This is a genomic window from Nonomuraea sp. NPDC050328 (assembly GCF_044459405.1).
Lineage (GTDB): Bacteria > Actinomycetota > Actinomycetes > Streptosporangiales > Streptosporangiaceae > Nonomuraea.
This window is the reverse complement of the sequence record NZ_JBITIW010000006.1, coordinates 1-54,428: the sequence shown is the minus strand read 5'-3', so window position 1 is coordinate 54,428 and position 54,428 is coordinate 1. Positions and strand designations below refer to the sequence as shown.

General features: G+C 69.8%; 57 protein-coding genes (1 of these 57 running past the window's edge). 32 read left to right on the top strand and 25 right to left on the bottom strand.

Translation table 11 applies throughout. From position 1 onward, the window contains the following. The 4 genes from ACIBG7_RS22910 to ACIBG7_RS22895 form a co-directional block, all read right to left on the bottom strand. Positions 1-773, bottom strand: the 5' portion of a protein-coding gene (locus ACIBG7_RS22910) for an oxygenase MpaB family protein (RefSeq protein WP_357926856.1). Its footprint begins 10 nt before the window's first position; 773 of the gene's 783 nt are visible here — the first part of the coding sequence; its start codon is at positions 771-773; its stop codon lies off the left edge, out of view. 16 nt (positions 774-789) lie between these two features. Continuing rightward, the gene (locus tag ACIBG7_RS22905) at positions 790-1,746 is read right to left on the bottom strand and encodes a zinc-binding dehydrogenase (protein ID WP_397337524.1); all 957 of its coding nucleotides are present in this window, start codon (positions 1,744-1,746) and stop codon (positions 790-792) included. Positions 1,747-1,755: 9 nt separating this feature from the next. Further along, on the bottom strand, positions 1,756-2,646 hold the full coding sequence (locus ACIBG7_RS22900) for a hypothetical protein (protein WP_357926862.1): 891 nt from the start codon (positions 2,644-2,646) through the stop codon (positions 1,756-1,758). 77 nt (positions 2,647-2,723) lie between these two features. After that, a complete protein-coding gene (locus ACIBG7_RS22895) occupies positions 2,724-4,169 on the bottom strand; it encodes an acetyl-CoA synthetase (RefSeq protein WP_397337523.1) in 1,446 nt (481 codons plus the stop codon). Positions 4,170-4,450: 281 nt separating this feature from the next. Between ACIBG7_RS22895 and ACIBG7_RS22890 the strand changes: the two genes are divergently transcribed. The 4 genes from ACIBG7_RS22890 to ACIBG7_RS22875 all read left to right on the top strand — a co-directional run bounded on the left by ACIBG7_RS22890 (position 4,451) and on the right by ACIBG7_RS22875 (position 11,067). Continuing rightward, positions 4,451-5,554, top strand: a complete 1,104-nt coding sequence (locus ACIBG7_RS22890; RefSeq protein ID WP_397337522.1) for a trypsin-like serine peptidase — start codon at positions 4,451-4,453, stop codon at positions 5,552-5,554. A 158-nt stretch (positions 5,555-5,712) separates the two neighbouring features. Continuing rightward, entirely contained in the window at positions 5,713-6,798 is a 1,086-nt protein-coding gene (locus ACIBG7_RS22885) for a trypsin-like serine peptidase (RefSeq protein ID WP_397337521.1), read from the top strand. 376 nt (positions 6,799-7,174) lie between these two features. Then, entirely contained in the window at positions 7,175-8,848 is a 1,674-nt protein-coding gene (locus tag ACIBG7_RS22880; RefSeq protein ID WP_357926874.1) for a hypothetical protein, read from the top strand. A 494-nt stretch (positions 8,849-9,342) separates the two neighbouring features. Then, positions 9,343-11,067, top strand: coding sequence for a hypothetical protein (locus tag ACIBG7_RS22875; protein ID WP_397337520.1), 1,725 nt, complete (start codon positions 9,343-9,345; stop codon positions 11,065-11,067). Positions 11,068-11,336: 269 nt separating this feature from the next. Here ACIBG7_RS22875 and ACIBG7_RS22870 read toward each other — a convergent pair whose 3' ends face one another. After that, positions 11,337-12,689: a hypothetical protein gene (locus ACIBG7_RS22870; RefSeq protein WP_397337519.1), complete on the bottom strand. Its 1,353-nt coding sequence runs from the start codon at positions 12,687-12,689 to the stop codon at positions 11,337-11,339. Between the two features lie 129 nt (positions 12,690-12,818). Beyond that, positions 12,819-14,018: an NADP-dependent malic enzyme gene (locus tag ACIBG7_RS22865; protein ID WP_357926882.1), complete on the bottom strand. Its 1,200-nt coding sequence runs from the start codon at positions 14,016-14,018 to the stop codon at positions 12,819-12,821. A 197-nt stretch (positions 14,019-14,215) separates the two neighbouring features. Here ACIBG7_RS22865 and ACIBG7_RS22860 point away from each other — a divergent pair, with 197 nt between their 5' ends. Genes ACIBG7_RS22860 through ACIBG7_RS22840 form a run of 5 tightly spaced genes read left to right on the top strand, consistent with a single transcriptional unit; the run spans position 14,216 to position 17,889 of the window. Continuing rightward, positions 14,216-15,046, top strand: coding sequence for an ABC transporter substrate-binding protein (locus ACIBG7_RS22860; protein WP_397337518.1), 831 nt, complete (start codon positions 14,216-14,218; stop codon positions 15,044-15,046). Beyond that, entirely contained in the window at positions 15,046-15,858 is an 813-nt protein-coding gene (locus ACIBG7_RS22855) for an amino acid ABC transporter permease (RefSeq protein ID WP_397337517.1), read from the top strand. Before ACIBG7_RS22860 ends, ACIBG7_RS22855 begins: the two co-directional genes overlap by 1 nt. Next, complete coding sequence (locus tag ACIBG7_RS22850) at positions 15,855-16,601, top strand: amino acid ABC transporter ATP-binding protein (RefSeq protein ID WP_397337516.1); 747 nt, start codon at positions 15,855-15,857, stop codon at positions 16,599-16,601. Before ACIBG7_RS22855 ends, ACIBG7_RS22850 begins: the two co-directional genes overlap by 4 nt. A gap of 55 nt (positions 16,602-16,656) precedes the next feature. Further along, complete coding sequence (locus ACIBG7_RS22845; RefSeq protein WP_357926891.1) at positions 16,657-17,460, top strand: transporter substrate-binding domain-containing protein; 804 nt, start codon at positions 16,657-16,659, stop codon at positions 17,458-17,460. A 9-nt stretch (positions 17,461-17,469) separates the two neighbouring features. Next, a complete protein-coding gene (locus ACIBG7_RS22840) occupies positions 17,470-17,889 on the top strand; it encodes a CGNR zinc finger domain-containing protein (RefSeq protein WP_357926893.1) in 420 nt (139 codons plus the stop codon). Here ACIBG7_RS22840 and ACIBG7_RS22835 read toward each other — a convergent pair. After that, positions 17,886-18,218, bottom strand: coding sequence for a S24 family peptidase (locus tag ACIBG7_RS22835; protein WP_357926896.1), 333 nt, complete (start codon positions 18,216-18,218; stop codon positions 17,886-17,888). The two genes, ACIBG7_RS22840 and ACIBG7_RS22835, sit on opposite strands and share 4 nt — an antisense overlap. A 61-nt stretch (positions 18,219-18,279) precedes the next feature. Here ACIBG7_RS22835 and sodN point away from each other — a divergent pair, with 61 nt between their 5' ends. The 3 genes from sodN (at position 18,280) to ACIBG7_RS22820 (ending at position 20,033) form a co-directional block, all read left to right on the top strand. Further along, the gene (gene sodN, locus ACIBG7_RS22830; protein ID WP_357926898.1) at positions 18,280-18,681 is read left to right on the top strand and encodes a superoxide dismutase, Ni; all 402 of its coding nucleotides are present in this window, start codon (positions 18,280-18,282) and stop codon (positions 18,679-18,681) included. Positions 18,682-18,810: 129 nt separating this feature from the next. Then, positions 18,811-19,236, top strand: a complete 426-nt coding sequence (locus ACIBG7_RS22825) for an anti-sigma factor (RefSeq protein WP_397337515.1) — start codon at positions 18,811-18,813, stop codon at positions 19,234-19,236. Positions 19,237-19,253: 17 nt separating this feature from the next. Further along, a complete protein-coding gene (locus ACIBG7_RS22820; protein WP_357926901.1) occupies positions 19,254-20,033 on the top strand; it encodes an RNA polymerase sigma factor SigF in 780 nt (259 codons plus the stop codon). Here ACIBG7_RS22820 and ACIBG7_RS22815 read toward each other — a convergent pair. Then, a complete protein-coding gene (locus ACIBG7_RS22815; protein WP_357926904.1) occupies positions 20,030-20,410 on the bottom strand; it encodes a hypothetical protein in 381 nt (126 codons plus the stop codon). The two genes, ACIBG7_RS22820 and ACIBG7_RS22815, sit on opposite strands and share 4 nt — an antisense overlap. A 146-nt stretch (positions 20,411-20,556) precedes the next feature. Between ACIBG7_RS22815 and ACIBG7_RS22810 the strand changes: the two genes are divergently transcribed. Then, positions 20,557-21,498: a diacylglycerol kinase family protein gene (locus tag ACIBG7_RS22810; RefSeq protein ID WP_357926906.1), complete on the top strand. Its 942-nt coding sequence runs from the start codon at positions 20,557-20,559 to the stop codon at positions 21,496-21,498. Positions 21,499-21,771: 273 nt separating this feature from the next. After that, the gene (locus tag ACIBG7_RS22805) at positions 21,772-22,026 is read left to right on the top strand and encodes a WhiB family transcriptional regulator (protein WP_357926909.1); all 255 of its coding nucleotides are present in this window, start codon (positions 21,772-21,774) and stop codon (positions 22,024-22,026) included. A 44-nt stretch (positions 22,027-22,070) separates the two neighbouring features. On the opposite strand, the gene ACIBG7_RS22800 is transcribed toward ACIBG7_RS22805, so the two are convergent. Beyond that, entirely contained in the window at positions 22,071-23,573 is a 1,503-nt protein-coding gene (locus tag ACIBG7_RS22800) for a histidine kinase N-terminal domain-containing protein (protein ID WP_357926912.1), read from the bottom strand. 213 nt (positions 23,574-23,786) lie between these two features. On the opposite strand from ACIBG7_RS22800, the gene ACIBG7_RS22795 reads away from it, so the two are divergent. Next, positions 23,787-24,506 (top strand): GntR family transcriptional regulator, encoded by a 720-nt coding sequence (locus ACIBG7_RS22795; protein WP_357926915.1) that lies wholly within the window; start codon positions 23,787-23,789, stop codon positions 24,504-24,506. A 32-nt stretch (positions 24,507-24,538) separates the two neighbouring features. On the opposite strand, the gene ACIBG7_RS22790 is transcribed toward ACIBG7_RS22795, so the two are convergent. Continuing rightward, positions 24,539-25,102, bottom strand: a complete 564-nt coding sequence (locus ACIBG7_RS22790) for a hypothetical protein (RefSeq protein WP_397337510.1) — start codon at positions 25,100-25,102, stop codon at positions 24,539-24,541. Between the two features lie 68 nt (positions 25,103-25,170). Here ACIBG7_RS22790 and ACIBG7_RS22785 point away from each other — a divergent pair, with 68 nt between their 5' ends. The 4 genes from ACIBG7_RS22785 to ACIBG7_RS22770 are packed head-to-tail and all read left to right on the top strand — an operon-like array spanning position 25,171 to position 29,749. Continuing rightward, the gene (locus tag ACIBG7_RS22785; RefSeq protein ID WP_357926920.1) at positions 25,171-26,139 is read left to right on the top strand and encodes a hypothetical protein; all 969 of its coding nucleotides are present in this window, start codon (positions 25,171-25,173) and stop codon (positions 26,137-26,139) included. A 54-nt stretch (positions 26,140-26,193) separates the two neighbouring features. Then, complete coding sequence (locus tag ACIBG7_RS22780) at positions 26,194-27,339, top strand: sensor histidine kinase (protein ID WP_357926923.1); 1,146 nt, start codon at positions 26,194-26,196, stop codon at positions 27,337-27,339. After that, complete coding sequence (locus ACIBG7_RS22775; protein WP_357926927.1) at positions 27,336-28,091, top strand: hypothetical protein; 756 nt, start codon at positions 27,336-27,338, stop codon at positions 28,089-28,091. The genes ACIBG7_RS22780 and ACIBG7_RS22775 overlap by 4 nt, the downstream gene beginning before the upstream one ends. Before the next feature lie 20 nt (positions 28,092-28,111). Further along, the gene (locus ACIBG7_RS22770; protein WP_397337509.1) at positions 28,112-29,749 is read left to right on the top strand and encodes an acetolactate synthase; all 1,638 of its coding nucleotides are present in this window, start codon (positions 28,112-28,114) and stop codon (positions 29,747-29,749) included. A 31-nt stretch (positions 29,750-29,780) separates the two neighbouring features. Here the strand turns inward: ACIBG7_RS22770 and ACIBG7_RS22765 are convergent, their stop codons facing one another. Further along, entirely contained in the window at positions 29,781-31,346 is a 1,566-nt protein-coding gene (locus ACIBG7_RS22765) for a serine/threonine protein kinase (protein ID WP_357926933.1), read from the bottom strand. Positions 31,347-31,563: 217 nt separating this feature from the next. On the opposite strand from ACIBG7_RS22765, the gene ACIBG7_RS22760 reads away from it, so the two are divergent. Beyond that, positions 31,564-31,947, top strand: a complete 384-nt coding sequence (locus ACIBG7_RS22760) for a thioesterase family protein (RefSeq protein WP_357926936.1) — start codon at positions 31,564-31,566, stop codon at positions 31,945-31,947. A gap of 12 nt (positions 31,948-31,959) precedes the next feature. On the opposite strand, the gene ACIBG7_RS22755 is transcribed toward ACIBG7_RS22760, so the two are convergent. After that, positions 31,960-32,178, bottom strand: coding sequence for a biotin/lipoyl-binding carrier protein (locus ACIBG7_RS22755; protein ID WP_397337508.1), 219 nt, complete (start codon positions 32,176-32,178; stop codon positions 31,960-31,962). A 47-nt stretch (positions 32,179-32,225) separates the two neighbouring features. Between ACIBG7_RS22755 and ACIBG7_RS22750 the strand changes: the two genes are divergently transcribed. Next, positions 32,226-32,717 carry an AAA family ATPase gene (locus ACIBG7_RS22750; RefSeq protein ID WP_397337507.1) on the top strand — a complete coding sequence of 164 codons (492 nt, stop codon included), beginning with the start codon at positions 32,226-32,228 and terminating at the stop codon, positions 32,715-32,717. A 17-nt stretch (positions 32,718-32,734) separates the two neighbouring features. Here the strand turns inward: ACIBG7_RS22750 and ACIBG7_RS22745 are convergent, their stop codons facing one another. The 4 genes from ACIBG7_RS22745 to ACIBG7_RS22730 all read right to left on the bottom strand — a co-directional run bounded on the left by ACIBG7_RS22745 (position 32,735) and on the right by ACIBG7_RS22730 (position 36,412). Then, the gene (locus tag ACIBG7_RS22745) at positions 32,735-34,000 is read right to left on the bottom strand and encodes an HD domain-containing phosphohydrolase (RefSeq protein WP_357926945.1); all 1,266 of its coding nucleotides are present in this window, start codon (positions 33,998-34,000) and stop codon (positions 32,735-32,737) included. Beyond that, positions 34,000-35,322, bottom strand: coding sequence for an HD-GYP domain-containing protein (locus ACIBG7_RS22740; RefSeq protein WP_357926947.1), 1,323 nt, complete (start codon positions 35,320-35,322; stop codon positions 34,000-34,002). Before ACIBG7_RS22740 ends, ACIBG7_RS22745 begins: the two co-directional genes overlap by 1 nt. A gap of 221 nt (positions 35,323-35,543) precedes the next feature. Further along, positions 35,544-35,807, bottom strand: coding sequence for a mycothiol system anti-sigma-R factor (rsrA, locus tag ACIBG7_RS22735; RefSeq protein WP_397337506.1), 264 nt, complete (start codon positions 35,805-35,807; stop codon positions 35,544-35,546). After that, positions 35,804-36,412, bottom strand: coding sequence for a sigma-70 family RNA polymerase sigma factor (locus tag ACIBG7_RS22730; RefSeq protein ID WP_357926953.1), 609 nt, complete (start codon positions 36,410-36,412; stop codon positions 35,804-35,806). The genes rsrA and ACIBG7_RS22730 overlap by 4 nt, the downstream gene beginning before the upstream one ends. Positions 36,413-36,642: 230 nt before the next feature. Between ACIBG7_RS22730 and ACIBG7_RS22725 the strand changes: the two genes are divergently transcribed. After that, on the top strand, positions 36,643-37,374 hold the full coding sequence (locus tag ACIBG7_RS22725; RefSeq protein ID WP_357926956.1) for a methyltransferase domain-containing protein: 732 nt from the start codon (positions 36,643-36,645) through the stop codon (positions 37,372-37,374). Positions 37,375-37,390: 16 nt separating this feature from the next. On the opposite strand, the gene ACIBG7_RS22720 is transcribed toward ACIBG7_RS22725, so the two are convergent. Continuing rightward, entirely contained in the window at positions 37,391-37,723 is a 333-nt protein-coding gene (locus tag ACIBG7_RS22720) for a TraR/DksA C4-type zinc finger protein (protein WP_357926958.1), read from the bottom strand. 146 nt (positions 37,724-37,869) lie between these two features. Beyond that, complete coding sequence (locus ACIBG7_RS22715; protein ID WP_357926961.1) at positions 37,870-38,616, bottom strand: SOS response-associated peptidase; 747 nt, start codon at positions 38,614-38,616, stop codon at positions 37,870-37,872. Between the two features lie 95 nt (positions 38,617-38,711). On the opposite strand from ACIBG7_RS22715, the gene aroA reads away from it, so the two are divergent. Continuing rightward, positions 38,712-39,986, top strand: coding sequence for a 3-phosphoshikimate 1-carboxyvinyltransferase (gene aroA / locus ACIBG7_RS22710; RefSeq protein ID WP_397337505.1), 1,275 nt, complete (start codon positions 38,712-38,714; stop codon positions 39,984-39,986). Beyond that, the gene (gene rsgA, locus ACIBG7_RS22705) at positions 39,983-41,032 is read left to right on the top strand and encodes a ribosome small subunit-dependent GTPase A (RefSeq protein WP_397337771.1); all 1,050 of its coding nucleotides are present in this window, start codon (positions 39,983-39,985) and stop codon (positions 41,030-41,032) included. The genes aroA and rsgA overlap by 4 nt, the downstream gene beginning before the upstream one ends. Positions 41,033-41,039: 7 nt before the next feature. On the opposite strand, the gene ACIBG7_RS22700 is transcribed toward rsgA, so the two are convergent. Beyond that, positions 41,040-41,483, bottom strand: a complete 444-nt coding sequence (locus ACIBG7_RS22700; protein ID WP_357926965.1) for a DUF4442 domain-containing protein — start codon at positions 41,481-41,483, stop codon at positions 41,040-41,042. Between the two features lie 76 nt (positions 41,484-41,559). Between ACIBG7_RS22700 and hisN the strand changes: the two genes are divergently transcribed. Then, positions 41,560-42,354: a histidinol-phosphatase gene (hisN, locus tag ACIBG7_RS22695; protein ID WP_397337504.1), complete on the top strand. Its 795-nt coding sequence runs from the start codon at positions 41,560-41,562 to the stop codon at positions 42,352-42,354. On the opposite strand, the gene ACIBG7_RS22690 is transcribed toward hisN, so the two are convergent. Genes ACIBG7_RS22690 through ACIBG7_RS22675 form a run of 4 tightly spaced genes read right to left on the bottom strand, consistent with a single transcriptional unit; the run spans position 42,332 to position 46,130 of the window. Then, positions 42,332-44,332, bottom strand: a complete 2,001-nt coding sequence (locus tag ACIBG7_RS22690) for a YhgE/Pip domain-containing protein (protein WP_357926970.1) — start codon at positions 44,330-44,332, stop codon at positions 42,332-42,334. The genes hisN and ACIBG7_RS22690 overlap by 23 nt on opposite strands. Continuing rightward, the gene (locus tag ACIBG7_RS22685) at positions 44,319-44,921 is read right to left on the bottom strand and encodes an ATP-binding cassette domain-containing protein (protein ID WP_397337503.1); all 603 of its coding nucleotides are present in this window, start codon (positions 44,919-44,921) and stop codon (positions 44,319-44,321) included. The genes ACIBG7_RS22690 and ACIBG7_RS22685 overlap by 14 nt, the downstream gene beginning before the upstream one ends. Positions 44,922-44,937: 16 nt before the next feature. Further along, complete coding sequence (locus ACIBG7_RS22680; protein ID WP_397337502.1) at positions 44,938-45,699, bottom strand: fructosamine kinase family protein; 762 nt, start codon at positions 45,697-45,699, stop codon at positions 44,938-44,940. Next, positions 45,696-46,130 carry a low molecular weight protein-tyrosine-phosphatase gene (locus ACIBG7_RS22675; RefSeq protein ID WP_357926979.1) on the bottom strand — a complete coding sequence of 145 codons (435 nt, stop codon included), beginning with the start codon at positions 46,128-46,130 and terminating at the stop codon, positions 45,696-45,698. The genes ACIBG7_RS22680 and ACIBG7_RS22675 overlap by 4 nt, the downstream gene beginning before the upstream one ends. Positions 46,131-46,268: 138 nt before the next feature. On the opposite strand from ACIBG7_RS22675, the gene ACIBG7_RS22670 reads away from it, so the two are divergent. From ACIBG7_RS22670 to ACIBG7_RS22650, 5 genes are read left to right on the top strand one after another with little or no spacing between them, the layout of a single operon-like run. Continuing rightward, positions 46,269-47,282 carry a PstS family phosphate ABC transporter substrate-binding protein gene (locus ACIBG7_RS22670; protein ID WP_357926982.1) on the top strand — a complete coding sequence of 338 codons (1,014 nt, stop codon included), beginning with the start codon at positions 46,269-46,271 and terminating at the stop codon, positions 47,280-47,282. Then, positions 47,282-48,223, top strand: coding sequence for a phosphate ABC transporter permease subunit PstC (pstC, locus tag ACIBG7_RS22665; protein WP_397337501.1), 942 nt, complete (start codon positions 47,282-47,284; stop codon positions 48,221-48,223). The genes ACIBG7_RS22670 and pstC overlap by 1 nt, the downstream gene beginning before the upstream one ends. Then, on the top strand, positions 48,223-49,113 hold the full coding sequence (gene pstA, locus ACIBG7_RS22660; protein WP_397337499.1) for a phosphate ABC transporter permease PstA: 891 nt from the start codon (positions 48,223-48,225) through the stop codon (positions 49,111-49,113). Before pstC ends, pstA begins: the two co-directional genes overlap by 1 nt. Before the next feature lie 30 nt (positions 49,114-49,143). Continuing rightward, positions 49,144-49,971 carry a phosphate ABC transporter ATP-binding protein PstB gene (gene pstB, locus ACIBG7_RS22655; RefSeq protein ID WP_397337770.1) on the top strand — a complete coding sequence of 276 codons (828 nt, stop codon included), beginning with the start codon at positions 49,144-49,146 and terminating at the stop codon, positions 49,969-49,971. A gap of 11 nt (positions 49,972-49,982) precedes the next feature. Next, on the top strand, positions 49,983-50,642 hold the full coding sequence (locus ACIBG7_RS22650) for a response regulator transcription factor (RefSeq protein ID WP_357926987.1): 660 nt from the start codon (positions 49,983-49,985) through the stop codon (positions 50,640-50,642). Positions 50,643-50,702: 60 nt separating this feature from the next. On the opposite strand, the gene ACIBG7_RS22645 is transcribed toward ACIBG7_RS22650, so the two are convergent. Together ACIBG7_RS22645 and ACIBG7_RS22640 are read right to left on the bottom strand one after the other, a co-directional pair. Next, positions 50,703-51,482 carry a serine hydrolase gene (locus ACIBG7_RS22645; protein WP_397337498.1) on the bottom strand — a complete coding sequence of 260 codons (780 nt, stop codon included), beginning with the start codon at positions 51,480-51,482 and terminating at the stop codon, positions 50,703-50,705. A gap of 60 nt (positions 51,483-51,542) precedes the next feature. Beyond that, the gene (locus ACIBG7_RS22640; protein ID WP_397337497.1) at positions 51,543-52,418 is read right to left on the bottom strand and encodes a phenylalanine 4-monooxygenase; all 876 of its coding nucleotides are present in this window, start codon (positions 52,416-52,418) and stop codon (positions 51,543-51,545) included. A gap of 119 nt (positions 52,419-52,537) precedes the next feature. Here ACIBG7_RS22640 and ACIBG7_RS22635 point away from each other — a divergent pair, with 119 nt between their 5' ends. Then, positions 52,538-52,999: an Lrp/AsnC family transcriptional regulator gene (locus tag ACIBG7_RS22635; protein WP_397337496.1), complete on the top strand. Its 462-nt coding sequence runs from the start codon at positions 52,538-52,540 to the stop codon at positions 52,997-52,999. A gap of 78 nt (positions 53,000-53,077) precedes the next feature. After that, positions 53,078-54,286 carry an endonuclease/exonuclease/phosphatase family protein gene (locus tag ACIBG7_RS22630; protein ID WP_397337495.1) on the top strand — a complete coding sequence of 403 codons (1,209 nt, stop codon included), beginning with the start codon at positions 53,078-53,080 and terminating at the stop codon, positions 54,284-54,286. Positions 54,287-54,428 lie beyond the last annotated feature (142 nt).

Below are 54,428 nucleotides of genomic sequence, written 5' to 3'. Positions count from 1 at the left end.
GCGGCCCGGCGGGCGCGGTAGGCCAGCGGCATGTACCGCACCCGTTCCGGCAGCCGCGGCGCCACCGCCGCGGCCGCCCGGCCGATCGCCCGCAGCAGCCGCTCCCGCCGGGCCGACCACCGCAACCCCAGCTTCTCCCGTACGGCAGGCGGCAACGTCCCCACGGTGATGAAGTAGTTCAGCTCGCTGGCCGGCACCCCCACCGGCTTCCACACCAGCCCCGGCACGTACGGCGGGCTGGGCGTGGCACGCAACGTCGCCAGCACCTCGATCGCGGTCGGGTGCGCCTCCAGCCGCTCGGCCACCATCCGGTCGAAGTAGGCGGCATACCCGGCCAGGTCGTCGAAGGGCGAGCGCACCCGCAGCAGCCGCCCGAGCGCCTGGAAGTCGTCGAACATCGCCCGCTCGTCCACCGGCCCGGCGCCGAAGATCCGTTCGAGGGTGCGGAACTGCTCGAACAGGCTCCAGTGCACCCAGGCCCAGGCCTCGGCCTGCAACGCGTGGTACGGCCTGCCGTACTCGTCGACGCCCTTGATCCCGGCGTGCAGGTCGCGCAGCCGGCGCACCTCGGCCTCGCCGTCGGCGTAGACCCAGCGCTGCACCGAGCCGAGGGTGCGGCTGAGCCGTCCCCAGGGGTCGGTGCGGAAGTCGGAGCGCTGGGCGACCGCGGCGCCGACCGCCGGGTGCATGGTCTGGAGGACCAGCGCGCTCCCGGCGACCAGCAGATTTCGGTATTCACCCGCCGTGTCCCACAATCTCGTCCCAGGCCCCATGGACGAGATGTACCCACTATGCGGTGAAGACGATTTTCCCGAAGACGTCACCCTCGTGCATGGCGGCGAAACCGTCGCGGGCCTCGGCCAGCGGGACCACCCGGTCGATCACCGGCCGCACCCCGGTCTGCTCCAGGAAGACGGCCAGCCGCTGGAGCTGGTCGCGGGTGCCCATGGTCGAGCCGACCACCGACAGCTGCAGGAAGAAGACCCGGTTGAGGTCGGCCGGCGGGACCGCGCCGCTGGTGGCGCCGGAGACGACGACGCGCCCGCCGGGCCGCAGCGACTTGAGCGAGTGGTCCCAGGTGGCCTGGCCCACGGTCTCCATGACCGCGTCCACCCGCTCGGGCAGCCGGGCGCCGGGCTCGAAGACCTGGTCGGCGCCGAGCTGCAGGGCCCGCTCGCGCTTGTCCTCGCTGCGGGAGGTCGCCCAGACGCGGTAGCCTCCGGCCCGGCCGAGCGCGATCAGCGCGGTGGCGACGCCGCCGCCCGCGCCCTGGACCAGCACCGTCGAGCCCGGCTGGAGCTCGGCCTTGTCGAAGAGCATGCGGTAGGCGGTCAGCCACGCGGTGGGCAGGCAGGCCGCCTCCTCGAAGCTGAGCGCGGCCGGCTTGGGCACCAGGTTGCGGCGCGGCACCGCCACCCGCTCGGCGAAGGTGCCGTCGTGGGTCTCCGACAGCAGGCTGCGTTTGGGGTCGAGGGTCTCGTCGGGCCCCGAGCCGATCACGGAGTGCACGATCACCTCGTTGCCGTCCTCGTCGAGCCCGGCGGCATCGCAGCCGAGCACGATGGGCAGGCGGTCCTGGCGGATGCCGACGCCCTTGAGCGTCCACAGGTCGTGGTGGTTGAGCGCGGCGGCCCGTACGGTGACGGTCGTCCACCCCTCCGGGACCTCCGGTTCGGGGCGCTCGCCCAGGGTCAGGCCCGCGAGCGGGTTCGCGGCATCGGTCTGCGTGGCGGTTACGGCGAACATGGCCGCACCCTACTTCACGGTGATCTCGACGCTCTCGAGCGCGTGGTCGATGTACCGGCGGGGCCCGGCGACGCCGATGTAGACGCCCGACCGGCAGACCCAGCCGTAGCTGCCGGTCCCCATGATCACCGACGGCGGCCGCAGGTTGCGCCGGCAGCCCGGCAGCGGGACCAGGACGAGCATGTGCCCGGTGGAGGTGCCGAACCACAGTTGCGGGCCGGCCGGTTCGCGGCCGTAGCCGTACTCACCCGGCTTCGACAGCCGCAGCGGCCCGGTCGCCGAGAGGGTGAGGAAGCCCTCCGGGGTGACCGTGCCCTTCAGGTTGCGCGCCCAGGTCATGCGCTGGTCGAAGGTGAGCCCGTTGGGCCGGTCGTAGAGCGCCAGCCGCCAGTCGCCGAAGCCGAACAGCAGCACCTGGCCGGGGTTGCTGCCGGAGGGCCGGGGCCAGAGCGTGACGTTCGGCGTGAAGTGCCGCAGCGGCTGGCCGCCCTTGGTGATCTCGACCTCGCCGGAGAAGGGCGCGACGAGCTGGCGGTAGTGGTTCATGGTCTCGCCGCGCAGCACCGCGCCTTGGAAGGGCCGGATGCCGAGGCTCTCGAAGTCGAGATCGGCCGGGTAGCGCAGCTCCGCGCGGCGGCCGTCGGGAAAGACCAGGTCCAGGACCTTCTCGCCGCCCACCAGGCGGGGGGTGGGCGTCAGCACGTTCGGTCTCGTGCCGACGGTCACCAGGGTGCTGATCGGTTCCGGCCGCTGCCGCTCGGCCTGTTGCGCCGGCTCAGGGTCGCGGCTGATCAGCCACCCGGCCAGCGGCACCGCGACCACGAGCGCCAGGAGGGCCACGCCCAACCGGCGGCGCCGGCGCGGGGTGCCCGCCTCGATCACGTCGAACTGCTCGCCCACACCGGCAGTCCAGTTGAGCGGGCCTGCCCGCGCAAGGCTTCGGACCTGGCGGAATCATCACAGGTTCGCAACCTGTGTCACCAGGTCGCGACATTCACCGGCCCGTCCGTGGTCAGGTGCACGGCCTGTCCCACCAGTTCCCGGCTCTCCGCGTCGGCGAGCAGGTCCGCCTGCCGTACCAGAGCATGGGTGCGGCGGCCGTCGGGCAGGTCGGCGACGAGGATCCCGCGCTCGGCGACGCCGTCGCGGCCGTGGGCCACGGTGTAGCCCGCGACCACGGCCGGTCCCTCGTGGGTGTCGGCGATCGGCACCGGGTCGGCGGTGGACACCGGGCGCGCGTCGCCGAGCCGGCCGCCGGGCTCGCTCGACCAGACGGCGTAGGTGTGCTTGGTCAGGTGCATGCCGACCCCGGTCACCAGGCCGTGCCCGCCCTCGCGCAACAGCGCGGCCATCGTCGCGGTCGAGTGCAGGACGTAGCAGCTCGACGGGCCTCCCGCGTACGGCAGGCCGCCGGTCACGGTGAGCCCGCGCCGGTCGTGCGGGTCGAGCTTGAGCGCCTCGCAGGCCTGGCGGACCGCCACCGCGAAGCAGCTGTAGAGGTCGAACGCGCTCACCTCGTCGAGCCCGATCCCGGCGCGGTCGAACGCGGCCCGGGCCGCGTGAGCCATCGCCGCCCCGCCGCCGAGCTCGGGCCGGGCGGCCACCTCCCACGTCTCCTCGGCGTAGGCCCAGCCGCGCAGGTAGATCCGCTGCTCGCGCGGGACGCCGAGCCGGTCGGCCAGCCCGGAGCTGACCAGGACCAGCGCCGCGGCCTGGTCCACCTCGATCACCGCGACCGTGTTCCTGGTGTACGGCCAGCCGACGAACCGGTTGCCGGGCCCCGGCGTGACGAGCTCCTCAGGCGACATCGCGCGGCGGCGCCAGGCGTGCCGGTTGGCCGCGGCGACCTCGGTCATGGGCGCGAACAGCGCGCCCCGCTCGGCCGTCTCCGCGGCGACGGACTGGCCGAGGGCCGCCCGGCGGGCGGTCTCCATGATCGCGTAGGTGTGCACCGGCAGGAACAGCTCGTGGGCGAGCTCGGCCGGATGCGGCGGCCGCTCCCAGCCGTAGGGCGGTTTGGGGTCGGCGGCGTGGCTCCACGGCACCCGCTCCCCGGCCAGCCGGTAGTGCCGGCGGGTGGCCAGGGCCTCGGCGCCGACGACCAGCGCGGCCTCCATCTCGCCCGCCGCGATCCCGGCCGCCGCCGCGCCGATCAGGTGCTGCGGCGCCGTACCGCTGACCCGGGAGTAGACCCGGTGCCGCGGCGCGGCGCCGAGCCGGTCGGCCAGCCGGTCGGCGGGCGAGTCGTACTGCCAGGAGTCGCTGTAGACGATCTGGACCGAATCCAGCCGGGCCGGGTCGAGCCGGGCCTCCCGGGCGGCCTCGCGGGCGACCTGCTCCCAGAGGTCGAGCGGTTCCGGTCCGGGCTGGTCGCGAACGGTCGACTGGGCTACGCCGACCAGGCAGGGGGTGCGGGCATTCATGCCGTCATCTAAGCAGAACAATCTTCCGTTTGTAAATTGAGTGATGGTTGTTACGAGTGATGTCAGGGTGAATTTATTCGGCCCTGGACCTGGGGTGATGCCATTTCCGAATACATGCGGAATGGCTATTTCAATAACGGAATGGAACCGCGCCAGACTTTTTCACGTCGTTTCCTGGATTACGCCTCGCGCCATTCGCTAGCGTCTCGCTCGTTTTCCTGGCCCATCCGGGGCGACAGTTCCCCGCTCTGGGCCGCCGAGAACTGGATGAAGGAGCAGCAATGAAGTCCCGAGCAACGAAGGCGCTGGGCATCGCGATTCCTCTCGCGGCCCTCAGCGGTCTGGCCGGCCTGTCCCCCGCGAACGCGGTGGCCGCCGACGACATCGTCTCCGCGGAGGCGAAGAGCACCACCGGCTCAGCGCTGGCGTTCTGGACCCCGGACAAGCTCCGGGCCGCCAAGAGCGCCGACGGCGCGCTGGACCTCTCCCAGCGCGGCGGCAAGATCAACGGCAACGCCCCCGACGGCCCGCCCGGCTCCGTTCCGCCGATCGGCCAGGAGGGCGCCAAGTCGCCCAAGGTCAAGCAGGTCAACCTGCCCAACACCGTCGGCCGGGTGTTCTTCACCGACGGCGACGGGGAGTGGAAGTTCTGCTCCGCGACCTCGATCCAGGGCAAGTACCGCAACGTCGTGGCCACCTCCGGCCACTGCGTGTACGACACCAAGCACGACCGCTTCCACGACAACTGGGTGTTCATCCCGTCCTACTGGGACGGCAACAACCGGTGGGAGGGCAAGACGCCCTACGGGATCTACGAGGCCAAGACCTTCAACGCGCACGACGACTTCGTGGTGAAGGAGGACTACGACTTCGACTACGCGTTCGTCAACGTCTACAACGGCTACAAGATCGACTGGAAGAAGACCACCGGCGGCGGCTGGGAGCCGGTCAAGAAGTACATCGGCCGGCTCGGCGACAACGTCGGCGGCATGGGCTTCACCTGGAACCGCAGCCCGAAGGCGAACGTCTTCTCCTTCGGCTACCCCGCCGGCAAGCACGACGACGGCGACCGGCCGTACTCCGGCCGGACGATGAAGTGGTGCTACGGCAAGACCGCGCCGATGCCGGCCGCGCCGAAGTACCGCATCCAGGAGCACATCGGCTTCAAGTGCTCCTTCACCGCCGGCGCGAGCGGCGGCCCGTTCGTCTACAACTACAAGAACACCTCGCGCACCGGTTACGTCTACGGCGTCAACAGCGTCGCCTGGGACACCGACGGCAACGACCGGTTCGACCACATCTCCTCGCCGTACTTCAACACCGACACCTACAAGGTCTACAAGGCCGCCGCCAACCGGTGGTCCGGCAACCCGCCGAAGCCGTAGATCATTTAGCGCGGAGTGCCGGATTCTCCGGCACTCCGCGCGTTCTTGATAGGTGCTTTATCGCTGGTACGGCAGGCTTGATCAGATAACAAATCTCGATCCGAGCTGCATTACCGCAGTTGATCTGGAAAAATCACCCCAGAACGGAAGGTAACTTCATGATCCCCCGACTCAGGCACCTCGCGGCCGCCGCCCTCAGCGGCGCGCTGCTGCTGTTGCCTGCGCTCGCGGGGACCCCTTCCGCAGCCGCGACGACCGGCTCCGCCCTCGCCCCCGACCCGACCTACTCGGTCGACATGGCCAGGACCGAGGCCCAGATGGAGGCGGTCGCGCGCTACTGGCAGCCGGAGAAGCTCAAGCTGGCCGAGAACTACACCCCGGCCACCCCCGGCTCCCGCCCCAAGCCCACCGGGACCACGACCGCCTCCTCCCAGAGCCTCGGCCTGGCCCGGCGCCCGGTCCCCGACGCCCGCACCGTCCCGCCCGCGCCTCCCGCGGCCGGCGGCGCGGCGCGCACCTTCGGCAAGGTCTACTTCCTGATCAGCGGCAAGGAGTACTGGTGCTCGGCGAGCGCCGTGGCGGCCAAGAACCGCAGCGTCGTCGCCACCGCCGGGCACTGCGCCTACGACCTGAAGAACCTGCGCCCCGCGGACAACTGGATCTTCGTCCCGAACCCGGGCACCGGCGGCACCACCCCGGACGGCATCTACATCGGCGCCACCCTCAACATCCACGACGTCTGGTCGGGCGAGGGTGACTACGACTACGACTACGCCTTCATCACCGTGCACTCCGGCTTCCGCTGGGAGACCAAGGACGGCAAGCCCACCCGGGTGCCGGTCGGCAAGCTCCAGGACAACGTCGGCGGCCAGGGCCTGACCATCCTGCGCGGCGTCGGCAACCAGGCCGTCGCCTTCGGCTACCCCTCCGGCGCCCAGCCGGACGGCACCCGCCCCTTCGACGGCCGCACCCTCGCCACCTGCGACGGGCGCACCACCAAGACCCGCTCCCCCAGCTTCAACCTGGAGCACGGGGTGCAGCTGCCCGGCTGCAACTTCAGCCACGGCGCCAGCGGCGGGCCCTGGCTCCTGGAGTTCGACGCCGGCAAGAAGCTGGGCTGGCTCAACGGCGTCAACAGCCTCACCTGGAACCGCGACGCCAAGGGCACCTACGACGCGGTCTCTTCCTCCTACTTCAACAGCGGGACGATGATCGTCTACCAGCACGCGGCCAACGCCTCCTAGCGGGCCCAGAAACCTCGACCCCGTCGGCCTTCCGGCGGGGTTCTTCGTTGCCCTGGAGATCAACTCGGCCGGATTAGACGGAAGATCTCGCGATTCGGTGCCATCAATGTGCTGTGATCTGAGTCACATTCAGCGGCGCAGGATTCGCGGTTCTTCACTCCCTGCCCATCTGTCTCAAGCCCTAACACGCAGTCAAAACGCCACAAATTCCACAGAAGTGTTGACATGTCACAGAAAAGTAACGACGGTAACCCTTCCTTCCGGATAGGGCGGAACGGCTTCCACCTGCAAAGATCCCGCCTGTATGTTCCTTGCTGTCCCTTTACTGACGCATGAGGCGCCTGTTCGCCTCACGACAGAGCAAGGAGCAGTTCCCTTGAAGCGCATCCTCATCCCGGCCAGTGGCGCCGTCCTCGCCACCGGTCTGCTCGCCGCCGGTCTCGCCGGTGCGGCCCAGGCCGCCCCCGACGTCGCCTCGGACCCGATGGCGAAGAGCGCCGCCGTGGCTCAGGAGATCGCCCAGTTCTGGAGCGACTCCAACAACGCCGCCCTCAAGGCCGCCACCGCCTCGAACGTCTGGGACAACTCCGACGTCACCAAGCTCAAGAGCAAGGGCGGCTACACGCCCGACAGCAAGCCCGGCAGCGTCCCCGCCATCGGCGAAGAGAAGAAGACCACCCCCAAGGTTCAGAACGTGAACCTGCCGAAGACCATCGGCAAGGTCTTCTTCGTCAACGCCAAGGGCGAGAAGAAGTGGTGCTCGGCCACCTCGATCCAGTCCAAGTACAAGAACCTGGTCGCCACCGCCGGCCACTGCGTCTACGACGTCGCCTCCAACACGGACGTCATGTCCAAGTGGGTCTTCGTCCCGGGCTACTACCAGGGCAAGACCCCGTGGGGCATCTACGTCGGCAAGCAGGCGTTCACGCACTACGACTTCTCGAACTACGAGGACTACGACCGCGACTACGCGTTCGTGACGGTCTACAACGGCATCGGCGGCACGTTCAACAAGACCACCGAGATCTCCAAGTCCGAGTTCCTCGCCCACAAGGGTGCGAAGTACATCGAAGAGAAGGAGATCAAGGACCTCGCCGAGGCCAAGACCCTCGCCGCCAAGTACAACGCCAGCGGCAACGTCGAGGCGGGGTACAACGACAAGGGCGAGAGCATCGACGGGGCCGGCCCGGTCATCTCCAAGACCACCCCCAACCCCGACGACAAGGTCGCCCACAACTACCCCGGCGCGGTCAACGTCAAGACCGAGGTCAGCCTGGCCACCTGGCAGGGTGCGGGCGAGGGCGTCCAGAACGGCAACCGCTTCAACGAGAAGCTGGCTCCGAACAGCGGCCTGAAGAACGAGTACGGCATCACGTACGAGCGCGTCACGGAGACCGAGTACAACAACTTCGTGGCCTCGAAGGCCGCCGGCAACGAGCTGGGCGTCGCCTACACCTCCGCCGCCGGCAAGGTGAAGTTCGACGACGACGTCACCATCGACTTCAGCGCCACCCCGGGTGGGTACTGGATCGTCAAGACCTACCTCAACCAGTGGTACAAGAAGTCCTCCACCACGAAGTACTACTTCCGTGACTACTACAAGGTGGAGCACGAGCTCAAGGACGCCGGTCGCCTCGGCGACAACGTGGGTGGTCAGGGCTTCGCCTGGAACCAGCCCACCGGCAAGTACGTGCGCGTGTTCGGCTACCCGTCGCTCGCGCACCCCGACGGCAACAAGAACTTCACCGGCGTGACGCCCAAGTGGTGCTACGGCAAGACCTCGGCCAAGGTCGTGCAGGCGCCCGCCAAGAAGATCGAGGAGCACGTCTCCCTCAAGTGCTCGATGACCGAGGGCGCCGACGGCGCCCCCTGGCTCCTCAAGTACAGCAACGCCAAGCGCCTGGGCTACGTGAACGGTGTCACCAGCACCTTCGCCGACCAGGACGGCAACGACCGCGTCGACACCAACACCTCGCCGTACTTCGACGGTGAGACCAACACGGTGTACCGCGCTGCCGCCAACGTGTGGTCCGGCAAGATCACCGGCTGACCGTACGGCGCATAAACGAAGGGGCCCGGCTTCTGCCGGGCCCCTTTCGTCGTTCCCAGGACCTATCGCAGGGGTTCGTAGCCCGGGATCCGCGGTTCTGGGGCTCTCTCAGAGCCCGCAAACGCCGGTCCTGCCGAGGATCTGTCCGATTTGTGTGAGGCCTTTTGACGCGTGGGGGGCCGATCCGGTGCCATCGAGTCGATGTGATCTGTGTCACATCACAACATGACCCACGGTCACGGGGTCGCTTCAGTCACATCCGCCCCACTAACACCAAGCTTATGCTGATCTGCGGAAATGCCCACCGCAGGTGCAGGAAACCCCTTCAGCGCTTACGCCTCTTAAACATCACAGAACGATCACGCCCCATCGGGCCCCCCGTTTTCCCCTCAAAGCGGGTTCCTGTTTTCAAGATCGGCACTGTATGTTCCTGGCTATCCCTTTACTGACGCATGGGACGCAAGAGGCGTCTCACGACAGCGCAAGGAGTTACCTTGAAGCGCATCCTCCTCCCCGCCGGTGGCGCCATTCTGGCCACCGGTCTGCTGGCTGCTGGTCTGGCCGGCGCTGCCAACGCGGCCCCCGACGAGGGCACCCTTGAGGCGCACCTCGCTCAGCGCGCCGCTGAGGTCCAGGACACCATCAACTTCTGGACGAAGTCGAACAACGAGGCGCTCCGTCAGGCCACCGCGTTCCACTACGACTACAAGGCCGTCAAGAAGATCGTCCAGAAGGGCGGCTACAACCCCGACGGTAAGCCGGGCGTCGTCCCCGCCATCGGCGAGGAGAAGAAGGCCGCGGTCAAGGTTCACAACGTGAACCTGCCCAAGACCATCGGCAAGGTCTTCTTCCAGACCCGTGACGGCAAGCTGTACTGGTGCTCCGGCACCTCGATTCAGTCCAACTACAAGAACCTGGTGGCCACCGCTGGTCACTGCGTGTACGAGGACCTGAAGAACGAGGAAGTCGTTTCTCGCTGGGTGTTCGTCCCGATGTACTACCAGGGCAAGACCCCGGCCGGCATCTACGTGGGCAAGCAGGCCTTCACCCACTACGACTTCACCACCTACGAGGACTACGACCGCGACTACGCGTTCGTTACCGTCTACGACGGCATCAAGGGTGGCGAGAACGGCGAGACCACCAAGGCCACCGAGCTCTCCAAGTCCGAGTTCCTTGCTTACAAGGGTTCCAAGTACATCAAGGAATCCGAGATCAAGGAGGCGGACGCCGCCAAGACGCTGGCCAAGGCCAACGAGCTGGCTGCCAAGTACAACGCCAGCGGCAAGATCGAGGCCGGCTACACCGCCACGGGCGAGGAGATCGAGGCCGCTGGCCCCGTCGTCTCCAAGACCGTCGCCAACCCGGCTGACAAGGTTGCGGACAACTACGTCGGCGACGGCAAGGTCAACATCAAGCTCGAGGTGAACCTCGAGACCTACAACGCCGCCGTCAACGGCAACCAGAACGGCAACCGCTACAGCGGCACCCCGCAGCCGGAGATCGACTTCGCCGACCTGAAGCACCTGAAGGGCCTCTCCTTCAAGCGCGTCACCGAGTCGGAGTACAACGCCTTCGTTGCCGCCAAGAACGCTGGCCAGGAGCCGAACGCTGCTGCGTTCACCTCGGCTTCGGGCAAGGTCAAGATCGGCGACAAGACGGTCGACTTCGCTGCGACCCCCGGTGGCTACTGGATCGTCCGTACCTACGTGAACCAGTGGTACAAGCAGTCTTCGACCACGACGTACTACTTCCGTCAGTACTTCAAGGTCGAGCTGTCCATGGCCCACGTCGGTCGCCTCGGCGACAACGTCGGTGGCCAGGGCTTCGCGTGGAACCAGCCGACCGGCAAGTACGTCCGCACCTTCGGCTACCCCTTCGCGCAGCACCCCGACGGCTCCAAGCCGTACTCCGGTGTGACGCCGAAGTGGTGCTACGGCAAGACCCAGGGCAAGGGCCCGGTCACCCCCTCGACCTACAAGGTTGAGGAGCAGATCGCCCTGAAGTGCGCCGTGACCGGTGGTTACGACGGTGGTCCGTGGCTGCTCAAGTACAGCAACGCCAAGCGTCTCGGCTACCTCAACGGCATCACCTCGCTGTTCCTGGACAACGACGGTAACGGCCGTATCGACAACATCACCTCCGCGTACTTCGACGGCGAGACCGCTCTGGTCTACAACGCCGCCAAGAACGTCGCCTCCGGCAAGATCCTCCCGTAGTTTCTCCGGTGGTAGGTGACCTTGGGGTGAGGGTCCAAACCTCCCCCTAAGGGTTGTTAGCTTCAAACCGAAGGGCTCGGCCTAGCCGAGCCCTTCGGCCTTTACTTCCCCAAATCGATCTTCCTCCAGGGTGACGGTCTTCTCGCCGTCTCGTACGCGGCGAAACCGCGGCTGAACCCTGATAGGGAACTCCTTCACTTAAAGGGATGAAGTAAAGGGAAGAAGGCCCGGTCCCCAGGACCGGGCCTTCACTTGTTCCCAGGAAGGTTCTAGACGGTGGCGAGCTGGTGCTCGAAGAGCTCTCGTACCGCGCTCAGTTTGCGGAAGGGCTCGAAGCGGCGCCGCAGATCTTCCACGTACGTCCTTGTACGGGCCGACTGCAGTTCCCCGGCCAAGGAGAACGCCTCGCGGGCAGCCGTACAGGCGGCCTCCACCTCACCACGCTGCACAAGGCCGCCGGCCAGCAGCGAGAGGTTGAACATCCGTCCCCGCACAAAGCGCCCGTCCATGTCCAGAGACCGGCGAGCGAAGGACACGGCCCGCTCCCCGTCCCCCAGGTCCCGGAAGCAGTGGGAGAACTTGGCCGCAAGGTAGGCCGAGTCGAAGTACCGCAGCCACTCCGGCTCCTCCGAAGCCCGTCGCCGCTCGAAGGCGGCCTCGGCCTCGTTGAGGGCCTGGGCGCAGGACCGCGAGTCCCCCAGCCCCGCGTGCGCGTGCGCCTCGAGGACGGTGGCGGCGGCCAGGAGGGTACGGTGGCCGGAGCGGCGGGCGGAGAGCTGGGCGGCCCGGGAGAGGTCCAGGGCGTGCGAGGGCTGACCCATGTAGATCGCCTGGTGCGCCATCCCGGAGAGGATCTCGCTCCCCAGCGCGTGGTCGTCCGCCCCGTGCGCCAGCCGCAGCGCCTGGATGAGGTAGCGCTGCGCCAGGCCGTGCTGTTCGAGGTCGTAGGCCATCCACCCGGCCAGCCGGGTGAGCTCCGCGGCGGCGGCGGCGAGGGTACGGCCGGTGGCCTCGTCGTAGGAGCCGTCCCGCAGCAGCGGTGAGACGGCGGTGTCCAGATATTTCACGACCGCGGAGCGCACGCGCCCGCTGCCGAAGCGGTTGTCCAGCTCGCCGAAGGACCGGGTGACCTCGTGGATCGCGGTCACGTCTGATCTGCCGACCTTGCGCGCCCCCGCCCCCACCGGGCGACCGCCCGGCGGCGAGGTGAGCCAGCGGACGGCACCGGCCGCCCCGGCTCCGATCGCGAAGGTCGAATCGACCAGGAATCGTCGTCGTTCCACATCGGCCCGCCACAGCGCTGTCACTGTCGCGACTCCCTCCACCCACGTATGCGTGAACTCTTGTCCAAGGTGGAGGGGACTGCTGATGGCCGGCATCCCGAAGTCCTCGGGGTCGACCGGCCGGCCGAGCCGGAGAGCGAAGATCTCCGCGAGCAGGCACGGGACCGGCTCGCGTGGTCGCTGTCCGCCGATCCAGCGCAGGACGGAACTGTGGTCGTATCTCAGCCCCGGGATGCCCCGGGAGGTGCCGAGATCGTTCAGGCGCCGAGCCAGCCCCTTGCGGGAGAATCCCGCTTCGGCGATGAGCTGCTGGAGCAGTCGGTTGGGCTCGCGTTCCATCGCTCTCCTCGATGAGCCCTTACAGAGAGCCTCATTTATAACACGAAGAGTAAAGGCCGTTTCGGTATTCCCAAAACAAACGAAGGAGGGTACGGCTGGCGTCAGCCGTACCCTCCTAGGTCACGCGGGTCAGCGCGAGGCGACCCCGTCCAGCCGGGCCTGGTCGGCCACAGCCCGGGCGACGGCCGGGGCGACCCGGGCGTCGAACGGGCTCGGGATGACGTAGTCGGCGGTGAGATCGGCGCCGACCACGGCGGAGAGCGCGTTGGCCGCGGCGACCTTCATGTTCTCCGTGATGGTGGTGGCCCGGACGTCGAACGCGCCGCGGAAGACGCCGGGGAAGGCCAGCACGTTGTTGATCTGGTTGGGGAAGTCGGACCGCCCGGTGGCGACGACGGCGGCGTGCTTGCGCGCGAGCTCGGGGTGGATCTCGGGCGTGGGGTTGGACAGGGCGAAGACGATCGACCCGGGCGCCATGGCGGCGATGGCCGCCTCGGAGACGGTCGAGCCGGACAGGCCGACGAAGACGTCCGCGCCCGCGAGGGCCTGCTCGGTGGTGCCGGTGTGGCCCGCGCGGTTGCTGTCGAGCGCCAGCGCCTCCTTGATCGGGTTGAGCCCGTCACGGCCGGCGTAGATGATGCCGCGGGAGTCGGCGACGGCGATGTCGCCGATGCCCGCTTCGATCAGGATGCGGCTGACCGCGATGCCGGAGGCGCCCGCGCCGGCCACGACGGCCCGGAGGTCGCCGAGGGTGCGGCCGGTGAGCCGCGCGGCGTTCTGGAGCGCGGCCAGGGTGACGATCGCGGTGCCGTGCTGGTCGTCGTGGAAGACGGGGATGTCGAGCCGCTCACGGAGCCGGGCCTCGACCTCGAAGCAGCGCGGCGCGCTGATGTCCTCCAGGTTGATCCCGCCGAAGGACGGGGCCAGCCGGACGATGGTCTCGACGAGTTCGTCGACGCCGGTGCAGTCGAGGCAGATCGGCACGGAGTCGACTCCGCCGAACTGCTTGAAAAGCAGGGACTTGCCTTCCATGACGGGCATGGCGGCGGCAGGTCCGATATCGCCGAGCCCTAGCACAGCGGTGCCGTCGGACACGACGGCGACCACATTCGAGACCCAGGTGTAATCGTTGACGAGCTCGGGAGAATCGGCGATGGCCGTGCAGACACGGGCCACCCCGGGGGTGTAGGCGAGGGCGAGATCGTCCGCGTCACGGACGGGCACAGTCGATCTGACCTCCAGCTTGCCGCCTCTGTGCAGGGCGAACGCCGGATCGAGATCGAGATTTTCGAGGGAGGTGACAGCCACAGCGACCCCTGAGTACTTCATTGGACGGAAGGGAACGTGCGACGAGGAGTGGTCGTCGTGATCGGGACGGGGGTCACCCGTTTCTTGATTGTGCCATACGGACGGCGACGCTTCCGTTGACACATTGTTAAATGCTGGATGGTAAATCGCGCCCGTGACCTCCATAAACTTCTGGAAACCAGACATACCACTTGGAGGCCGTCTTGTATCGCCGAACCATGGCCATGGGTGCCGCAGTCTTCGCCGCGGTGCTGGCTTTGAGCGCCTGTGGCAGCGAAACCGGTGGCACGAACACCGCGCAGCCGGGCTCGACCGGGACGGCTGCCGCTGCCGGTCCGAAGCTCGTCGCCGACGGCAAGCTGACCACCTGCACCAACATTCCGTACGAGCCCTTCCAGTTCAAGGACTCCAGCGGCAAGATCGTCGGCTTCGACGTCGACATCGTCGACCTCGCGGCCAAGAAGCTGGGCCTCACCCAGGAGATCGTGGACATCGACTTCGCCGTCATCAAGAGCGGCGCGGCGATGGCCTCCGGCAAGTGCGACGTCGCCGCCGCCGGTATGACGATCACCCCTGAGCGTCAGCAGAACATCGACTTCAGCGTGCCGTACTTCGACGCCACCCAGGCCCTCCTCGCCAAGAAGGGCACCGGGGCGACCTCGCTGGAGGACGTCAAGTCCAAGGGCCTCAAGCTGGGCGCGCAGGCCAGCACCACGGGCCTGGAGTACGCCAAGAAGAACGGCTTCAACCCGAAGGAGTACGCCGACTCGGCCAAGGAGCTGCTGGCCCTGCAGTCCGGCCAGGAGGACGTGATCATCCAGGACCTCCCGGTCGTGCTCACCTGGCTCAAGAAGCCGGAGATCGCCGAGAAGTTCGAGCTGATCGCCAGCCTGGACACCGGCGAGCAGTACGGCATCGGCCTGAAGAAGGGCGCCGACCCGATCCTGCTCAAGACCATCAACGAGAGCATCGAGGCGGCCAAGAAGGACGGCACCTACGAGCAGATCTTCGTGAAGTGGTTCGGCAAGAAGCCGGGTGAGCTGGGCTGATGTCCAGCCCGACGACGGTGGACGAGCCGGGTCCCGCCCGGCTCAGTCCCCGCAAGAAGCAGCGGATCGTCCGGGCGGTCCAGTACACGGTGCTGGCCGGCCTGGTCGTCTTCGTGATCCTGTACGCGGACTGGTCGAGCCTGGCGCAGAACTTCGCCAAGCCCGACGTGGCCGGCAAGGCCGTGCCGGACCTGTTCACGATCGCGCTGAAGAACACGATCATCTACACGATCGGCGGGTTCATCCTGTCGTTCGTCTTCGGCCTGATCCTGGCCCTGATGCGGATCTCCAAGGTGGCCCCCTACCGGTGGCTGGCGATCTTCTACATCGAGGTCTTCCGCGGCGTGCCCGCGCTGCTGGTCTTCCTGCTGATCACGTTCCTGCCGCTGGCCCTGCCGGGCTTCGAGGTGCCGTTCGGCACCTACGGCCAGGCGATCCTGGGCCTCGGTCTGGTGGGCAGCGCCTACCAGGCGGAGATCTTCCGTGCCGGTCTGCAGGCCGTACCCAAGGGGCAGACCGAGGCCGCGCGCTCGCTGGGCATGTCCGCCTCGCGGGCGCAGTTCACGGTGGTGATCCCGCAGGCGATCCGGATCGTCATCCCGCCGACGACGAACATGTTCGTGGCGTTGCTCAAGGACTCCTCGCTGGTGCTCTTCCTGGGCGTCTCGGGCGAGTACGTCGAGCTCACCAAGTTCGGCAACGACCTGGCCTCGCAGTACGCGAACGCCACGCCGATCATGGTGGCCGGACTGACCTACCTGATCGTCACGATCCCGCTCAGCTACCTCGCTCGCAGGTTGGAGAAGCGATGACCCACGCCATCGAAGTCCGCGACCTGCACAAGTACTTCGGCTCCAACGAGGTGCTGAAGGGCATCGACTTCGCCGTCGAGCCCGGCCAGGTGGTCTGCGTGATCGGCCCGTCCGGTTCGGGCAAGTCGACGTTGCTGCGCTGCGTGAACCTCCTGGAGGAGCCGACGCGCGGGAAGGTCTACGTCGGCGGCGTCGAGCTGACCGATCCGGACGTGGACATCGACGCCGCGCGCCGGCACATCGGCATGGTGTTCCAGCAGTTCAACCTCTTCCCGCACATGACGGCGCTGAAGAACGTCATGATCGCGCAGCAGCGGGTGCTGAAGCGCGGCTCGAAGGAGGCCGAGGTCGTGGCGAGGGAGAACCTCGGCCGCGTCGGCCTGGCCGAGAAGTGCGACGCCTACCCGGCGCAGTTGTCCGGCGGGCAGCAGCAGCGGGTGGCCATCGCCCGCGCGCTGGCCATGAACCCCAACCTGATGCTCTTCGACGAGCCGACCAGCGCGCTCGACCCCGAGCTCGTCGGCGACGTGCTCACGGTCATGCGCAAGCTGGCCGAGGAGGGCATGACCATGATCGTGGTGACGCACGAGATGGGCTTCGCCCGCGAGGTGGCCGACCGGGTGGTCTTCATGGACGGCGGCGTGATCGTGGAGGACGGCGTGCCTGCGCAGGTCATCGGCGACCCGCAGCACGAGCGGACCAAGAGCTTCCTGCACCGGGTCCTGCACCCAGAGGAGCGCTGAACCGGGGCCGCGGGATGCGCCGGAGCATCCCCGGTCATCGGTGACTATTTATGTCATGAAATATCCCGTTCTGGGGCTTTTGGCGGTCACCCTTGCCGCCTGCGGAACCTCGGCGGCGACCCCGCCGGAACCGGCCCGGACCGCCGCGCTCACCCTGTGCACCAACGCCCCCTACGACCCGTTCGAGTTCGAGCAGGACGGCCGGATCGTCGGCTTCGACGTCGATCTGGCCGGGCTCGTCGCCGAGCGGACCGGCCGGCCGCTCAAGGTGCTCAACATCCCCTTCGAGGACATCCAGAACGGCAAGGCCCTGCGCGAGGGCACCTGCGAGCTGGCCGCCGCGGGCCTCACGATCACCGAGGAGCGCCGCGAGCGCGTCGACTTCTCGGTGCCCTACTTCGAGGCCACCCAGGCCTTCCTCACCCGCAAGGGCAGCAAGGTCAGCTCCCTGGACGACCTCGACGACGAGCGCGTCGGCGTGCAGAGCGGCACCACCGGCGTCGACTACGTCCGGGGCCAGGGCCTGGAGCCCGTCGAGTACGACGACTCCATGGAGCAGCTCATCGCCCTGCAGACCGACCAGGTCGACGTCCTCGTCCAGGACCGCCCGGTCATCGCCGTCTGGATGACCAAGTTCAAGCTCTCCAAGGAGCTCAAGCTCATCGCCAGCCTCGACACCGGCGAGCAGTACGGCATGGCCGTCCGCAAGGGCGACACGCGGCTCCTGTCCACCGTCAACCAGACGCTGGCCGAGGCCCGCGAGGACGGCAGCTACGAGCGGCTGTACCGGCAGTGGTTCGGCACCAAGCCGCCCAAGCGGGACGAGGGGACGCGCCCGGAGGGCCCCGGCTCGGTGTAATAGTTGGGTATGGACCTCACCTCTTACGCCGAGCTGGCGGTCCGGCTCGTGAACGACGGCGGCCACCACGAACTGGCCGCCGTGTTCGACGCCGCCTCACGCGAGCAGGAGCAGGAGGTGGTGAGCCGGCTCAACGAGCTGCTCCGGCAGTACCCCATGACCCCCGAGATCTCCGGGCACGACGGGCAGAGCTGGCACCTGCACCTGGCCGAGCGGGACGACGTGCTGGTCAAGGCGGTCATCGGGCTGGCCTTCCTGGTCACCGAGTTCGGGCCCGACCGGCTGGGCCGCTGCCAGGCCGCCTCGTGCGCCAACGCCTTCCTGGACACCTCGTCCAACCGCTCGCGCCGCTACTGCTCCGAGCGCTGCGCCACGCGGGCCAACGTGGCCGCCTACCGCGCCCGCCGGCGCACCGCGGCCTCCCGCTAGCCCGCCTGGCCCGCCTGGCCCGTCCTGTCCGTCTTGGCCGGGCGGCGGCGCAGTGGCCAGTAGCGCACCACGACACGCCCGACGACGTCCTGGACCGGCCCGAAGTCCCAGCTGTCACGCCGGCCGGCCGCCCGCTGGTTGTCGCTCTCCAGCCACCAGCCCTCGGGGCCGTGCCACTGCGCCCGCTTCACGATCAGCCGCTCCGGCGCGCCCGGCAGCCGGGCCACGACCAGGTCTCCCGGCCGGATGGCCGCCCCCCGCCGCACGAACAGCCAGTCGCCCGGCTGGAGCGCGGGCCGCATGGAGTCCCCTTCGACGCGCACCCTCATGGGTTCAGCCTCCGTGACGCGAGTAAGGTCGGTACTGGACCAAGAGGAAAGGACCTTTCTGATGCTCGCACGACTGCTGCGACCCAAGCATGTGGCCTCGGCGCACTGCGACCTTCCCTGCGGTGTCTACGACCCCGCTCAGGCCAGGATCGAGGCCCAGTCGGTCAAGGCGATCATGGAGAAGTACAACGCCACGGACGACCAGGTCTTCCGCACGCGTGCTCTGATCATCAAGGAGCAGCGCGCCGAGCTGGTCAAGCACCACCTGTGGGTGCTCTGGACCGACTACTTCAAGCCGCCGCACCTCGAGCAGTACCCCCAGTTGCACCAGCTGTTCTGGGAGGCTACCAAGCTCGCCGGCGCGGCCGGGGCGAAGGGTCAGATCGACGTGGCGCAGGCCGACGAGCTCCTGGCGAAGATCGACGAAATCTCCAAGATCTTCTGGGAGACCAAGGCCGCGTAGTGGCACAAATCGGCCCTGGGTGGTGTTTTCCACCCAGGGCCTTTTCTGCTCTTGGCGAGTCTCGCTCAGCCAAGGCGTCCCTCATAGCGGTAGGTTGCAGACAGCGTCACCATGACGGCGAGGAGGATCGTGACCGAGGACACCGAGACGCGCGTGGAGGGCATGGGTGCCATCCGCGATGTGGTCAGCGCCCGACTACCCGCGGACAGCGCCTACCTGTCCGTGCTACGCATGATCACCGCCGGGCTGGCAGCCAGGCTGGACTTCACGCTGGACGAGATCGAAGACCTGCGGATCGCGGTCGACGAGGCGTGCGCGATGTTGCTCAACGAGTCGGTCCCCGGCACTGACCTGACCGCCGAGTTCGAGCTCGCCGGCCAGGAGATGCAGGTCCGGGTGGAGGTCGCCACCGTGGGCAACAGCACACCCAAGCGCGACGACTTCGCCTGGATGGTGCTGACCGCGCTGGCCGACGAGGTGGACGCCGTGACCGACTCCCCCGACCGCATGGCGATCGTCCTGCGCAAGCGCCGAGGCGCAGCGAGGCCGTCGTGACGGAAAGGATTGGTGCCATGGCCACCAGCGAGCCCGCCGTGCCCGACCGGGTGCGTGCCCGCATGCTCTTCGCCGAACTCGCGGAGCTCGGGCCCGACGAGCCGCGCCGGCAGCGTATCCGTGACGAGCTGGTCGAGCTACACCTTCCCCTGGTCGAGTACCTGGCCCGTCGATTCCGCAACCGAGGCGAGTGGCTCGACGACCTGACCCAGGTCGCCACCATCGGCCTCATCAAGTCCATCGACCGCTTCGACCTCGCCCGCGGCGTGGAGTTCTCCACCTACGCCACGCCGACCATCGTCGGCGAGATCAAGCGGCACTTCCGCGACAAGGGCTGGGCGGTCCGGGTGCCGCGCCGCCTGCAAGAGCTGAAGCTGAGCCTCACCAAGGCGATCAGCGAGCTCTCCCAGCGCGAGGGCCGGGCGCCGACCGTCGCCGAGCTCGCCACCTACCTCAAGATGACCGAGGAAGAGGTCCTGGAGGGCCTGGAGTCGGCCAACGCCTACTCCACCGTCTCGCTCGACGCGCCCGACTCCGGCGACGACGACGCGCCGGCGGTCTCCGACTCGCTCGGCATCGTGGACGAGTCGCTCGAGGGCGTGGAGTATCGCGAGTCGCTCAAGCCGCTGCTCGAACGGCTGCCGCCGCGCGAGAAGCGCATCCTGCTGCTGCGGTTCTTCGGCAACATGACCCAGTCGCAGATCGCCAACGAGCTCGGCATCTCGCAGATGCACGTCTCACGGCTGCTCGCCCGCACCCTCGCCCAGCTTCGCGAGGGGCTGACCGCGGAGGACTAGTCCGCCTCGCCGTACAGGGCCTGAGTCGTCGGCGGCGCCAGCAGGGCGACCAGGCCCGCCACGGCGAGCGCGACGATCGGCGCGCCGATCGTCGGCTGCTCCGTCCAGACCGTGATGCCGACCGGGATCAGGAAGATCTGCGTCAGCACGCCCGGCGCCCTCCCCCACCGCTCGGCCCGCAGCAGGCCGCCCCAGGCCACCCAGATCAGCCCGGCGCCGATGCCCAGCCCGAAGACCGCTTCGGCCAGCGCGGTCGTGACCGCCTCCGCCTCGCCGAGCATCGTGCGCACCGCGAGCACGCCCCCCAGCGCCAGCGCGACCAGCCCTTCCAGGGCCACGACCACCGCGGCGACGACCAAACTCACCGGACGTTTCACGCCGCCACCCTACCGCCGCCCCCGGCCGCCCCTTCCTCCTGTACGGCACGCGTACAGCAGGTCCGTGGCGCACGGGGCTTCAGGCGCCCGGACACACTCCCGGGGCTCTCCGCAGGTATCGGGCGATCAGCGGATACTCTGGCCATATGCGCGCAATGTTGCTGGTCAACCCCAAGGCGACGAGCACGAACCGCCGGACGCGGGACGTGTTGATCCGCGCGCTGGGCGCCGGCGTGGATCTCGCGGTCGAGGAGACCCGCTACCGGGGCCACGCCGCGACGCTGGCGAGCACGGCCCACGCCAAGGGCTACGACCTGGTGGTGGTGCTGGGCGGCGACGGAACGATCAACGAGACCGTCAACGGCCTGCTGGAGCCGGTCGACGGCGACGGCGGCCGGCCCGCGCTCGCGGTGATCCCCGGCGGCAGCGCCAACGTCTTCGCCCGCGCGCTGGGCCTGCCGAACGACCCGACCGAGGCCATGGGCGCGGTGCTGGAGGCGTTGCGGGAGGGCAGCCGCCGCACGGTCGGGCTGGGCGAGGCGGTGTGGGAGGACGGGCACCGCTACTTCACCTTCTGCTCGGGCATGGGATACGACGCGGAGGTGATCCGCGCGGTGGAGGGGCTGCGCGGGGCCGGCCGGAAAGCGACGCCGGTGCGGTACGTGAACACCGCGATCCGGCACTACTTCCTGACCGACAAGCGGCATCCGGCGATCACCATCAGCGGTCCCGGCATCCCGGCCGCGCCCGGCGTCTTCATGGCGATCATCACCAACACCTCGCCCTGGACCTACCTGGGCACGCGGCCGATCACCCCGACCCCGTGGGCGAGCTTCGAAACCGGCCTCGACCTGCTGGGCCTGAAGCGGATGGGACTGCCGTCGGTGCTGGGGCTGATCCGGCAGCTCCTCGACCGCGAGCGGGAGAACTGGCCGCGCGGCAAGCATCTGGTGGAGCTGCACGACGAGGCCGAGTTCACTCTGCGAGCCGAGCGGCCGGTGGCTTTCCAGCTCGACGGCGACTACCTGGGCGAACGCGAGTGGGTAACGTTCCGGTCTATCCCGAATGCGTTACAAGTTCTGGTCTAGGTGGTTACATTCGGTCATTGTGTGACGCATCCGACATCCATATCCGCCAAAACTTCCCGCCAACCCTCTTGCGTGCACTCTGCGTGGCTGAAAGGCTCAACACGACGTCGGAACGTAGGACCTTTGAACGAACCCCTTCAGGCCCTCGCCGGCGGACGGACACCCCGGGTCAACAGATTCGGGTCACTGTTCGCGCACGTTAGTGAAAGTCTTCACAAAGTAGTAAGCCGCACGGAGTCAAACCACAGGCTCCATCTACTAAGGAGTGGACGCATGGACTGGCGCCACCGAGCTGCCTGCCGTGACGTGGACCCCGAGCTGTTCTTCCCGATCGGCAACACCGGACCCGCACTCATGCAGATCGACGAGGCCAAGCAGGTCTGCCGATCCTGCGCGGTCGTCGACGGCTGCCTGAAGTGGGCCCTGGAATCCGGGCAGGACGCCGGCGTCTGGGGCGGTCTGAGCGAGGACGAGCGCCGCGCGCTCAAGCGTCGCACGGCTCGCGCCCGCGCCCGCGCCATCCTCTAAACCACCAGAAGAAGACGAGCGCGGCTTCCCGGCTTGAAGCGCGCTCAGGTCGACGGCAACGGGATCGAGAGCGTCACCTCGGTCCCGCCGCCGTCGCGGGGCACGATCGCCAGCCTGCCCGACAGCTCCCCCTCGACCAGCGTGCGGACGATCTGCAGGCCGAGGCTGGTGCTGTTGTCGAGGTCGAAGTCGGCCGGCAGACCCCGCCCGTCGTCCCAGACGACCACCGTCAGCCGCTCGCGCCGATGCAGGCCGTACTCCGAGGTGACCAGCACCTCCAGCGCCCTCGGCCGCCCGTGCTGCAACGCGTTCTGCAGCAGCTCGGTGAGCGCCATCGCCAGCGGCGTGGCGATCAGCGAGGGCAACACCCCGAAGGCGCCCACCCGGCGCGGCGTGACCGCCGCCTCCGGCGCCGACACCTCCCCCGCCATCGCGATCACGCGGTCGGCGATGTCGTCGAAGTCCACGAACTCCTCGGGCGCGTGGGAGAGGGTCTCGTGCACGATCGCGATCGAACCCACCCGGCGCACCGCCTCCTCCAGCGCCTCGCGGCCCTCCGGCACGCGCAACCGGCGGGCCTGCAGGCGCAGCAGGGCGGCCACGGTCTGCAGGTTGTTCTTGACCCGGTGGTGGATCTCCCGGATCGTCGCGTCCTTGGTCATCAGCTCGCGCTCGCGCCGCCGCAGCTCGGTCACGTCGCGCAGGAGCACCAGCGCGCCGATGCGACCGCCGCCCACGATCAGCGGGATCGCCCGGAGCTGCACGATCGTGCCGCCCGACTCGACCTCGGTCTCCTGCGCCGCGCGGCCGCTCGCCACGATCATCAGGTCTTCGTTGATCGGCTCGTCGGAGTAGCAGAGCGTCGCGGTCAGCCGGCCGAGCTCCGCGCCGACCAGGTCCGCGTGCAGCCCAAGCCGCCGGTAGGCCGACAACGCGTTCGGCGAGGCGTAAGTGACCCGGCCGGCCCGGTCCAGCCGCAGCAGGCCGTCTCCGACGCGCGGCGAGCGCACCAGGATGGGCGGCTCCCCCGAGAACGGGAAGCGGCCCTCGGCGACCATCTGCGCCAGGTCGGAGGCGCTCTGCAGGTAGGTGAGCTCCAGCCGGGACGGCGTGCGGGCCGACGACAGGTTCGTCGAGCGCTGGATCACGCCCAGGAAGTGCCCCTCGGCGTGCCGTACCGGGATGGTCTCCTCGCGGACCGGCACGCCCGAGGACCAGTCGGGGTCGCCCTCGCGGCAGATGCGGCGCTCGTTCCAGGCGGTGTCGATCAACTGGCGCTCGCCGGGCGGGACCATCGAGCCGACGATGTCGTCGTGGTAGACGGTGGGGCCGGTGGTCGGGCGCATCTGCGCGATGGCCACCCAGCCCGCCGGCTCCATCACACCGGTGCTGGACTGCTCCGTGCCGGGGAGCGGCGCCCACAGGATGAGGTCGGCGAACGACAGGTCGGCCAGCAACTGCCAGTCGGAGACGAGCGTGTGCAGCCACTCGATGTCGGCGGCGTCCAGCTTGGTGTGTCGGACCGCGAGGTCGCTGAGAGTCGGCACGAGTGCATCATGCGTGCTGGCTGCCTATATTTCCAAACTGGGCATCTCTTGGAGAGACAAAAGGTCAGGAGGCATCCGATGGCAGCGTCGCTCGCCAGTCTGGATATCCTTCCTTCTCGCCTGTGGTTGACCGCGCGGGCCAATCTGAGTTCCGATGATCTCGCGGTGATCAGACACGCCCTCACCGCCGTGGCAGAGAGTAAAAGGTGAGACGTGGCTGAAGAGGGTCCCCGCGTACCGAAGTACTACGACGTCAAACGCAACCTGCTGGAGCTCACCAAGAGCCTGCCGGCCGGGGCGTCGTTGCCTCCCGAGCGCACGCTCGCCGTCCGCTTCGAGACCTCCCGCACCACCGTACGGCAGGCGCTGTCCGAGCTGGTCGTCGAGGGCCGGCTCCTGCGCATCCAGGGCAAGGGCACCTTCGTCGCCCAGCCCAAGGTCGCCCAGGTGCTGCAACTGAGCTCCTACATCGGCGACCTGCGCAACGTCGGCCTCGAACCGGACACCAAGATCCTGGAGATCGGCTACATCTCGGCGGACGAGGCGCTGGCCCGCCGCCTGGCCATCAACCCGGGCGGGCGCGTGCTGCGCATCCACCGCCTGCGCCTGGCCAACGGCGAGCCGGTCTCGATCGACACCACCCACCTGTCGGCCCGCCGCTTCCCCCGGCTGCGGCGGGAGCTGGAGGTGCACTCCTCGCTCTACGAGACGCTGCACAACGCCTACAACGTACGGCTGACCGACGCCGAGGAGATCATCGAGACGGTGCTGGCCACGCCGTACGACGCCCAGATGCTGGGGGTAGACGTGGGCCTGCCGATGTTGCTGCTCACCCGGCACGCCTTCGACGCCGACGGCAACCCGGTGGAGTGGGCGCAGTCGTTGTACCGCGGCGACCGGTACAAGTTCGTCACCCGCCTGCGCAGGCCGTAGGGACCGGGCCGCGGTGCCGGCCCGGTAGACCTCTAGCAGCGCGCCGCGGGCAGGTCGCAGACCTTGCTCAGCAGGCCGTTCTCGGCCCAGGACACGACCTTCTTGAACCGGCTGTACGGCAGGCCGCTGTTCATTCTGGCGGTGGTCTGGCCGTAGGAGATGATCGCCGCCCCCCGGCGGACGACCACGTCGGCATGGCCGCTGTGCACGCCGTTGGACCCCATGCGCAGCCCCTCGTCGCCGAGCCCGAGCGGCGAGACCCACGGGCCCTTCTTCCCGCCCGCGCATCGCGCCGCCTGCGCGCGCAGCCCCTTCATGACCGCCTTGGCGGCCTTGACGTCCTTGTAGACGACGAGCTGCTCGTGCTTGGAGTACTCCGCCTCGACCAGGTAGGAGACCACGCGGGCGGCCACCCGTCCCTTGTCCCAGCGCACATACCGCTGGCACGGGGCGAACTGCAACGCGGTGCTCTTGCTGTTCACCACCGTCCACTCCGGGCCCCGCGCCTCGGCCTCCCAGGTCAGGAAGCCCTTCGGGATGACCGGCCCCCCGCCGAACGCCACGGCGACCGCGGTCACGACCGAAACGAACACCATTCCTCCTGTCTTCTCTCCCCGTGTGTGAGATGCGCGACAAGAGCCATTCGTTCGGCGAAGATGCGAGCATGGCCAAGGCAATCGAACAACCGGTGCCGGGCATCACCGTGGGACACGGGCTCCTGGCCCGCGCCCGCGGCGCCGCGCAACCGCTGGACAAGGTCGTCCACGACGGCGACACCATCAACATCGCCGCCGACGGCAACTTCGGGGTGCGGCTGCTCGGCGTGGACGCGCCCGAGGTCAGCTTCGAGTTACCCCGCAACCCCGACTTCCCCGACGACCCGAAGAGCTTCGTCAAGATCGAGCACCCGGCCTGGACCCGCTTCCTGAGCGACCCGTTCGCCAAGGGCTACCCCGAGCTGAAGCTGCGCACCGCGCTGCACGCCGACCTGCTGGCCCGCCTCGGCCCCGACGCCGGGCCCAACCACGCCAGGCACTCCGTCCCGGCCACCGCCGCGCTGCGCGAGATGATGCGCCTCGACATCGAGGAGCAGGGGCTGACCGGCGAGACCTTCAAGCTCCGGCTGGCCTTCGCGCACGAGATCCTCGACCGGTACGGCCGGCTCCTGGCCTACGTGAACCGGGAGCAGAAGCTCAAGCCCCGCCCCGACCCCTACAACGAGCGCCTGCTGGCCGCCGGGCACGTCGTGCCGTACTTCATCTGGCCGAACGTCGACCCCTTCGTGCGCCAGGAGGGCCGGGTGTCGGACGCGGTGCCGCCGCCGGGCAGCGCCCTGCAGCTCGCCTCCGCCGGCGCGCTGGGGCGGGCTCGCGACGCCGTACAGCGGGCCAGGCAGGCCGGGCTCGGCCTGTGGGAACACGCGGGACCGCTCGCGATCCTTCCCTTCGAGCTGCGCTTCCTCGCCCAGCGCCGGGCGCCCGACCGCTACGTCATGGACCTGTCCGACAACGCGCGCGAGCTGCTGCACCCGCAGAGCTACTTCCGCGTCCCGCACCCGGAGGACCGGCTGTACGTCAACGCCGAGCACGCGCCGCTGTTCCGGGAGAAGGGGTGGTCCGTGCCCCCGCTGTGAAAGTGAAGCTAGCACCACCGACATCGCCGCCGCCGGATCCGTAGGGTCGAGGGCATGAACATCCCCCGTCGCGCCTGGCTGGACACGGCGCACGTGGTCACGGGGTTCGCGGTCGGCCTGCTCCTTGGCACGCTCGCGCTGCTGACCGTTCTCGTGCCGCGGCTGGCCACGCGGGCGGTGCCGTGGCTGACCCGCGTGCAGCGCTCCCGCTTCAGGGCCTTCCTGGGCGTCGAGATCCCGACGGCCGAGGTCGTCTCCCGGCGCCGCGACGGGCACTACTGGCGGCAGTTCGGCTACCACGTGCTCTCGCCGTTCTTCAGCATGGCCACCGGGCTGCTGATCTGCTTCTGCTGGGGCGCCGCGGTGGTGGGCCTGTTCGGCTTCCTGCACCAGTGGCTCCAGCCCGCGCCGTGGATCTTCCCGATCAACCTGCGCGACCCGGCGATCGCCGCCGCCTACACCGGCTCGGGCGTCGTGCTGCTGGTGCTGGGCGGCGTGCTGGCCCGCGCGATGGCCTCGCTCGACCTGGCCATCGCCCGCGGCCTGCTCGGGCCCAGCCACACCGAGCTGGGCCAGCGCATCGAGACCCTCACCGAGAGCCGCGCCGGCGTGGTGGACGCCGCCGACGCCGAGCGCCGCCGCATCGAGCGCGACCTGCACGACGGCGCGCAGCAACGCCTGGTGTCGCTGGCCATGAACCTCGGCATGGCCCGAGCCACCCTCACCGACCTGCCCGACCCGGCCCGCGACGCCATCGACCAGGCGCACGAGGAGGCCAAGCAGGCGCTCAAGGAACTGCGCGACCTGGTGCGCGGCCTGCACCCGGCCGTCCTCAACGACCAAGGCCTCGACGCGGCGCTCTCCGGCATCGCGGCCCGTGCCCCCGTGCCGGTCCGGCTCCGGGTCGACCTGCCGGTACGGCTCTCGCCGACCATCGAGGCGGTCGCCTTCTTCGTGGTCTCCGAGGCGCTGGCCAACGTGGCCAAGCACGCCAGGGCGACCGCCGTCGAGATCACCGTCCGGCTCGACCGGCAACTCCTGCACGTGAGCGTCTACGACGACGGCCGCGGCGGCGCGACGCTCGACTCCGGAACCGGTTTGCGCGGCCTGCGCCAGCGCGTGCACGCCGTGGACGGGACCTTCCTGCTGACCAGCCCGGTGGGCGGACCGACGATGATCACCGTGGAGTTGCCGGTATGAGAGGCCTCTGGTTGCTGGCGGGCAGCGTGCTGACCGTGCTCGTGCTCTTCCTGACCACCGCCGGGGCGTGGGCGCTGTTCGCCGACGCCGAGGCGCCCTCCGAGCGGAGCCAGTCGCGGCTCGCCTTCGACGGCTCCGCCCTGACCATCGACTCGCGAAGCGGCGCGGTGGAGCTGGAGATCGAGCGCGGCGCCCCCGGCCGGATCACCCTGGAGCGCACGGTCATCTGGCTCCGCGACAAGCCCGCCGTCCGCGAGAAGTGGGACGGCTCGACGCTCTCGCTCGGCGACGGGTGCGCCGAGGACGGCGAGTGCTCGGTGCACTACGTCGTGCGCATCCCGGTCGAGACCGACCTCGAAGCCACCACCGTCGGCAGCCTGCGGGTCCGCGAGCTCCACGGCGACCTCCGGCTCACCACCGAGAGCGGCTCGATCGACGTGGACCAGGCGTGGGGCTCCATCTGGGCCCGCAGCGCCGAGGGCTCGGTCGACCTGAGCGACCTGCTCAGCGACACCGTGGACGTCGAGGTGACCAGAGGACCGGTCACCATGCGCTTCGACAAGGCGCCCACGTCGGTCAAGGCCGTGGTGAAGGCCGGCGGCTGGCTGAACACCTGGCTGCCGCTGGGGCTCTCCTACGACGTCGAGGTGGAGGCGGTGGAGACGATGATCGACGTCACCCGGTCCGGCGACTCCCAGCGAAAGCTCAGCCTCATCAATCCCCATGGCTACGTCCAGGTGTGCTGCCGCTGACCGGTGGTAGTTTCCCGGGCATGAAGCATGCTGGCGATGCAGCCGTTGCCGTCTCCAAGGCCTACGGCGTCGAGACCATGTTCACCCTGTCCGGCGGGCACGTCTTCCCGTTGTACGACGGCGCGGTGCACGAGGGGATGCGGATCCTCGACGTGCGGCACGAGCAGAGCGCCGTCTTCGCCGCGGAAGCCACCGCCCGGCTGACCCGAAGGCCCGGGCTCGCGGTCCTCACCGCGGGCCCCGGCATCACCAACGGCGTCAGCGGGATCGCCACGGCCCACTTCAACGGCTCCCCCGTGGTCGTCATGGGCGGCCGGGCCCCGCAGTCGCGCTGGGGCAGCGGCGCCCTGCAGGAGATGGACCACCCGCCGCTGCTCGCCCCGATCACCAAGCTCGCCTTCACCTCCTCCGGCGCCGACGCCGCCGGCCAGGACGTCGAGACCGCCTTCCGCACGGCCAGCGCCCCGCACCGCGGCCCGGTCTTCCTCGACTTCCACATGGACCACCTGTTCTCCCCCGCCCCGGACTACCAGGCCGAGCCGCTCACCCCGTCCTCCCTGGAGCCCGACCCCGAGGCGGTCGCCGGCATCGCCCGGCTGCTGGCCGAGGCCGAGCGGCCCGTGCTGGTCCTGGGCTCCGACGTGTGGATGGACCGCGCCGAGGAGGCCGCCCGCGACTTCGCCGAGGCCTGGCGGCTGCCGGTCATCCCCAACGGCCAGGGCCGCGGCATCCTGCCCGCCGAGCACGAGCAGCTCGTCACCCGCGCCCGCGGCCTCGCCTTCGGCCAGGCCGACCTGGTCATCGTGGTCGGCACCCCGCTCGACTTCCGGCTCGGCTACGGCTGGTTCGGCGGCAAGGACGGCGCCCCGCTGGCCCGCGTCGTGCACATCACCGACGCGCCCTCCCAGCTCGCCACGCACATGACCCCCGCCGCCACCGCCGCGGGCGACCTGTCCCTGGTCTTCTGGAGCCTGGGTACGGCCTGCGGTGAGAACGGCGTCAAGCCCGACCGCTACGCGCCCTGGCTGTCGACCCTCGCCGCCGCCTCCGCCGCCGCGGTCGAGGCCGACGCCGAGCTGCTGGCCGCCGACACCGACCCGATCCACCCCATGCGCATCTACGGCGAGCTGAACAAGGTGCTGGCCGACGACGCCGTGGTCATCGGGGACGGCGGCGACTTCGTCTCCTACGCCGGCAAGTACGTCGAGCCGCGGCGGCCCGGCAACTGGCTCGACCCCGGGCCCTACGGCTGCCTGGGCACCGGGCTGGGCTACTCCATCGCCGCCCGGATCGCCCGGCCCTCCTCGCAGGTCGTGCTCCTGCTCGGCGACGGGGCCGCGGGCTTCTCGCTCATGGACGTGGACACGCTGGTACGGCACAAGCTGCCGGTGGTCATGATCTGCGGCAACAACGGGATCTGGGGGCTGGAGAAGCACCCCATGCAGATGTTGTACGGCTACGACGTCGCCGCGGAACTGCAGCCGCAGACCCGCTACGACCAGGTGGTCACCGCGCTCGGCGGAGGGGGGGAGCTGGTGACCTCCCCGGCCGAGATCGGCCCGGCGCTGCGGCGGGCCTTCGACTCGGGCGTGCCGTACCTGGTGAACATCGCGACCGACCCTGAGGTCGCCTACCCGCGGAACACCACCGGGGTGTGAGGGTTCAAGGGCGGGACGTCCCGCCCTTGCCTCACGACTTCGACGGTGACGGGGTGGGAGTGGGGGTGTTGATGCACGACATGTCGCCCATCAGCACCACTTCCACGGCCTTGTTCACCGGGTGCGGCGTTCCGGGATCCGGGTAGACCGAGCCCACGACCAGGCACTCGCGGGGGAAATCCGGCTTCTCCTGGTTCTGACCGTTGATCTGCTTGAAGCCCGCCTTGTACAGCAGCTCCTTGGCCACCGACTCCTTCTTGCCCACGATGTCCGGGATCTTCGCCATCTTGACGCTCGGCGTGGGGCTCGGGGACTTCGTCGGCGTCGGCTTGGTGGTCGGCGGCTTGGTCGTCGGCGTCTCCGACGGCTCCTCCGACGGCTCCTCGGTCTCCTTGGGAGTCGAGGGCAGGATGGTGGGAGTCGGCGGACGGGTCGTCTTGGTGACCTTCGGCCCGGTCTTCGTCCTTGAAGGGCTGGGCGACTCGGTTGCCCGGACACTGGAGACCGTCGGCGAGGGGGCCGCCGTGGGCAGGATGGCCCCGCCCGTGATGGCGTAGGCCCCCGCGCCCACCCCCAGGAACGCGACAACCGCCACCCCGGCGACCAGCCCGCTCTTCCCCCGGCTCTTGGCGGCGGCCCGGCGTCCCCGGCGGGAGCCGGGAGCGGCAGCGCCCTGAGGCGTGGCGACGGTGGTGTTGTCCGGTCCGGCCGGCACGTCGGGGGGAGCCATGCTGGCCCCGGTGGTGACCGGGATGAAGTCGGTGATCTGCTGCCGCGCCCCGCCCTCCTGGACGACCTGGCGCGCGGCCTGGCTCATCGCGGCGGCGGTGGGGAACCGGCCGGCGGGGTCCTTGGACAACGCCCGCTCGACCAGGGCGCGCACGGGAGCGGGGATGTCCGGCGGAAGCGGCGGCGGGGTCTCACGGATGTGCTTGAGCGCGATCGTGACCGCGCTCTCGCCGTCGAACGGCCGCATCCCGGCCAGGCACTCGTAGGCGACGACGCCGAGCGCGTAGATGTCCACCGCGGGCGTGACCGGCATGCCTTCGGCCTGCTCGGGAGCGCAGTAGGCGGCGGTGCCCAGCACCATGCCGGCGTCGGTCAGCCGGCTGGCGACCTCCTGCCGGGCGATGCCGAAGTCGGTGAGGACGAGCGTGCCGTCGCGCTGCACCAGCAGGTTGCCGGGCTTGACGTCGCGGTGCACGATGCCGCGGTCGTGGACGGCCTGCAGCGCGGAGGCGGCCTGGGCGATGAGCTCCATGGCCGGTTCGGGGGCGATGCGGCCCAGGCGGGCCAGCAGCCGGTCGAGCGGCTCGCCGTCCACGAACTTCATCACCAGGTAGACGGTGTCGCCGCTGACGCCGTAGTCGTAGACGTCGACCACGCCGGGGTGGTTGATCGTGGCCATGGCGCGGGCCTCGGCCTGGAAGCGGGCGGCGAATCCGGGGTCGGACATGCGGCCGGGGAGCAGCACCTTGACGGCGACGGTGCGGGCCAGGACCGTGTCCTCGCCTCGCCACACCTCGCCCATGCCACCGGCGCCGATGCGGGTGTCCAGGCGATATCGCCCCGCAAGCGTCGTTCCTTGGCCAGTCATGTCTCCCCCGCTACCCCACGCCTCTCACGCGTCCCCCGAACAATCCAACAAACAGGACTTTTATCGCAGCCGGGTAACACGGAGGTCACGGCAGGCAGAGTTTACGGCCTGCGTCCCTCATTCCTCTCCCGAAACAGCACAAGTCGCTTAAAAACCCTATCGCGTGAAGTCGCGGCCACGCAGGCACTTCCAAACCCACGCAAGTAGGCTGACGGCCATGACCCTCGCGCCCGGCCTCCACGCCTCGATGCTGATCATGGTCGAACGGGAGGACACCGCCCAGAAGGTGGGCAGCGGCGACGTGCCCGTGCTCGCCACCCCGCGCCTGCTGGCCCTGGCCGAGATGGCCACCTGCCAGGCCGTCCGCCGGCACCTGGAGCGCGGCCAGACCACCGTGGGCACCCGGGTCGAGCTCGACCACCTGGCCGCCAGCCCGCTCGGCGCCCACGTCTCGATCAGCGCGAAGCTGACCGAGGTGGACGGCCGGCGGCTGGTCTTCAGCTTCGAGGCCCACCAGAACGAGCAGCTCGTGGGACGCGGCACGATCGAGCGGGCGGTCGTCGACCGCGAGCGGTTCCTGTCCCGGCTCAGCGACCGCTGACCTTCCACGGGATCACTCGATCACCGCGATGAGGTCACCCGCCTTGATCACATCGCCCGGGGCCACCCTGATCTGAGTCACCACCCCGCCCTCCCCCTCCTCCACCAGGACGGGGATCTCCATCTTCATCGACTCCAGGATGACCAGCGTGTCGCCCTCCGCGACCGTGTCCCCCTCCCGGACGACGACCTCTCCCACGCCGGCCACCATCTCCGCGCGCACCTCAACCATGCGCTCCCCTCCTCAGTTGATCAGGACATGGTCCTAAACTGCCGCCCATGGCGACAACAGTCCTGGTCACCGGCATGTCGGGTACGGGCAAGTCCACCGCGCTCCACCACCTGGCCGCCCGGGGCCACGCCACGGTCGACACCGACTACGGGGACTGGACCCGTCCGGTGCCCCTGCCCGATGGCGGCACCGACTGGATCTGGCGCGAGGAGGCGATCCACGCCCTGCTCGACGGGCACACCACCGGCACTCTCTTCGTCGCGGGGTGCCGGTCCAACCAGGGGCGGTTCTATCCGCGCTTCGACCACGTCATCCTGTTGAGCGCGCCGGCGGGGGTGCTGCTGGCCAGGATCGCCGCTCGCACCACCAACCCGTACGGCAAGCGTCCCGAGGAGCGGGAGGCGGTCCTGCGCGATCTGGAGAGCGTGGAGCCGTTGCTGAGGGCCACGGCGACGGCTGAGATCGACGCCACGGCACCGATCGAGGAGGTCGTGCGCCGCCTGGAGGAAACGGCCGCCTGCCGTACAGACCGGCCCTGAGCAGACCGTGCCGGCCGTCAGAGGCGGTGGGCCGGGGTGAGGCGGTCGACGACTCGGGCCAGGGCCTCGATGACGTGCAGGTCGTACTCGCCACCCGCCCCCAGCCGGAGGCGTTCGAGCGCGGCCCCGGCACGGTCGCGATCGGTGGAACCGCCGACCAGGTCGTCGTAGCCGTTGGCGGCCTTGATGATCCGGCTCGACAGCGGCGGGTCGTCCTTGACCGGGTCGCACTGCCGCCGGACCAGCTCGGCCACCCGGTCGAGCACCCCGGTCTGCTTGATCACCGCCGCGCCCAGCTCGGCGATGCGGCGGGCCTGTCCGGGGTCGGTGAGCACGGTCGCGCCGCTGGGGATGGGGTCGCGCAGGGAGAGCTGCCCGATGTCGTGCATGAGGGCGGCGTACTCCAGCTCCAGCAGCTCCGGTTCGGCCATGCCGAGCTCGCGGCCGACGCTGACCGCCAGGCGGCTGACCCGGCGGGAGTGGCCGGGCTCGACGTAGCCGCCGACCTCGGTGACCCGCGACAGCGCCCGCACGGTCTGCAGGTAGGTGGCGCGGATGCCGGCGTACTTGCGGAAGGCGACCTGCGTGACCAGGAGCGGCGCGGCGAAGACGAGCAGGGCGACCATGTCCATGCTGTGCGTGGCCAGCGCCAGGAGCACCCCGGAGGCGGCCACGGCGGCGCCCAGCGGGAAGGCCATGTTGATCTCGTCCCGCACCGCGACCCGGAAGGCGGTGCGGACCTGCTCGGCGCGGAGCATCGCGGCGATGAGCACGTCGGCGAGCAACGTCAGCGCGATGAGCACGACCATGGCCCCGAGCGCCGGCCACCACTTGCCGTCCGGCCCCTGGGTGATCTCGAAGAGCGAGGGCGCCATCGGACGGAAGGCGAAGGCTAGCAACGCCCCGGTGAGCAGCCGGCGCGCCACGGCGTCGAGCCGCGGCGGGCGGCCGACCGCCAGGTGCGGGAGCGCCCCGGCGATCATGCCGACGGAGATCACCGCGACCACCTGGAAGGCGCTGTGCTGCAGCGGCGTGCCGCTCATGTCGAGCAGCAGCGTGTACCCCAGCGCGGCGGCGGCGCCGATCGGGGCCACCTCGCGGTTGCCCGGCATGGTCAGCCGCGCCAGCTCGCCCACCGCGATCAGCGCGCCGAAGCCGAGGGCGACCTCGGGCTGCTGCAGGCCGACGGCGGCGGTGTGCGCGACCCCGGCCACGGCCAGGAGCCCGGCGGCCGCGATGAGGAGGAGCTGACCGGAGTCGAGCCCGCGCATGGGTGCGTTCATCAGGTGGTCAGTACCTCGATGGGCATGGTCGGGTCGTCGTGGTCCTTGGTGGCGGCCTCGGCGGTCTCCTCGGGCACCGCGGGGATCTGCCGCGGCGGCTGCCAGGGCTCGCGCTCCAGCGCCTTGATGAAGGCGGTCACGAGCACCGGGTCGAACTGGGTGCCCGCGCCCTTGCGCAGCTCGTCGAGCGCCATCTCGACCGGCCGGGCGCCGCGGTAGGAGCGGACGGAGGTCATCGAGTCGAAGGCGTCGGCGACGGCGATGATCCGGGCGAACTCCGGGATCTCCTCGCCGGCCAGCCCCATCGGGTAGCCCTTGCCGTCGTGCCGCTCGTGGTGGTGCATGATCCCGGCGAAGGCCTCGTCGAGGAAGTCGATGCCGCGCACGATCTCCAGGCCGCGCATCGGGTGGAGCTGGATGGCCGCGTACTCCTCCTCGGTGAGCGGGCCGTCCTTCTGCAGCACCTTGGTCGGCACGCCGAGCTTGCCGACGTCGTGCAGCATGCCGGCGTAGCGGATCGCGCGCAGCCGCTCCATGCCCATGCCGACCTCCTGGGCGATCATGGTGGAGGCGAGCGAGACGCGGGTGCAGTGGCCGCGGGTGTAGTAGTCCTTGGTCTCCACGGCCTGGCACAGGGCGGCGATGGTGGCGTCGTAGGAGCGCTGCTGGGCGTGGTACTGGCCGAAGGCCCAGCGGGCCACGAAGAGCGGCAGCAGGACGAGCACGGCGGAGATCGACTGGACCGTCGCCCACAGGCCGGCGACCAGCAGGCCGAAGGTGCCGTAGCCGAGGTAGGACAGCAGGAACTGCAGCATGCCGCGCAGCGGCACCTCGCCCTTGGTGGCCAGCCGTACCATCGTGAGCGTCAGCACGATGTTGAGCGGCACGAACACGGCGGTGGCCGCGGCGTAGGGGCCGATCAGGTCGTCGAACTGGTGCACCTGCGGCACCCCGGCCCGCTGGCCGAGCGCCTCGTAGACCCAGCCCGCCGCGTAGCCGCAGATGGCGAACTGGGCCCCGTTGAACAGCCGTTTCACCAGCGGCAGGCCGGGCCGTACGCTGACCACCGCGGTCAGCCCGACGAGGGCCGCGCCCTCGGGGCCGATGAGCACCACGGCGGCCAGCGAGGCCGAGAAGCTTACGGAGACGGCGAACTGCTCCACGTTCAGCAGAGTCGGCATCGACTCGCAGACCAGGAAGAGCAGCGCCAGCACCAGCAGGATGTCCCAGTCGCCGGGCGCGCTGAAACGGCTGATGAGTACGGCCGCCGCCGCCAGGACGGCGACCAGGTAGACCCTTGCGGGCCACGGCAGTTCACGCATTGCGGCCCCTCCGGGGATCTCAGGTCCAGGAGACCCCTGGGGGCACCGCGCCACCGCCGTGCGTCACGAGTACCACGAGGACGGCAGCGACCAGCCATGCCTTGCACCACATGAGCAGCACGCTACAGAAAGCGGCCCGTGGAAGTGGGCAGAGTCTGGAATCGCAAGCAAAGCGTAATCAAGCCACTACCGGAGGCGACTTCCGGACCACCCGGATCCGGTCAGGCCAGCTCGGAGCGGACCCGGGCGATGCGCTCCAGAACCTTGGCGCGCAGATCGTCGGGCACGGGGTCGCAGCCGCAGTGCTTGGCGACCAGGGCCTTGACCGCCTTGTCCAGGTCGTACTCCTTCAGGCAGGGGCTGCACTCCTCGAGGTGCACCCGGATCTCGCCCGAGGAGCCCTCGTCGAGTTCGCCGTCGAGGTAGGAGTAGACCAGATCGAGAACCTCACGACAGTCCTTGTCGTGCGGGTCGCCACAGCTCATTTCGAGCCCCCCTCAGCCGGCGCCGCCGGGACCAGGCCGCGCTCGCGGGCGTAGTCTTCGAGAAGCGTCCGCAACTGCCTGCGGCCGCGGTGGAGCCTGGACATCACGGTGCCGATCGGGGTGCCCATGATGTCGGCGATCTCCTTGTAGGGGAATCCCTCGACGTCAGCCAGGTAGACGGCGATGCGGAACTCCTCGGGGAGCTCGGCCAGCGCGCTCTTGATGTCGCCGTCAGGGAGGTGTTCGAGCGCCTCGACCTCGGCCGACTTCAACCCGCCCGAGGTGTGGGACTCGGCGCGCGCGAGCTGCCAGTCCTCGATCTCCTCGGTGCCGGACTGCTTCGGCTCCCGCTGCTTCTTGCGGTAGCTGTTGATGAAGGTGTTGGTGAGGATCCGGTAGAGCCACGCCTTCAGGTTCGTTCCCTGCTGGAACTGGTGGAACGAGCCGAACGCCTTGGCGAACGTCTCCTGCACCAGATCCTCGGCGTCGGCCGGGTGCCGGGTCATCCGCAGCGCGGCCGAGTAGAGCTGGTCGAGGTACGGCATGACGTCGCGTTCGAACCGCTCGCTGCGCTGCTCCAGAGTCTCCGCGCCTGTCGCGGGCACCGGACCCACCCCCCTAAGATCACCGGTGGCCTGCTTAGGCGGAACACCGTACTCAAGGGAGGATACCCGTTCCTCCGGGTCGACCAATGTGAGCATGCTCGTTGCAACCCGCCCGCTCTCTCGTCTGTTCCCGCAAGATGGAAGGTGACGAACGACCCGGTGCGGGGAAAAACCATACGTACCGGCTGGTAGCCATTATGTGAACACCTCATGACCCCCTGGAGCCGCGTGTGCTGCCCATTCCGGCCGAGGAGCTGAACGGCTCAGGGACGCTCGGGCCGTACTGGACCTTTTACCGCGCCGTCGTCGCCGAGCAGTTGCACCGGTGGCTTCCGTCCCGGCCGTCGACGGTGCTCGACCTGTCCGGAGGCCGGGGCCGCTGGTCCGGGCAGGCGGCCCGAGCCGGGCACCGGGTGATCGAGGTGCTCGACTTCCGCCGCTCGGAACCGCGCCTGCGCGACACGCGAGTGTGCCAGGTGCGGGCCGACGACCTGGGCTTCCTGCCCGACGAGTCGGTGGACGCGGTGGTCGCCGAGGAGCGGGCCATGTCCATCGAGCTCATGGCCGAGTCGGCGATGAGCGACGTCGTGCGCGTGCTGCGGCCCGGCGGGCGGGTGCTGGTCTGCGTGGACTCGCTGGTGCTCGGCATGGCGATCCTGGCCGAGCAGGAGCGCTGGGACCACCTGCGGGTCGACGGCGAGGTCATGCTCGTGCCGTGGCCGGACGGCAGCATCACGCGCTGCTTCAGCAGCGGGCAGTTGCGCGAGCTGCTGGTGGAGGCCGGGCTGGAGGTGGACTGGGTACGGCCGCGCACCGTGCTGTCGCCCTCGACGGTGGACCACGTGCTGGCGTCCGACACCCGCGCGCTGGCCTGGCTGGTGCGCACCGAGCTCGACGCCCACCCGGACGACGACGACACGGTCGGCATCCATCTGGTGGCCAGCGCGACCAAGCTCGCCTGAGCTCCAGCCGGGCCGGCTAGCGGCGGCGCTCGCGCTTGGACTGGCACTGGACGCACCTGGCCGCCTCCGGGCGGGCCTCCAGCCGGCCTTCCGGCACCGGCTTGGCGCAGTCCACGCAGCACCCGTAGGTGCCCTCCTCCAGGCGCTTGAGCGCGTCCAGGACGGCTCTGCGCTGGGTGGCGGCCACCGTGAGCATGGCCTGGGCCCGGTCGTTGTCGGTCAGGTCGGAGCCCGCGTCGGCCGCGGACCTGTCCCGGACGGCCACCGGGTCCCCCCGGAGCACCGCGATCGATCTGTCGATGTCGGTGAGCATGCTCTCCAGCCGCTCACGAGCGGTCGCGAGATCCACGGGTCCGCACCTCCGGGAATGGGGGGTCCGCCCGGGAGCGCGGACCCCCCGGCGGTCCGGCCCGGTGCAGTTCAGGGGCGTAGGTAAGCGATGCGTATCGCTTTCCTCACCGGATGCCCAATTGGCGCGGTTCTTACACCGCCTGTTTAGAAAAGTGCCACTTCTTCTTCAGGCGGCAAGGGCTTGACGAGTTCTGGGCTGTTGTTCCGCACGTTGTTGACGTCGGTCGAGACCGGGTACACCGCCAGCCGTCCCGCGTCCGCCGGCACCAGCAGGCCGCTGACCGTCTTCGGGTCGGTGAGCTTCGGGTCGAGCCACTCCGCCCACTTCGCCGGCTCGATCATCATCGGCATCCTGTCGTGGATGCGCCCGGCCTCGTCCTCGCCGGTCGTGGTGATGACCGTGCAGGTCACCAGCCACTTCAGCGGGTCGTCGTCGTCGCGCGAGGGGTCCTTCCAGAACTCGTACAGCCCCGCCATCGCCAGCACCCCGCCGTCGGCCGGGTGGATGTAGTAGGGCTGTTTCTTCTTCTTGTCCCCTTCGACGGGCATCCACTCGAAGTAGCCGTCAGCCGGGAGCAGGCACCTGCGCTTGGCGAACGCCTGCCGGAAGGACGGCTTCTCCGCCACCGTCTCCAGCCTGGCGTTGATCATCTTCGAGCCGATCGACGGGTCCTTCGCCCAGACCGGGACCAGGCCCCACTTCACCACCTTGAGCTGGCGTACCGCCCGCTCGGCGTCCTTCGGCACCCGGCTCATCACCGCGTAGACCTTCTTGGTCGGCGCCACGTTGTAGTCGGGACCCAGCTCGGTCTCGGGGTCGTCGTCGAGCTCGACCTGGAACTCCTCCAGCAGCTCGTGCTTCTTCCGCGCTGACGCGTACCGTCCACACATATCCCCACACTGCCACGTCCCGCCTCCGCCCGTCAGGTGCGGGATCGGGGCGAGCGCGGGCGGCCCAGCCGTACCGCTGCCGATATTCTGGGCCCATGCCCGCTCCGCACTGGCCCGCACCGACGGCGACCGGCCCGGTCTCCGCGACCGTCCCGCTGCCCGGCTCCAAGTCGGTGACCAACCGCGCGCTGCTGCTCGCCGCGCTCGCCGACGGCCCAGGCGTCGTACGGCAGGCGCTCCGCAGCCGTGACGCCGACCTCATGGTCGAGGCGTTGCGCGCGCTCGGCGCCGAGCTCGTGGGCGACGGCGACGACTACCACGTCACCCCCGGCCCCCTCCGGGGCGGCGCCCGCATCGACGTCGGCCTGGCCGGCACCGTGATGCGTTTCGTGCCGCCCATGGCCGCGCTCGCCGACGGCGAGGTCTTCTTCGACGGCGACCCGGCCGCCCGCACCCGCCCGATGGGCCCGATCCTCAACGCGCTGCGCGCGCTCGGCGCCGAGGTCGACCGCGACTCGCTGCCCTTCACCATCCGCGGCCCGATCGAGGGCGGCGAGGTCACCATCGACGCCTCGGCCTCCTCGCAGCTCGTCTCCGGCCTGCTGCTCACCGCCGCGCGCTTCGCCAAGGGCGTCACCATCCGGCACGCCGGCCCGCCGGTCCCGTCGATGCCGCACATCGCCATGACGGTCCAGATGCTCCGCGCCGCGGGGGTCGGCGTCGACGACAGCGTCCGTGACGTCTGGCGGGTCGAGCCCGGTCCCATCGCCGCGCGTGACCTCGTCGTCGAGCCCGACCTCTCCAACGCCGCGCCCTTCCTGGCCGCCGCGATGGTCGCCGGCGGTACGGTCACCATCCCCGACTGGCCCTTCGAGACCACCCAGCCCGGCGACGCGCTGCGCGACCTCCTCACCCGGATGGGCGCCACCGTCTCCCTCGACACCACCGGCCTCACCCTCGTCGGCGAGGGCCGCGTCGAGGGCATCGACGCCGACCTCCGCGACGTCGGCGAGCTCACCCCGACCATCGCCGCCCTCGCCGCGCTGGCCTCCTCCGAGAGCCGGCTGCGGGGCATCGCGCACCTTCGCGGCCACGAGACCGACCGGCTGGCCGCGCTGGTCACCGAGATCAACCGCCTGGGCGGCGACGCCGAGGAGACGGAGGACGGCCTCCTCATCCGCCCGCGCCCGTTGAGCGCCGGCCTGTTCCGCTCCTACGCCGACCACCGCATGGCCACCGCGGGCGCCGTCATCGGCCTGCGGGTCCCCGGCGTCGAGGTGGAGAACATCGCCACGACGGGTAAGACCCTCCCGGAGTTCCCACGCATGTGGGCCGCTCTGCTGGGGACCGATCGGGGAGCAGACCGCTGAAGCGGCGGCAGTACGACGAGGACGACGTCAGGGTCAGGCCGGGCAAGGGCTCCCGGCCCCGGACCCGGATCCGTCCTGCCCACGAGGACGCCACCGAGGGCTTCGTCGTGGCCGTCGACCGGGGCCGCTACACCTGCCTGGTGACCCAGCCCGCTCCCGCGAAGAAGCGCAAGGCGGAGTCCCCGGGCGACGGCACGTCCGCCGACCGGACCGTCATGGCCATGAAGGCGCGCGAGCTGGGCCGCAAGGGCATCGTGGTCGGCGACCGGGTGGCTCTCGTCGGCGACATCTCCGGCAAGCCCGACACCCTGGCCCGCATCGTCCGGGTCGAGGAGCGCCGCTCCATCCTGCGCCGCTCGGCCGACGACACCGACGACGGCATCGAGCGTCCCATCGTCGCCAACGCCGACCAGCTCGTCATCGTCACCGCGCTGGCCGACCCGCCGCCGAGGCCGCGCATGATCGACCGCATGCTGGTGGCGGCGTTCGACGCCGACATCGAGCCGCTGCTGTGCCTGACCAAGTCCGACCTCGCCCCGCCGGCCGAGCTCATCTCGCAGTACGCCACGCTCGACGTGCCCCACGTGGTGGTGCACAAGGGCGGCTCGCTCGACGAGCTCCGCGAGCATCTCACCGGCCGTACCAGCGTCCTGGTGGGTCACTCGGGCGTGGGCAAGTCGACGCTGGTCAACGTCCTGGTCCCCGACGCCAACCGCGCGGTCTCCCACGTCAACGCGGTCACCGGCCGAGGCCGGCACACCTCCACCTCGGCCGTCGCGCTGCAGCTTCCCGAGGGCGGCTGGATCATCGACACGCCCGGCGTCCGCAGCTTCGGCCTGGCGCACGTGTCCCCCGAGACCGTGCTCGCGGCCTTCCCCGACCTCATCGAGGGCACGGTCAACTGCCCCAAGGGCTGCACCCACCTCAGCGCCGAGTGCGCGCTGGACGCCTGGGTCGCGACCACCCACGCCGACCCGGCGCGCCTCGTCTCCCTGCGGCGGCTGCTGGCCTCCCGCGACACCCGCGACCCAGACCTGACCTCCTGAGAAGGGGTCAGCGGTTGGGGCGGAGGGTCCAGCGGAAGGTCATCTCCGAGACCACGACCCCTTCGGCGTTGCGCACCTCGACCTCCACCGCGAACTCGGGCCGCTCCCCCGCGTCGAGCTGACCCACCACCGAGGCCCGGTCCACGAGCAGGCGGCCCTCGGCGACGACCTCGCCGAGCGCGAGCTTGCGGTAGCGGACGTCGGCCCCGGTCGTCAGCGGCACCGCCCGGGACAGCTCGTCGCCGAAGGCGGACAGCATGGCGGCGCCCGAAGCGCTCTCCGCGAGGGTGAACAGCGCCCCCGCGTGCGGCCCCGCCAGGTGGTTGTGCAGGTCGGGCCGGTCGGGCAGGCGGCAGACGGCCACGCCGTCGGCGACCTTGTCGAAGGTGATGCCGAGGTGCCGGGCGAAGGGCACGGTGTCGAGCAGGAAGGCGCCCACATCGAATGACATGGCCCCATGCTACTGGCCGGTAACCGGATGGACCGGTATAGGTAACCCACTCGCCCAGGCGATAGCGTGGCTCCTCGTGACGGGCTACAGCGACGATCTGCGTCTCGCGCATTACATGGCCGACGCCGCCGACGACCTGACCATGCGCCGCTTCAAGGCGGTGGACCTGAAGGTCGAGACCAAGCCGGACCTCACCCCGGTGAGCGACGCCGACCGGGCGGTCGAGGAGGCCATCCGCTGCACCCTGCGCCGGGCCAGGCCGAGGGACGCGGTGGTCGGCGAGGAGTTCGGCACCACCGGGTACGGCGCGCGGTCCTGGGTGATCGACCCGATCGACGGGACGAAGAACTACGTCCGCGGCGTCCCGGTGTGGGCCACGCTGATCGCGCTCATGGACCACGGCAAGGTGGTGGTGGGCCTGGTGTCCGCCCCCGCGCTGGGCCGGCGCTGGTGGGCGGCGAAGGACGGCGGCGCCTGGACCGGCAAGAGCCTGACCAAGGCCACCCGGATGAACGTGTCGAAGGTCGGCAAGCTGAGCGACGCCTCCTTCTCCTACTCCAGCCTGGGCGGCTGGGAGGAGCAGGGCCGGCTGGACAACTTCGTCGACCTGACCCGCAACTGCTGGCGGACCCGCGCCTACGGCGACTTCTGGTCGCACATGCTGGTCGCGGAGGGCACCGTGGACGCCGCGGCCGAGCCGGAGCTGTCGCCGTGGGACATCGCGGCGCTGACGGTCATCGTCGAGGAGGCGGGCGGCGTGTGGTCCGACCTGTCCGGCGGCAAGGGGCTCGACGGCGGCAGCCTGGTCTGCACCAACGGCCTGCTCCACGACGAGGTGCTGAGCCGGCTCACAGCTCCAGCGAAGGCTTGAGCCGTTCCATGGTCCACCGGCGCTGCATGATGACGACGAGCAACATCAGCGTCAGCGCCCCGGCCAGGAAGCCGCAGAGCAGGCCGACCGAGTGCCAGGTGATGTCCGGGTTGCCGCCGGAGATGGTGACCCGGAGCCCGGCGACGAGGTAGGTCATCGGCACCAGCGGGTGGATGGTCGCGAACGGCTCGGGCAACGTCTCGGGCGGGTAGAGGCCGCCGCAGGAGACGAGCTGCACCATCAGGAGCAGCAGCGCCACGGCGTCGCCCGCCGAGCCGAGGGCGATGCGGACGAGCTGGACGATGGCCACGAAGGTCGCGATGCCCAGCGACATCAGCCCGAGGGTCCCGGGCACGTTGACGGGGGCGAGTCCCAGCCCCTTGTCGACCACGAGGTAGAGCACCCCGGCCGCGACCTGCCCGAACCCCACCACCGGCAGCCACGCCGCCGCGGTGACCAGCGGCGAGGGCGCCCCGGAGGCCAGCGCCCGCTCGCTGACCGGTTTGAGCATGAGGAAGGCGACGATCCCGAAGACCCACAGCGCGATCGGGATGAAGAACGGCGCGAGCCCGCGCCCGTAGGCCCCGGCGGGGTGCAGGTTGTGCTTGCTGATCTCGACCGGATCGGCGAGCGTCGCGGCGTCGGAACGATCCAGCGAGGGGATCTTGGCCTTGCCCTCCTCGATGCCGTCCACGAGCTGCTCGGTGCCGTCCTTGAGCTGGTCGAGCCCGCCGCTGAGCTGCCGGGTGCCGTCGAGGAGCGAGCCGACGCCCTGGTCGAGCCGGCCCGCGCCCTTGGCGACCAGCCGGGCGCCGTCGTCGAGCCGCTGGATGTCCCGGGCGCCGCGGGCGATCTTGCGCTGCAGGGCCGGCACCTCGCGCCGGAGCGCGGCGATGTCGGCGGCCACCCGCTTGACCTCCGCGTCGAGCTGGTCCGCCGCATCGGCGAGGCGAGCCGCCTCCAGGGCCAGGAAGTCGGCGAAGTCGAGCAGCGAGTCGATGATCGCGCTCATCGCGGGGGTGAGCCGGAAGTCCTCCGAGGCGTCCGGGTTACTGGGCAGTCCGAGCTTCTTCTTCTCCTCGGCGATCCACCATGAGATCTCGTCGCACAGCTCGTGCAGGAGGTCGGAGACCGCCGCGGCGGCCCGTGCGATGCCGCGGGCGCCCTCGGCGCCGATCCCGGTGATCTTCGAGGCGAGCTGCGCGATGCGGTTGGCCCGGTCGGCGAGGACCGGCAGCTTCCGCTGGGCGAGCGCGGCGAGCGGCTGGGCGATGGCGTTGAGCTTGTCGACGCCGTCGGCGACCTGCCGGGCGCCCGGCGCGAGTGCGGCGCTGCCGCGCTTGAGCGTCTCGGTGCCCTCCACCAGCTTCCGCCCGCCCTCGGCCGCGCTGCCCGCGCCCCGGTCGAGCTTGCGGGCGCCGTCCTCCAGTTCCTCGAAGCCCTTCTCCGCCTCCTCCAGCCCCTCGACGACCGCCTCGAAGTAGGTGGTGACCGCGGCCTCGTTGATCTGCGCCTGGAGCTTGGCCTGGACGGTCTCGGCCATCACCCCGACCAGGTAGTTGTTGCCGTCGTCGAGCTGGATGGACATCGCCGCCTGCTGCGGCGCCCCGTCCGCGCCGCTGCTGAGCTTCTCGCTGAAGTCGGGCGGCACGGTGATGATCACGTAGTAGCGGCCGTCGTGCTGCCCCCGGGCGGCCTCCTCGGCGGTGACGAAGTGCCACTGCAGGGTCGCGTCCTCCTTGAGCCGCTGGACGAAGTCCTCGCCGCCGGCGATCCGCTTGCCGTCCACGTAGACCGGCCGGTCCTCGTTGACCACGGCCACCGGCACCTGGTCGATCTTCTTGTACGGGTCCCAGTTCGACCACAGGTAGATGGCGCCGTACAGCAGGGGCACCACCAGCAGGAAGGCCAGCCCGGCCCGTTGCAGCGGCTTCCGGAAGCGCCGCAGCTCGAACAGGGCCAGGTCAAGGACGCGCACAGCGCACCCACCCGTCCGCCAGCGCGTACGCGGGCGCCTCCTCCACCGTCGAGGCCACGATCGTCGCCCCCGTGTCACACGCCCGGCGCAGGGCCCGCCACACCTCCCTCTGCCGCGCGCTCGCCGTGTTCTCGTGCACGTCGTCCAGCACGACGACCGGCTTGCCGGCCATCAGCCCCAGCGCCGCGCACAGCAGGGTGCGGTCGGCCGCGTCGAGTTCCTCCACGGGCTCGCGCGCCGGGGCCCGCCAGCCCAGCGCCTCGCACGCGTCGTCGAAGGCGTGCGGCCCGACGCCCTCCAGCCACCGGCGCTCTCGCGCGTGCTCGCCCACCCGCAGCTCGGGCGTGAGGTCGATCGGCGGCCGCACCCGCGCGACGGCCACCTTCTTCCGGACGGCACGCACCCCGTCGACGGTCAGCCGCCCGGTCGTCACCTTCATCCGCCCCGCCAGCGCGAGCAGGAAGCTCGACCGTCCCGAGTCGGACGGCCCGACGACGGCGACGAGGAAACCGGCCGGCGCGACGAGCGACAGGTCACGGAAGATCCAGCGGCCGTGCTTGCGCAGCCCGAGCCCTTCCGCTTCGATCACGTGACCATAGTGTCACTCAGAGTGCCAGAACCCTCGTAACCGCGCTGATCAGGCTCTCCCGGTAACCGCCCCCGAACAGCACCACATGCACCAGCAACGGGTGGAGCTGGTGCAACGGCACACGTTCCCGCCACCCGTCGGCCAGCGGCGCCACCTCCTGGTAGGCGGCCAGGATCCGGTCGAGGTGCGGCGCGCCGAACAACGCCAGCATCGCCAGGTCCGTCTCCCGATGGCCGCCGTGCGCCGCCGGGTCGATGAGCACGCCGCGTCCTCGCGACCACAACACGTTCCCGTTCCACAGGTCGCCGTGGATGCGGGCGGGCGGCTCCGCCACCGAGAGCTCGGGGAGGCGGTCGATGACCCGCTCGATCAGGCCCGTCTCCCGCGGGGACAGCTCCGCCTGCCGTACGAAGGGAAGAAGCCGTTGCTCGGCGTAGAACTCCGGCCAGGAGGAGGCGGCCGAGTTGTCCATGGGCAGCTCGGCGATGAAGCCCGGCCAGGGGGCCCCGAAGGAGGGCGCGCCGAGCAGGTGGGTGCGCGCGAGGTCGCGTCCGAAGCGCTCGACCGCGGCGGGGGTGGGCGGCTCGGTGTCGACCCAGTCCACGGCGAGACTGCGTTCGTTCACAAAGGCGACATCAACCGCGATATCCCCCAGCCAGCGCAACCCCTCGGCCTCGGAGGTGAACAACGGGGAAACAGGACCCGACTTGACGAAGACCCTCCGGCCGCCGGGAAGGGTCTCCCGGCGGTGCTCGATGCCGCCGCGGCCCCCGCTCACCGGGCGGCGAGGTACTCGGCCAGCCCCCGCGAAGCCGCCTCGACCTGGCGCAACACCTCGTCGAAGCCGTCCTGCCCGCCGTAGTAGGGGTCGGGCACCTCGGCCCCCTCGGGAGCGTCCGGGTCGAAGGAGCGAAACAGCCGCGCCCCGGGCACCTTGCGCAGGTTGTCGCGGTCCATGACCAGCACCAGGTCGAACTCGCCCGGCCGGATCTGCCTGGCCCGATGCGCCGACCCGTCGTAGCCGCCGGCCTTCAGCGTGCTCAGCGCGCGCTCGTCCATCGGCTCGCCCTCGTGCCAGCCCCCGGTGCCCGCGCTCTCCACCTCGACGTCATGAATCCCCTGCTCAGCAAGGGTTTTGCGGAGGACGACCTCGGCCATCGGGGAGCGGCAGATGTTGCCCATGCAGACCAGAAGGATGCGATAGCTCATGACTTGGGATGGTATTCACGCACCCCGAGGCACGTCTTCCGCCATCGGTCATAGCTCGTTTCATTTCCGTTCACTTTGCCCGAGTTGTATCAGGGCGTAACGAAAAAGAGCATCTCAACACGGAGAAGGACACATACCGTGACCAGTGGACAGCGCCGCCTTCTTGGGGTGGCGACGGCAGCCCTCGTCGTTTCCCTTTCTGCGGCGGCCTGTGGCGGCGACGCCAAGCCTGACGCGGGGAGCACCTCCTCCGCCAGCGCCCCCGCCGAGGCGGGCAGCTCCGCCCCGGCCGCGGCCAGCGGCGAGATCAAGGTCGACGGCTCGAGCACGGTCGGCCCGCTGACCCAGGCCGCCGCCGAGATCTTCGGCGAGGAGCAGCCCAACGTGAAGATCGCGGTGGGCACCTCCGGCACCGGCGGTGGCTTCGAGAAGTTCTGCGCCGGCGAGACCGACATCTCCAACGCCTCCCGCGCCATCAAGGACGAGGAGAAGGCCGCCTGCGAGGCCAAGGGCATCAAGTTCACCGAGCTCACGGTGGCCACCGACGCGCTGACCGTGGTCGTGCCCAAGGAGAACACCTGGGCCACCTGCCTGACCACCGACCAGCTCAAGAAGATGTGGGAGCCGGCCGCCGAGGGCAAGGTCATGAGCTGGAAGGACGTGGACGCCAAGTTCCCGGACGAGCCGCTCAAGCTCTACGGCCCGGGCACCGACTCCGGCACCTTCGACTACTTCACCGACGAGATCAACGGTGAGGAAGGCGCGAGCCGCAAGGACTACAGCCCCTCCGAGAACGACAACGACATCGTCACCGGTGTCTCCGGCGCCAAGGGCGGCCTGGGCTACTTCGGCTTCACCTACTTCGAGGAGAACGCCGACAAGCTCAACGCGGTCCAGATCGACTCCGGCAAGGGCTGCGTCGCCCCGAGCGTCGAGACCGCCCAGAACGGCACCTACGCGCCGCTCGCCCGTCCGCTCTTCGTCTACCCGTCCGCCGCCGCCACCAAGCGGCCGGAGGTCGCGGCGTTCCTCGACTTCTACGCGAAGAACATCAACGTGATCGCCAAGGACGCCAAGTTCATCCCGCTCAACACCGAGCAGGAGACCAAGCTGAAGTCCGACCTGGAGGCCCTGAAGGGCCTGGCGGGCTGATGGCCGCACAGCACAGGGCGACCGCGACGGGGACCGGCAGGTCCCTGGCGCGGTCGCGCCCGCGTTACGGAGAGGCGGCCATCAAGGTCGTCCTCATGCTCGCCGCCCTGGTCTCGGTCGCCACCACGCTGGCGATCGTCGCGGCTCTCGCCGAGCCGACCATCGAGTTCTTCGCCACCGTGAGCATCGCCGAGTTCTTCGGCTCCACCACCTGGGGCCCGCTGTTCAACCCGCCGAGCTTCGGCGTGTGGCCGATCATCGTGGGCACCCTCGAGGTCACCGTCATCGCGATGATCGTCGCCGTCCCGCTCGGGCTGGCCTCGGCCATCTACCTGTCGGAGTACGCGACCCCGCGGGTCCGCAAGATCTTCAAGCCCGTGCTCGAAGTGCTGGCCGGCGTGCCCACGGTCGTCTTCGGCTTCTTCGCCCTGGTCTTCGTCACCCCGCTGCTCCAGCAGATCTTCCCCTTCCTCAACCTTGAGCCGCGCAACGCGCTCAGCGCGGGCCTGCTCGTCGGCATCATGATCATCCCGATCATCGCGTCGATGGCCGAGGACTCGATGGCCGCGGTGCCGAACGGCCTGCGCGAGGGCTCCTACGCGCTCGGCGCCTCCAAGATGCTCACGTCCGTGCGCGTCGTGGTGCCCGCCGCCTTCTCCGGCATCGTCGCCGCCGTCATCCTCGCCTTCTCCCGCGCCGCGGGCGAGACGATGATCGTTGTGCTGGCGGCCGGCGCGAAGCCGGTCTTCACCGTGAACCCGGCCAACGAGATGGCGACGATGGCCTCCTTCATCGCCAGCGCCGGCTCGGGCGACCTGCCGGTCGGCTCGATCGGCTACAAGACCATCTTCGCCGTCGGCGCCCTGCTGTTCATCCTCACGTTCGCCATGAACTGGATCAGCGCGCGCCTGGTTCAGAAGTACCGCGAGGTGTACGACTGATGGCTCTCCTGTCCACCCCCAGGTCGGCGGTCCAGCTCGCCAGCAAGGGCCGGCCGCTCAAGGAGCACCTGTTCCGGGTCGCCCTGCTGTCCAGCCTGGCCATCGCGCTGGGCTTCCTCGCCGCGTTGATCTTCTACGTGGTCCAGGAAGGCTGGCCCCGCCTGGACTCGATGCTCTGGGAGAACCAGCCGTCGATCCGGCGGCCCGAGACCTCCGGCATCCAGTCGAGCATCCTCGGCACCCTCTGGATCATCGGCCTGACCATCCTGATGGCGCTGCCCACGGGCATCCTGGCCGCGATCTACCTGGAGGAGTACGCCGACAAGACCAAGTGGTACAACCGCCTGATCGATCTCAACATCTCGAACCTGGCGGCCGTGCCCTCGATCGTCTACGGCATCCTCGGCCTGGGCATCATCGCCCGCTGGATGTCCTTCGGCTTCACCATCATGACCGGCGCGATCACCATCTCGCTGCTGGTCCTGCCGATCGTGATCATCTCCGCCCGCGAGGCCATCAAGGCCGTGCCGCCCTCCATCCGCGAGGGCTCGCTCGCGCTCGGCGCCACCCAGTGGCAGACCATCTGGCGCCAGGTCCTGCCGGCCTCGGTGCCCGGTATCGCCACCGGCTCCATCCTGGCGCTCTCCCGCGCCATCGGCGAGGCCGCGCCCTTCCTCATGCTGGGCGCCGCGACCTTCATCCGGTTCAACCCGGAAGGGGTCTGGAGCAGCTTCTCCGTGCTTCCCCTGCAGATCTACGGCTTCATCACCCGGCCTCAGGCCGAGTACGCCGTCCTCGCTGCCGCGGCCATCGTGATCCTGCTCGGCATCCTGCTGCTCATGAACTCCGTGGCCATCTGGCTCCGTAACCGCTACCAGAAGCGGTGGTAAGGGACTCGAATGTCTGAGATTGGAATCTCCATGCCGAACGTGACCGTCCGTGGTCCGGAGGCGCCGCGCAACATCGAGGCGCTGGACCCGGTCTTCAACGTCGAGGACCTCAGCGTCTTCTACGGCGACTACCAGGCGGTCCGCAACGTCGACATGACCATCGGCAACCGCGAGATCACCGCGATGATCGGCCCGTCGGGGTGTGGCAAGTCGACCGTGCTGCGCTGCTTCAACCGGATGAACGACCTCATCCCGGGCGCGCGCGCCGCCGGCAAGATCACTTTCCACGGCGAAGACCTCTACGGCGACCACGTCGACCCGATCGAGGTCCGCCGCCGCATCGGCATGGTCTTCCAGAAGCCGAACCCCTTCCCCAAGTCGATCTACGACAACATCGCCTACGGCCCCCGGGTCAACGGTGTGAAGGGGAAGATGGACGAGATCGTCGAGCAGGCGCTGACCAGCGCGGCCCTGTGGGACGAGGTCAAGGACAAGCTCAAGCAGAACGCCCTGTCCCTGTCCGGCGGCCAGCAGCAGCGCCTGTGCATCGCCCGCGCCATCGCGGTCCAGCCCGAGGTCATCCTCATGGACGAGCCCTGCTCGGCCCTCGACCCGATCGCGACCACCAAGATCGAAGACCTGATGCAGGAACTGTCGCGCGACTACACGATCGTGATCGTCACGCACAACATGCAGCAGGCCGCCCGCGTCTCCGACCGCACCGCCTTCTTCACCGCCGACGTCGACGACCAGGGCGTACGGCACGGCCGCCTGGTCGAGTTCGACGAGACCAGCCGCATCTTCACCAACCCCTCCGACAAGCGCACCGAGGACTACATCACGGGGCGCTTCGGCTGATGGCTTCCGAGATGCCCGTACTGCTGGTGGCCGACCCGGACGAGCGCATCGTCTCGGACCTGGCCACGGCACTGGAACGAGAGGGTGTCTCGGTCACCGGCGCGCGCGACGGCGCCCAGGCCTTGTTGCAGGCCGGGGCATTACAGCCGGACGTGGTGCTCGTAGCAGCCACGTTGCCGGTCATCGGGGCAGTGGACTTCATCCGTGCGGTACGGCTGGCGCGAGCCGTGCCGGTCCTGCTCGGTGTCGACGAGGGGCATGCCGAGAAGGCGGTCCAGGCGCTCGCCGCCGGGGCGTCGGCGTGTGTGGCCTGGCCGTACCGGGTGCCGGAGTTGTTGCCGTTCATCCAGGCCTCGCCCAAGGTCCTGGCGGTCGGCGGGGTGGAACTGGACGTGGGCGCGCACCAGGTGAAGGTGGACGGCCGTGCCGTACACCTGCCGCTCAGGGAGTTCGAGCTGCTGCACTACCTGATGCGCAACGCCGACCGGACGGTCACCCGCGAGCAGATCATGCGCAACGTCTGGCACACGGCGGACACGGCCTCGACCAACACCATCGCGGTGCACGTCAAGCGGCTGCGAGCCCGGCTGGGCGACGTGGACGACGAGCTGATCCAGACCGTGCGCGGCGTGGGCTACCGGCTCAGCAAGCGGGGGCGCGGCGCGGCCTGACCTTCTTCGACCCTGTCCTTCACCGCGCGGCTTCGCCTGCGACGGTTTTCCCCCGCGGGCTCAGCAGGCCGCGCGGAAGCGGAGCATGAGGCGCCGGACCACGCCCTCCACGGTCGCGATGCCGTCGCCTGCCTCCGCGCTGCCCTCGGTCAGGACCGCGACCGCGTACCGCCCCGCGATGAGCCCGACGCTGGTCACCGCCCAGCGTTTCGTCGACACGCGCTTCAGCCAGCCGTTCTTGAGCTCCGTGCGCTCGCCCTTGCACGCTCCGGCGCTGACGCCCCAGTCCTGCCCGTCGACGACGCCGCCCATCAGGCTTCTGACCCGCGCGCGCTCGGCGGCCGGCAGCGGGCTCGACTCGCGCACCAGCGCGCTCATCAGCCGGACCTGGTCCTCGGCGGAGGTCTTGGTGATGCCCCAGCAGTACAGGTCGAGGCAGTCCCCCGGCACGCCCGCGGTGTGCTTGAGCCCGAAGGCCCGCCCGGCCCTGGTGAAGCCCGGAGCCTTGCCGATGCGCTCCCACAGCCGGTCGGCCGCGTGGTTGTCGCTGTGCCGGATCATGATGCTCGCGTCGTGCCGGGCGGCCTTGCCCAGCTTCGCCCACGGCGTCTTGAGCAGCAGCGCCATCAGGATCTGGACCTTCGCGCCGCTCGCGGTGATGAGCCGCTCGTGCCGGTGGTAGCGGTAGCTGCGGCCGGTCCTGAGGTCCTTGACCATCGCGGTCACCGGCCCCGGCCGGATGCGCAGGAACCGGTCCAGCGACCTGGTGACCTCCTCGGACCCGGCTGGCGGGGCTCCGGTGAAGGTCAGCGTCCCGGCCAGTAACGCGTGAATGATCATCGCCCCGCTCCTCAGCTCGGCCCCCTGCAGAGTGGGACGCCGGGAGCGGGACGGGAGTTCTCAGGAAATCCGGGCAATCGACTCGTCGTCGCAACTGTCCCAGAAGCCGCCCACGACGTCCTCCAGGTGGTCCAGGGACTCGGCCGCGAACAGCACGTCCTGATATTTCGTGATGTCGTAGTGCGTGGTGCCCATCGCGGCGAGGTCCAGCGGCCGGATGTCCATCCCGCGGAACTCCTCGATCTCCCCGTAGGAGGACAGGATGCCCGCGCCGTACGCCTTGAGCTCGTTGTCCTCCCGCAGCACCCCGAACTCCAGGGTGAACCAGAAGACCTTCGACACGAACTCCAGCGCCTCGTCGCTCTCCACCCGCCGCGCCGCCGCCCCCGCACTGCGGTACAGCCGCGCGAACCGGTCGGAGGCCAGCGCGTTGGCGTGCCCGATCACCTCGTGGATGACGTCCGGTTCCGGCGTGTAGAACGGCACCGAGTGATGCCGGATGTACTGCGTCGAGTGGAAGTAGCCGTCCGCGAGCACCCCGTAGAAGTCCCGCAGCGGCACCAGCCCGGCCGCCGGCAGGTACCGGAACCCGGTCAGCGGCTCCAGCAGCTCGCTCACCTCCTGCAACTGCGGGATCCGCTCCTCGGGCAGCCCGAGCCGCTCGGCCCCGGCGAGATACTCGGCCGCCGCGTACTTGCGGTGCTTGACCGCCAGCTCGCGCGTCACGCTCGCCCAGACCTCGTGCTCCTGCTCGGTGTACTCGGCCTCGGGGATCGGCTCCCCGCGCCGGTGATTGACCGCCAGCCCGGCGATGGCGTTGCGCCGCGCGCGGTACACCGGATCCGCGAACCCCGGGTGCGACTGGGACAACTCGACCACCACACCGCCGTCCTCCGTGGTGGAGACCGGCGCGAAGTACTGCGCTTCCTCGAACATGACCCAGATAACAGCAATTTCCTGATTCGCTGGCAAGAGCTGCTAGTTTCTCTGCCATATCCGCATAGTCCGGTACGGCTAGCGCCGGGATCGGCTGGTCGAATCGCCCAGAGGTGCACGTGGACACATTGGACGCCCGGCTGCTCGCCACCATGCGAGCCCACCCGCGCATCGGCCTCACCGAGCTCGCCCGCCTCCTGGGTGTCGCCCGCGGCACCGTCCAGGCACGAGTGGACAAGCTCGTCGCCCGGGGCGTCATCGCCGACTTCGGCCCCACGATCGATCCCGTGCCGGTGGGCTACCCGATCCTGGCCTTCGTCTGGCTCCAGATCGCCCAAGGGCGCCTCGCCGAGGCGGTGGAAGCGCTGCGTGCCGTCCCGGAGATCCTGGAGGTCCACGGCACCAGCGGCCAGCACGACCTGCTGTGCCGGGTCGTCGCCCGGAGCACCGAACACCTCCAGGAGATCATCGCGACCGTCCTGGCCTCCCCGGCAGTGCAGCGGACCGACTCGACGATCTCGCTGTCGACGCAGATCCCGTTCCGGGTCGAGCCGCTGCTCCAGGCCGCGGTCACCCGCTGAGCGGCGTTAGCCGGCTGGTCATGTGATCGACCCCGGGGACGAGTTCCCGGGGTCGCGGCCCCGTGCCACGATCAGGGGATGAGCTTACGGCGCGTCACCCTCGTCCTGGCTGCCGCTGCGGCAGCCCTGCTTCCCCTCGCCCCGCCGGCCACCGCGACCACCGCGGCCCATCGGGGTGAGGTGCGCTTCGCCACCTTCAACGCCTCGCTCAACCGCAACGCCGAGGGCGACCTCGTCCGCGACCTCAGCACGCCGGCGAACGCCCAGGCCAAGACCATCGCCGAGATCATCCAGCGCACCCGCCCCGACGTGGTGCTGATCAACGAGTTCGACTACGACACCGCCGGGGCCGCCCTGCGCCTGTTTCAGGAGAACTACCTGAGCGTCGGCCAGAACGGCGCCGCCCCGATCGTCTACGGTCACGCCTACACCGCCCCCAGCAACACCGGCCTGGCCTCCGGCTTCGACCTGAACAACAACGGCCAGGTCGTCACCACCCCCGGCGCGCCCGGCTACGGCGACGACGCCTTCGGCTTCGGCCAGTTCCCCGGCCAGTACGGCATGGCGGTCTACTCGCGCTTCCCGATCGGCGACGTCCGCACCTTCCAGACCTTCCTGTGGAAGGACATGCCCGGCGCGGTCATCCCGCCCGGCTTCTACTCCCCCGAAGAGCTGGCCGTGCTCCGCCTGTCCTCCAAGAGCCACTGGGACCTGCCGCTGCAGGTCGGCAAGCGCACCGTGCACCTTCTCGCCAGCCACCCCACCCCGCCCACCTTCGACGGCCCCGAGGACCGCAACGGGCGGCGCAACCACGACGAGATCCGCTTCTGGGCCGACTACGTGCACCCGGCGCGTTCCGGCTACATCTACGACGACCGTGGCCGCCGTGGCGGGCTGCACCCCAGCGCCCGCTTCGTCATCGCCGGCGACCAGAACGCCGACCCCTTCGACGGCGACAGCTACGCCGGGGCGATCCAGCAGCTCCTGAACCACCCGAAGATCGACTCCTCCACCGCCCCGGCCAGCGCCGGCGCCGCCGAGGCCGCCGCCCTCCAGGGTGGCGCGAACGCCTCGCACCGCGGGGACCCGGCTCAGGACACGGCCGACTTCAACGACAACGCCCCCGGGAACCTCCGGGCCGACTACGTGCTGCCGTCCAAGCGGTTGCGGGTCAGCGGGAGCGGGGTGTTCTGGCCGGTCCGTAGCGACCCGCTCTCCCGCCTCACCGGCGTCTTCCCGTTCCCCAGCTCCGACCACCGCCTAGTCTGGCTGGACCTCCGCCCCTGAAACGCAGAAAGGCCCGTCCGGACACCCGGGCGGGCCTAACTCTCGTGTAACGCAGTAGAGCCCGCCGGGAAACCCACGGCGGGCTCTACTGATCAATATTTGTGCGGCGGCGACCTACTCTCCCACACCCTGGCGAGTGCAG

Coding starts and splice junctions, on each gene's coding strand:
- ACIBG7_RS22905 (WP_397337524.1), bottom strand. CDS start 1,746: ATGTTCGCCGTAACCGCCACGCAGACCGATGCCGCGAACCCGCTCGCG.
- ACIBG7_RS22895 (WP_397337523.1), bottom strand. CDS start 4,169: ATGAATGCCCGCACCCCCTGCCTGGTCGGCGTAGCCCAGTCGACCGTT.
- ACIBG7_RS22890 (WP_397337522.1), top strand. CDS start 4,451: ATGAAGTCCCGAGCAACGAAGGCGCTGGGCATCGCGATTCCTCTCGCG.
- ACIBG7_RS22885 (WP_397337521.1), top strand. CDS start 5,713: ATGATCCCCCGACTCAGGCACCTCGCGGCCGCCGCCCTCAGCGGCGCG.
- ACIBG7_RS22870 (WP_397337519.1), bottom strand. CDS start 12,689: ATGGAACGCGAGCCCAACCGACTGCTCCAGCAGCTCATCGCCGAAGCG.
- ACIBG7_RS22865 (WP_357926882.1), bottom strand. CDS start 14,018: ATGAAGTACTCAGGGGTCGCTGTGGCTGTCACCTCCCTCGAAAATCTC.
- ACIBG7_RS22860 (WP_397337518.1), top strand. CDS start 14,216: ATGGCCATGGGTGCCGCAGTCTTCGCCGCGGTGCTGGCTTTGAGCGCC.
- ACIBG7_RS22855 (WP_397337517.1), top strand. CDS start 15,046: ATGTCCAGCCCGACGACGGTGGACGAGCCGGGTCCCGCCCGGCTCAGT.
- ACIBG7_RS22850 (WP_397337516.1), top strand. CDS start 15,855: ATGACCCACGCCATCGAAGTCCGCGACCTGCACAAGTACTTCGGCTCC.
- ACIBG7_RS22845 (WP_357926891.1), top strand. CDS start 16,657: ATGAAATATCCCGTTCTGGGGCTTTTGGCGGTCACCCTTGCCGCCTGC.
- ACIBG7_RS22840 (WP_357926893.1), top strand. CDS start 17,470: ATGGACCTCACCTCTTACGCCGAGCTGGCGGTCCGGCTCGTGAACGAC.
- ACIBG7_RS22835 (WP_357926896.1), bottom strand. CDS start 18,218: ATGAGGGTGCGCGTCGAAGGGGACTCCATGCGGCCCGCGCTCCAGCCG.
- sodN (WP_357926898.1), top strand. CDS start 18,280: ATGCTCGCACGACTGCTGCGACCCAAGCATGTGGCCTCGGCGCACTGC.
- ACIBG7_RS22820 (WP_357926901.1), top strand. CDS start 19,254: ATGGCCACCAGCGAGCCCGCCGTGCCCGACCGGGTGCGTGCCCGCATG.
- ACIBG7_RS22810 (WP_357926906.1), top strand. CDS start 20,557: ATGCGCGCAATGTTGCTGGTCAACCCCAAGGCGACGAGCACGAACCGC.
- ACIBG7_RS22805 (WP_357926909.1), top strand. CDS start 21,772: ATGGACTGGCGCCACCGAGCTGCCTGCCGTGACGTGGACCCCGAGCTG.
- ACIBG7_RS22790 (WP_397337510.1), bottom strand. CDS start 25,102: ATGGTGTTCGTTTCGGTCGTGACCGCGGTCGCCGTGGCGTTCGGCGGG.
- ACIBG7_RS22785 (WP_357926920.1), top strand. CDS start 25,171: ATGGCCAAGGCAATCGAACAACCGGTGCCGGGCATCACCGTGGGACAC.
- ACIBG7_RS22780 (WP_357926923.1), top strand. CDS start 26,194: ATGAACATCCCCCGTCGCGCCTGGCTGGACACGGCGCACGTGGTCACG.
- ACIBG7_RS22775 (WP_357926927.1), top strand. CDS start 27,336: ATGAGAGGCCTCTGGTTGCTGGCGGGCAGCGTGCTGACCGTGCTCGTG.
- ACIBG7_RS22770 (WP_397337509.1), top strand. CDS start 28,112: ATGAAGCATGCTGGCGATGCAGCCGTTGCCGTCTCCAAGGCCTACGGC.
- ACIBG7_RS22765 (WP_357926933.1), bottom strand. CDS start 31,346: ATGACTGGCCAAGGAACGACGCTTGCGGGGCGATATCGCCTGGACACC.
- ACIBG7_RS22760 (WP_357926936.1), top strand. CDS start 31,564: ATGACCCTCGCGCCCGGCCTCCACGCCTCGATGCTGATCATGGTCGAA.
- ACIBG7_RS22755 (WP_397337508.1), bottom strand. CDS start 32,178: ATGGTTGAGGTGCGCGCGGAGATGGTGGCCGGCGTGGGAGAGGTCGTC.
- ACIBG7_RS22750 (WP_397337507.1), top strand. CDS start 32,226: ATGGCGACAACAGTCCTGGTCACCGGCATGTCGGGTACGGGCAAGTCC.
- ACIBG7_RS22745 (WP_357926945.1), bottom strand. CDS start 34,000: ATGAACGCACCCATGCGCGGGCTCGACTCCGGTCAGCTCCTCCTCATC.
- ACIBG7_RS22740 (WP_357926947.1), bottom strand. CDS start 35,322: ATGCGTGAACTGCCGTGGCCCGCAAGGGTCTACCTGGTCGCCGTCCTG.
- rsrA (WP_397337506.1), bottom strand. CDS start 35,807: ATGAGCTGTGGCGACCCGCACGACAAGGACTGTCGTGAGGTTCTCGAT.
- ACIBG7_RS22715 (WP_357926961.1), bottom strand. CDS start 38,616: ATGTGTGGACGGTACGCGTCAGCGCGGAAGAAGCACGAGCTGCTGGAG.
- aroA (WP_397337505.1), top strand. CDS start 38,712: ATGCCCGCTCCGCACTGGCCCGCACCGACGGCGACCGGCCCGGTCTCC.
- ACIBG7_RS22700 (WP_357926965.1), bottom strand. CDS start 41,483: ATGTCATTCGATGTGGGCGCCTTCCTGCTCGACACCGTGCCCTTCGCC.
- ACIBG7_RS22675 (WP_357926979.1), bottom strand. CDS start 46,130: ATGAGCTATCGCATCCTTCTGGTCTGCATGGGCAACATCTGCCGCTCC.
- pstC (WP_397337501.1), top strand. CDS start 47,282: ATGGCCGCACAGCACAGGGCGACCGCGACGGGGACCGGCAGGTCCCTG.
- pstA (WP_397337499.1), top strand. CDS start 48,223: ATGGCTCTCCTGTCCACCCCCAGGTCGGCGGTCCAGCTCGCCAGCAAG.
- pstB (WP_397337770.1), top strand. CDS start 49,144: ATGCCGAACGTGACCGTCCGTGGTCCGGAGGCGCCGCGCAACATCGAG.
- ACIBG7_RS22650 (WP_357926987.1), top strand. CDS start 49,983: ATGCCCGTACTGCTGGTGGCCGACCCGGACGAGCGCATCGTCTCGGAC.
- ACIBG7_RS22645 (WP_397337498.1), bottom strand. CDS start 51,482: ATGATCATTCACGCGTTACTGGCCGGGACGCTGACCTTCACCGGAGCC.
- ACIBG7_RS22640 (WP_397337497.1), bottom strand. CDS start 52,418: ATGTTCGAGGAAGCGCAGTACTTCGCGCCGGTCTCCACCACGGAGGAC.
- ACIBG7_RS22630 (WP_397337495.1), top strand. CDS start 53,078: ATGAGCTTACGGCGCGTCACCCTCGTCCTGGCTGCCGCTGCGGCAGCC.